Origin of the sequence: Neisseria elongata subsp. elongata, from assembly GCF_900113545.1 — a bacterium.
Lineage (GTDB): Bacteria > Pseudomonadota > Gammaproteobacteria > Burkholderiales > Neisseriaceae > Neisseria > Neisseria elongata.
In genome coordinates this window covers 1-55,253 of sequence record NZ_FOPS01000009.1, presented here as the reverse complement: position 1 = coordinate 55,253, position 55,253 = coordinate 1, and the positions used below count along the sequence as shown (strand labels likewise).

Annotated in this window: 55 protein-coding genes, 4 tRNA genes and 6 pseudogenes (1 of these 65 running past the window's edge); 37 read left to right on the top strand and 28 right to left on the bottom strand. The window is 53.6% G+C overall.

Features of this window, described 5'->3' with window-relative positions:
• The 4 genes from BM261_RS09085 to BM261_RS12915 all read left to right on the top strand — a co-directional run.
• Window positions 1–926, top strand: partial view of a homoserine dehydrogenase gene (locus BM261_RS09085; RefSeq protein WP_074897574.1) — the 3' portion only. The gene continues 385 nt to the left of window position 1, outside the view; only the last 926 of its 1,311 coding nucleotides appear in the window; its start codon lies beyond the left edge, outside the window; it ends in the stop codon at window positions 924–926.
• Window positions 919–1,371: a hypothetical protein gene (locus BM261_RS09080; RefSeq protein WP_074897571.1), complete on the top strand. Its 453-nt coding sequence runs from the start codon at window positions 919–921 to the stop codon at window positions 1,369–1,371. The genes BM261_RS09085 and BM261_RS09080 overlap by 8 nt, the downstream gene beginning before the upstream one ends.
• A 203-nt stretch (window positions 1,372–1,574) precedes the next feature.
• Window positions 1,575–2,240 carry an aminotransferase class V-fold PLP-dependent enzyme gene (locus BM261_RS12920; RefSeq protein ID WP_240317876.1) on the top strand — a complete coding sequence of 222 codons (666 nt, stop codon included), beginning with the start codon at window positions 1,575–1,577 and terminating at the stop codon, window positions 2,238–2,240.
• A gap of 51 nt (window positions 2,241–2,291) precedes the next feature.
• Window positions 2,292–2,714, top strand: coding sequence for a PLP-dependent aminotransferase family protein (locus BM261_RS12915; RefSeq protein WP_240317877.1), 423 nt, complete (start codon window positions 2,292–2,294; stop codon window positions 2,712–2,714).
• 205 nt (window positions 2,715–2,919) lie between these two features.
• Here BM261_RS12915 and BM261_RS09070 read toward each other — a convergent pair whose 3' ends face one another.
• The 7 genes from BM261_RS09070 to aroA form a co-directional block, all read right to left on the bottom strand.
• Entirely contained in the window at window positions 2,920–3,225 is a 306-nt protein-coding gene (locus BM261_RS09070; protein ID WP_074897621.1) for a hypothetical protein, read from the bottom strand.
• 61 nt (window positions 3,226–3,286) lie between these two features.
• Entirely contained in the window at window positions 3,287–3,796 is a 510-nt protein-coding gene (locus tag BM261_RS09065; RefSeq protein WP_074897570.1) for a hypothetical protein, read from the bottom strand.
• Window positions 3,797–4,040: 244 nt separating this feature from the next.
• On the bottom strand, window positions 4,041–4,370 hold the full coding sequence (locus BM261_RS09060; RefSeq protein ID WP_074897568.1) for a hypothetical protein: 330 nt from the start codon (window positions 4,368–4,370) through the stop codon (window positions 4,041–4,043).
• Window positions 4,371–4,472: 102 nt separating this feature from the next.
• The gene (locus BM261_RS09055; RefSeq protein WP_049253830.1) at window positions 4,473–5,000 is read right to left on the bottom strand and encodes a PqiC family protein; all 528 of its coding nucleotides are present in this window, start codon (window positions 4,998–5,000) and stop codon (window positions 4,473–4,475) included.
• 320 nt (window positions 5,001–5,320) lie between these two features.
• Window positions 5,321–5,656 carry a hypothetical protein gene (locus tag BM261_RS09045; RefSeq protein ID WP_074897564.1) on the bottom strand — a complete coding sequence of 112 codons (336 nt, stop codon included), beginning with the start codon at window positions 5,654–5,656 and terminating at the stop codon, window positions 5,321–5,323.
• Between the two features lie 29 nt (window positions 5,657–5,685).
• Window positions 5,686–6,360 carry a RadC family protein gene (radC, locus tag BM261_RS09040; protein WP_074897561.1) on the bottom strand — a complete coding sequence of 225 codons (675 nt, stop codon included), beginning with the start codon at window positions 6,358–6,360 and terminating at the stop codon, window positions 5,686–5,688.
• A gap of 46 nt (window positions 6,361–6,406) precedes the next feature.
• On the bottom strand, window positions 6,407–7,696 hold the full coding sequence (aroA, locus tag BM261_RS09035) for a 3-phosphoshikimate 1-carboxyvinyltransferase (RefSeq protein ID WP_074897559.1): 1,290 nt from the start codon (window positions 7,694–7,696) through the stop codon (window positions 6,407–6,409).
• 132 nt (window positions 7,697–7,828) lie between these two features.
• Here aroA and cmk point away from each other — a divergent pair, with 132 nt between their 5' ends.
• The 14 genes from cmk to BM261_RS12100 all read left to right on the top strand — a co-directional run bounded on the left by cmk (window position 7,829) and on the right by BM261_RS12100 (window position 21,254).
• On the top strand, window positions 7,829–8,488 hold the full coding sequence (gene cmk, locus BM261_RS09030; RefSeq protein WP_370446630.1) for a (d)CMP kinase: 660 nt from the start codon (window positions 7,829–7,831) through the stop codon (window positions 8,486–8,488).
• 121 nt (window positions 8,489–8,609) lie between these two features.
• Window positions 8,610–10,322 carry a 30S ribosomal protein S1 gene (rpsA, locus tag BM261_RS09025; RefSeq protein ID WP_256205710.1) on the top strand — a complete coding sequence of 571 codons (1,713 nt, stop codon included), beginning with the start codon at window positions 8,610–8,612 and terminating at the stop codon, window positions 10,320–10,322.
• Between the two features lie 15 nt (window positions 10,323–10,337).
• Entirely contained in the window at window positions 10,338–10,652 is a 315-nt protein-coding gene (locus BM261_RS09020; RefSeq protein WP_003774573.1) for an integration host factor subunit beta, read from the top strand.
• Between the two features lie 127 nt (window positions 10,653–10,779).
• On the top strand, window positions 10,780–11,925 hold the full coding sequence (gene zapE / locus BM261_RS09015) for a cell division protein ZapE (RefSeq protein ID WP_074897557.1): 1,146 nt from the start codon (window positions 10,780–10,782) through the stop codon (window positions 11,923–11,925).
• 116 nt (window positions 11,926–12,041) lie between these two features.
• Window positions 12,042–12,467, top strand: coding sequence for a nucleoside-diphosphate kinase (gene ndk / locus BM261_RS09010; protein WP_049248719.1), 426 nt, complete (start codon window positions 12,042–12,044; stop codon window positions 12,465–12,467).
• 132 nt (window positions 12,468–12,599) lie between these two features.
• Window positions 12,600–13,688: a 23S rRNA (adenine(2503)-C(2))-methyltransferase RlmN gene (rlmN, locus tag BM261_RS09005; protein ID WP_070453733.1), complete on the top strand. Its 1,089-nt coding sequence runs from the start codon at window positions 12,600–12,602 to the stop codon at window positions 13,686–13,688.
• Between the two features lie 10 nt (window positions 13,689–13,698).
• Entirely contained in the window at window positions 13,699–14,457 is a 759-nt protein-coding gene (gene pilW / locus BM261_RS09000) for a type IV pilus biogenesis/stability protein PilW (RefSeq protein ID WP_074897555.1), read from the top strand.
• 4 nt (window positions 14,458–14,461) lie between these two features.
• On the top strand, window positions 14,462–15,304 hold the full coding sequence (locus BM261_RS08995; RefSeq protein WP_074897553.1) for a helix-turn-helix domain-containing protein: 843 nt from the start codon (window positions 14,462–14,464) through the stop codon (window positions 15,302–15,304).
• A gap of 6 nt (window positions 15,305–15,310) precedes the next feature.
• The gene (ispG, locus tag BM261_RS08990) at window positions 15,311–16,579 is read left to right on the top strand and encodes a flavodoxin-dependent (E)-4-hydroxy-3-methylbut-2-enyl-diphosphate synthase (RefSeq protein WP_070453667.1); all 1,269 of its coding nucleotides are present in this window, start codon (window positions 15,311–15,313) and stop codon (window positions 16,577–16,579) included.
• A gap of 26 nt (window positions 16,580–16,605) precedes the next feature.
• Window positions 16,606–16,980 (top strand): hypothetical protein, encoded by a 375-nt coding sequence (locus BM261_RS08985; RefSeq protein ID WP_074897551.1) that lies wholly within the window; start codon window positions 16,606–16,608, stop codon window positions 16,978–16,980.
• Window positions 16,981–17,060: 80 nt separating this feature from the next.
• Window positions 17,061–18,353 carry a histidine--tRNA ligase gene (gene hisS / locus BM261_RS08980; RefSeq protein ID WP_074897549.1) on the top strand — a complete coding sequence of 431 codons (1,293 nt, stop codon included), beginning with the start codon at window positions 17,061–17,063 and terminating at the stop codon, window positions 18,351–18,353.
• A complete protein-coding gene (locus BM261_RS08975) occupies window positions 18,354–18,983 on the top strand; it encodes a YfgM family protein (RefSeq protein ID WP_074897546.1) in 630 nt (209 codons plus the stop codon).
• Between the two features lie 284 nt (window positions 18,984–19,267).
• Complete coding sequence (gene der / locus BM261_RS08970; RefSeq protein WP_003774596.1) at window positions 19,268–20,743, top strand: ribosome biogenesis GTPase Der; 1,476 nt, start codon at window positions 19,268–19,270, stop codon at window positions 20,741–20,743.
• A 187-nt stretch (window positions 20,744–20,930) separates the two neighbouring features.
• Entirely contained in the window at window positions 20,931–21,254 is a 324-nt protein-coding gene (locus tag BM261_RS12100; protein ID WP_083426679.1) for a hypothetical protein, read from the top strand.
• Between the two features lie 336 nt (window positions 21,255–21,590).
• On the opposite strand, the gene BM261_RS08960 is transcribed toward BM261_RS12100, so the two are convergent.
• Together BM261_RS08960 and BM261_RS08955 are read right to left on the bottom strand one after the other, a co-directional pair.
• A complete protein-coding gene (locus BM261_RS08960; protein ID WP_074897544.1) occupies window positions 21,591–22,235 on the bottom strand; it encodes a lysophospholipid acyltransferase family protein in 645 nt (214 codons plus the stop codon).
• 16 nt (window positions 22,236–22,251) lie between these two features.
• Window positions 22,252–23,517, bottom strand: a complete 1,266-nt coding sequence (locus tag BM261_RS08955; RefSeq protein ID WP_074897542.1) for an RsmB/NOP family class I SAM-dependent RNA methyltransferase — start codon at window positions 23,515–23,517, stop codon at window positions 22,252–22,254.
• Between the two features lie 368 nt (window positions 23,518–23,885).
• Here BM261_RS08955 and BM261_RS08950 point away from each other — a divergent pair, with 368 nt between their 5' ends.
• The 5 genes and pseudogenes from BM261_RS08950 (at window position 23,886) to BM261_RS12095 (ending at window position 28,032) form a co-directional block, all read left to right on the top strand.
• Window positions 23,886–24,974, top strand: a complete 1,089-nt coding sequence (locus tag BM261_RS08950) for a class I SAM-dependent methyltransferase (RefSeq protein ID WP_074897539.1) — start codon at window positions 23,886–23,888, stop codon at window positions 24,972–24,974.
• Window positions 24,975–24,988: 14 nt separating this feature from the next.
• Window positions 24,989–25,710, top strand: a pseudogene (locus BM261_RS08945) (glycosyltransferase family 2 protein).
• 194 nt (window positions 25,711–25,904) lie between these two features.
• A complete protein-coding gene (locus BM261_RS08940) occupies window positions 25,905–26,840 on the top strand; it encodes an LpxL/LpxP family acyltransferase (RefSeq protein WP_074897537.1) in 936 nt (311 codons plus the stop codon).
• Window positions 26,833–26,991: pseudogene (locus BM261_RS08935) on the top strand (acyl-CoA thioesterase); the annotation flags it as partial. The gene BM261_RS08940 and the pseudogene BM261_RS08935, both read left to right, overlap by 8 nt.
• A 193-nt stretch (window positions 26,992–27,184) precedes the next feature.
• Window positions 27,185–28,032, top strand: a protein-coding gene (locus BM261_RS12095; protein WP_114910496.1) for an IS630 family transposase whose coding sequence is annotated in 2 segments (ribosomal slippage) — window positions 27,185–27,500 and window positions 27,500–28,032 — 849 coding nt in all. Because the reading frame shifts where the segments join, the coding sequence is not laid out codon by codon here.
• Window positions 28,033–28,135: 103 nt separating this feature from the next.
• Here BM261_RS12095 and BM261_RS08920 read toward each other — a convergent pair.
• Entirely contained in the window at window positions 28,136–28,780 is a 645-nt protein-coding gene (locus BM261_RS08920) for a hypothetical protein (RefSeq protein ID WP_049248729.1), read from the bottom strand.
• Between the two features lie 120 nt (window positions 28,781–28,900).
• On the opposite strand from BM261_RS08920, the gene BM261_RS08915 reads away from it, so the two are divergent.
• A complete protein-coding gene (locus BM261_RS08915) occupies window positions 28,901–29,248 on the top strand; it encodes an arsenate reductase (RefSeq protein WP_074897620.1) in 348 nt (115 codons plus the stop codon).
• A 181-nt stretch (window positions 29,249–29,429) separates the two neighbouring features.
• Window positions 29,430–31,214, top strand: a complete 1,785-nt coding sequence (locus BM261_RS08910) for an assimilatory sulfite reductase (NADPH) flavoprotein subunit (RefSeq protein ID WP_074897533.1) — start codon at window positions 29,430–29,432, stop codon at window positions 31,212–31,214.
• A gap of 77 nt (window positions 31,215–31,291) precedes the next feature.
• Here the strand turns inward: BM261_RS08910 and BM261_RS08905 are convergent, their stop codons facing one another.
• The 4 genes and pseudogenes from BM261_RS08905 to typA form a co-directional block, all read right to left on the bottom strand.
• The gene (locus tag BM261_RS08905) at window positions 31,292–31,771 is read right to left on the bottom strand and encodes an acyl-CoA thioesterase (RefSeq protein WP_074897531.1); all 480 of its coding nucleotides are present in this window, start codon (window positions 31,769–31,771) and stop codon (window positions 31,292–31,294) included.
• 22 nt (window positions 31,772–31,793) lie between these two features.
• Window positions 31,794–31,901: pseudogene (locus BM261_RS12495) on the bottom strand (IS5/IS1182 family transposase); the annotation flags it as partial.
• A 246-nt stretch (window positions 31,902–32,147) separates the two neighbouring features.
• A complete protein-coding gene (corA, locus tag BM261_RS08900) occupies window positions 32,148–33,218 on the bottom strand; it encodes a magnesium/cobalt transporter CorA (RefSeq protein ID WP_074897529.1) in 1,071 nt (356 codons plus the stop codon).
• Window positions 33,219–33,591: 373 nt separating this feature from the next.
• The gene (gene typA, locus BM261_RS08895; protein ID WP_074897527.1) at window positions 33,592–35,403 is read right to left on the bottom strand and encodes a translational GTPase TypA; all 1,812 of its coding nucleotides are present in this window, start codon (window positions 35,401–35,403) and stop codon (window positions 33,592–33,594) included.
• 400 nt (window positions 35,404–35,803) lie between these two features.
• On the opposite strand from typA, the gene bfr (BM261_RS08890) reads away from it, so the two are divergent.
• From bfr (BM261_RS08890) to BM261_RS08870, 5 genes are all read left to right on the top strand, one after another.
• Window positions 35,804–36,268, top strand: a complete 465-nt coding sequence (bfr, locus tag BM261_RS08890) for a bacterioferritin (protein WP_049249018.1) — start codon at window positions 35,804–35,806, stop codon at window positions 36,266–36,268.
• A gap of 21 nt (window positions 36,269–36,289) precedes the next feature.
• Window positions 36,290–36,763 carry a bacterioferritin gene (gene bfr / locus BM261_RS08885; RefSeq protein WP_074897525.1) on the top strand — a complete coding sequence of 158 codons (474 nt, stop codon included), beginning with the start codon at window positions 36,290–36,292 and terminating at the stop codon, window positions 36,761–36,763.
• A 141-nt stretch (window positions 36,764–36,904) separates the two neighbouring features.
• Window positions 36,905–37,558, top strand: coding sequence for a fumarylacetoacetate hydrolase family protein (locus BM261_RS08880; RefSeq protein WP_074897618.1), 654 nt, complete (start codon window positions 36,905–36,907; stop codon window positions 37,556–37,558).
• Window positions 37,559–37,709: 151 nt separating this feature from the next.
• Window positions 37,710–38,942, top strand: coding sequence for a sodium/glutamate symporter (gltS, locus tag BM261_RS08875; RefSeq protein ID WP_074897523.1), 1,233 nt, complete (start codon window positions 37,710–37,712; stop codon window positions 38,940–38,942).
• 196 nt (window positions 38,943–39,138) lie between these two features.
• Window positions 39,139–40,161 carry a lysozyme inhibitor LprI family protein gene (locus BM261_RS08870; RefSeq protein ID WP_065424153.1) on the top strand — a complete coding sequence of 341 codons (1,023 nt, stop codon included), beginning with the start codon at window positions 39,139–39,141 and terminating at the stop codon, window positions 40,159–40,161.
• 114 nt (window positions 40,162–40,275) lie between these two features.
• Here BM261_RS08870 and BM261_RS08865 read toward each other — a convergent pair whose 3' ends face one another.
• From BM261_RS08865 to BM261_RS08835, 7 genes are all read right to left on the bottom strand, one after another.
• Window positions 40,276–40,695 (bottom strand): hypothetical protein, encoded by a 420-nt coding sequence (locus BM261_RS08865; protein ID WP_143095765.1) that lies wholly within the window; start codon window positions 40,693–40,695, stop codon window positions 40,276–40,278.
• 244 nt (window positions 40,696–40,939) lie between these two features.
• Window positions 40,940–41,725, bottom strand: a complete 786-nt coding sequence (gene xth, locus BM261_RS08860; RefSeq protein ID WP_074897519.1) for an exodeoxyribonuclease III — start codon at window positions 41,723–41,725, stop codon at window positions 40,940–40,942.
• A 68-nt stretch (window positions 41,726–41,793) separates the two neighbouring features.
• Window positions 41,794–42,072, bottom strand: coding sequence for an ArsR/SmtB family transcription factor (locus BM261_RS08855; protein WP_003774674.1), 279 nt, complete (start codon window positions 42,070–42,072; stop codon window positions 41,794–41,796).
• Window positions 42,073–42,429: 357 nt separating this feature from the next.
• Complete coding sequence (locus tag BM261_RS08850; protein WP_074897517.1) at window positions 42,430–43,155, bottom strand: hypothetical protein; 726 nt, start codon at window positions 43,153–43,155, stop codon at window positions 42,430–42,432.
• On the bottom strand, window positions 43,152–43,730 hold the full coding sequence (locus tag BM261_RS08845; RefSeq protein ID WP_074897515.1) for a hypothetical protein: 579 nt from the start codon (window positions 43,728–43,730) through the stop codon (window positions 43,152–43,154). Before BM261_RS08845 ends, BM261_RS08850 begins: the two co-directional genes overlap by 4 nt.
• A complete protein-coding gene (locus tag BM261_RS08840) occupies window positions 43,727–44,761 on the bottom strand; it encodes a Rieske 2Fe-2S domain-containing protein (protein WP_074897512.1) in 1,035 nt (344 codons plus the stop codon). The genes BM261_RS08845 and BM261_RS08840 overlap by 4 nt, the downstream gene beginning before the upstream one ends.
• A 94-nt stretch (window positions 44,762–44,855) precedes the next feature.
• On the bottom strand, window positions 44,856–46,352 hold the full coding sequence (locus BM261_RS08835) for a GH3 family domain-containing protein (protein WP_074897509.1): 1,497 nt from the start codon (window positions 46,350–46,352) through the stop codon (window positions 44,856–44,858).
• A gap of 195 nt (window positions 46,353–46,547) precedes the next feature.
• On the opposite strand from BM261_RS08835, the gene BM261_RS08830 reads away from it, so the two are divergent.
• From BM261_RS08830 to BM261_RS08815, 4 genes are all read left to right on the top strand, one after another.
• A tRNA-Val gene (locus tag BM261_RS08830) sits at window positions 46,548–46,623 on the top strand.
• Window positions 46,624–46,659: 36 nt separating this feature from the next.
• Window positions 46,660–46,736: transfer RNA gene (locus BM261_RS08825), tRNA-Asp, on the top strand.
• A gap of 9 nt (window positions 46,737–46,745) precedes the next feature.
• Window positions 46,746–46,821: transfer RNA gene (locus tag BM261_RS08820), tRNA-Val, on the top strand.
• A gap of 36 nt (window positions 46,822–46,857) precedes the next feature.
• Window positions 46,858–46,934: transfer RNA gene (locus BM261_RS08815), tRNA-Asp, on the top strand.
• A 74-nt stretch (window positions 46,935–47,008) separates the two neighbouring features.
• Here the strand turns inward: BM261_RS08815 and cysD are convergent.
• Both cysD and hemA read right to left on the bottom strand, forming a co-directional pair.
• Window positions 47,009–47,923 carry a sulfate adenylyltransferase subunit CysD gene (gene cysD, locus BM261_RS08810; protein ID WP_074897507.1) on the bottom strand — a complete coding sequence of 305 codons (915 nt, stop codon included), beginning with the start codon at window positions 47,921–47,923 and terminating at the stop codon, window positions 47,009–47,011.
• A gap of 393 nt (window positions 47,924–48,316) precedes the next feature.
• A complete protein-coding gene (gene hemA / locus BM261_RS08805) occupies window positions 48,317–49,576 on the bottom strand; it encodes a glutamyl-tRNA reductase (RefSeq protein ID WP_074897505.1) in 1,260 nt (419 codons plus the stop codon).
• Between the two features lie 255 nt (window positions 49,577–49,831).
• Between hemA and ccoG the strand changes: the two genes are divergently transcribed.
• Both ccoG and BM261_RS08795 read left to right on the top strand, forming a co-directional pair.
• On the top strand, window positions 49,832–51,349 hold the full coding sequence (ccoG, locus tag BM261_RS08800; RefSeq protein ID WP_074897616.1) for a cytochrome c oxidase accessory protein CcoG: 1,518 nt from the start codon (window positions 49,832–49,834) through the stop codon (window positions 51,347–51,349).
• Between the two features lie 2 nt (window positions 51,350–51,351).
• Window positions 51,352–51,903: a FixH family protein gene (locus BM261_RS08795; protein ID WP_074897503.1), complete on the top strand. Its 552-nt coding sequence runs from the start codon at window positions 51,352–51,354 to the stop codon at window positions 51,901–51,903.
• Window positions 51,904–51,991: 88 nt separating this feature from the next.
• Here BM261_RS08795 and BM261_RS08790 read toward each other — a convergent pair whose 3' ends face one another.
• Both BM261_RS08790 and BM261_RS08785 read right to left on the bottom strand, forming a co-directional pair.
• A complete protein-coding gene (locus BM261_RS08790) occupies window positions 51,992–52,975 on the bottom strand; it encodes a tRNA dihydrouridine synthase (RefSeq protein ID WP_074897501.1) in 984 nt (327 codons plus the stop codon).
• A gap of 105 nt (window positions 52,976–53,080) precedes the next feature.
• Window positions 53,081–53,734: pseudogene (locus BM261_RS08785) on the bottom strand (IS1595 family transposase).
• Between the two features lie 37 nt (window positions 53,735–53,771).
• Here BM261_RS08785 and BM261_RS08780 point away from each other — a divergent pair.
• A pseudogene (locus BM261_RS08780) lies at window positions 53,772–54,023 on the top strand (RpiB/LacA/LacB family sugar-phosphate isomerase); the annotation flags it as partial.
• Window positions 54,024–54,083: 60 nt separating this feature from the next.
• Here BM261_RS08780 and BM261_RS08775 read toward each other — a convergent pair.
• The 3 genes and pseudogenes from BM261_RS08775 to BM261_RS12490 form a co-directional block, all read right to left on the bottom strand.
• Window positions 54,084–54,770: a M15 family metallopeptidase gene (locus tag BM261_RS08775; protein ID WP_074897499.1), complete on the bottom strand. Its 687-nt coding sequence runs from the start codon at window positions 54,768–54,770 to the stop codon at window positions 54,084–54,086.
• Between the two features lie 62 nt (window positions 54,771–54,832).
• The gene (locus BM261_RS08770; RefSeq protein ID WP_074897497.1) at window positions 54,833–55,063 is read right to left on the bottom strand and encodes a hypothetical protein; all 231 of its coding nucleotides are present in this window, start codon (window positions 55,061–55,063) and stop codon (window positions 54,833–54,835) included.
• Window positions 55,064–55,108: 45 nt separating this feature from the next.
• Window positions 55,109–55,253: pseudogene (locus BM261_RS12490) on the bottom strand (IS1595 family transposase); the annotation flags it as partial.

Genomic DNA, 55,253 nt, shown 5'->3' with positions numbered 1-55,253 from the left:
AAGCGGCGGTGGCGGGCGGCATCCCGATTATCAAAGCCCTGCGCGAAGGCTTGTCGGCCAACCGCATCCGCAGCATCGCCGGCATCATCAACGGCACCAGCAATTTCATCTTGAGCGAAATGCGCGAAAAAGGCAGCGCGTTTGCCGACGTATTGAAAGAAGCGCAGGCTTTGGGCTATGCCGAAGCCGACCCGACCTTCGATATCGAAGGCCACGACGCGGGGCATAAAATCACCATCATGAGCGCGCTGGCGTTCGGTACGCCGGTCAATTTCCAAGCCTGCTATCTCGAAGGCATCAGCGGGCTCGACAGCCGCGACATCAAATACGCCGAAGAACTCGGCTACCGCATCAAACTTTTGGGCATCACGCGTAAAACCGACAAAGGCATCGAATTGCGCGTTCATCCCACCCTGTTGCCCGAAAGCCGCCTGTTGGCCAATGTGAACGGCGTGATGAACGCCGTGCGCGTGAATGCCGACATGGTGGGCGAAACCCTGTATTACGGCGCGGGTGCGGGCGCGCTGCCGACCGCTTCCGCCGTGGTGGCCGACATCATCGACATCGCCCGCCTGCTCGGTGCGGATACGGGCAACCGCGTGCCGCATCTGGCCTTCCAGCCTTCGCAGGTTCAGGCGCAAACCATCCTGCCGATGGATGAAATCATCAGCAGCTATTACTTGCGCGTACAGGCGCAGGACAAGCCGGGCGTACTCGGCCGCATCGCCAACCTGCTGGCGGATCAAAACGTTTCGATAGAGGCATTGATTCAAAAAGGCGTGGTGAACGGCGACACCGCCGAAATCGTCATTTTGACCCACAGCACGGTCGAGAAACACGTCAAGGCCGCCATCGCCGGCATCGAAGGCATGGATACGGTAAACGGCAAAGTAACCATGATACGCATGGAGAGTTTAAATGACTGAACAGGCGCAAAGGCCGTCTGAAAACCCTTCAGACGAAGAGCAACGCCGCGAACAAACGCTCAAGTCCAAACGCAAAATCCGCACCATACGCATTTGGCTGTGGGTGATTGCCTCGTTGTTCGCCGCCACCTTCTTCCTGTCGCAATGCGCCATGAGCAAACCGCGCGCCAAGGCCGCATTTGTCGAATCGTGCATCCAAAACGTGCCGTTCTCGCCCAAATGGCAGGGCGATTTGCAAACGCTGGGTTTGAAGGACGACAGCGGCAAGCTGGTGCAAAACTACTGCGTCTGCATGTGGGCGGAGCCGTTGGACAAACTCAGCCAAGAACAGCTCGACGGCTTTGCCAAACTCGACAGTCAAAAACAGCTTGAACTCCTGGGCGGTGCCGAAGCCTTCAATGCCCGCGACAAGCAGTGCCTCGCCGGTTTGAAGGCCGCGCAGTAAGGCCTCCGGCCCGATTGCCTCCGTCTAAAAGGCCGTCTGAAAAATACCGCCGCGTATTTTCAGACGGCCTTTTAACATCCCCAAGCGCATGTTATAGTGGATTGGCTTTAAATCGGAATGAGGTGGGTAACGCCGCATCGGTTTGAAGTTTCCCGCCGTACGCGGCGCACATAAAAATCCCAACGACACCAAAGGAAGAAATCATGCAAACAATATCCCCGCTCCCCCGTCCCGAAATCGATGCCGACGGCCTGCTCGAATATTCCGTGGTTTATACCGACCGCTCGCTGAACCACATGTCGCAAAAATTTCAGACGGCCTTGCGTTACATCTCCGCCACTTTGAAAAAAGTTTACCGCGCACAGCATACCGCCGTCGTTCCCGGCACCGGGACGGCCGGCATGGAGGCGGTCGCACGCCAGTTCGCACGCGGCAAAAAATGCCTGATTGTGCGCAACGGCTTTTTCAGCTACCGCTGGTCGCAAATCCTCGAACAGGGCGGCATCGCATCGGAAACCAAAGTGCTGGCCGCACGGCAGGAAGACCGCTTCCAAGCCCCGTTTTCGCCGGCGCCGATAGAAGAAGTATGTGCCGAAATTGCCGCCTTCCGTCCCGACATCGTGTTCGCCCCGCATGTTGAAACTGCCTCCGGCATCATGCTGCCCGACGGTTACATCGCCAAGCTGGCCGAAGCCGTCCACGCCGTCGGCGGCCTGTTGGTGGTGGACTGCATCGCATCAGGCTGCATCTGGCTCGATATGGAAAAACTCGGCATCGACATCCTGCTTTCCGCACCGCAGAAAGGCTGGAGCGGAACGCCCTGCGGCGGCTTGGTCATGCTGAACGGAACGGCTTATCGAAAAGCGTAGGAAACCCAGTCCGACAGTTTTGCCCTCGACCTGAAAAAATGGCTGCAAATCATGGAGGCATTTGAAAACGGCGGCCATGCCTACCATGCCACGATGCCGACCGACGGCCTGCTGCGCCTGCACGACATGATGCGCGAAGCCGAAGGCATTGGTTTTGACAAATTGGCCGAAGCACAGCGCGAGTTGGGCGGCAAAATACGCGGTCTGCTGGCCGAACGGGGTTTCCCGAGTGTGGCGGCGGCAGGATTTGAAGCACCCGGCGTCGTGGTCGCCTATACCGATAATCCCGAAATCCAAAGCGGCCGCGCCTTTATCGCGCATGGGATGCAGGTTGCTTCCGGCGTGCCGCTGCAATGCGGCGAGCGTGCCGATTTCCAAACCTTCCGTTTGGGCCTGTTCGGTTTGGACAAGCTGCAAAACATCGAACGGACGGTGCAAAGTTTTGCCGAAGCATTGTCAAAAATAGAACGGTGATGGAAAGATCATCGCGATGCAGGGCGGCGCGGTATTCCGCCCTGTGCGGGAAACCGTCCAACGGGACATAACGGCGTTACAGTTTTCGGCCGGTTCCGCCAATAGGGAGGCCGTCTGAAAAAGCAAGCTGCAATCAGCGGCTTGCTTTTTCAGACGGCCTTTTGGTGTGATAAACGGTCGGGAAAACGGTTTCAGACGGCCGCAATCACATCTGCCGTTCGCGCCACATCAGGTAATCGCGCAGCGGGGGAACCGGCGGGTTCAGACAGTGCGGGCAGATGCCTGTTACGTCTTCGTCTTCAAATTCTTCGATGTGCAGGGCGTTGGGGTCGAAACGCGCCTGCTGCATCACGGTCTGTGCCAGTGCCTGCTGCTGCACCACGTCGAATTCGAAGCGTTGCAGGATTTCTTCCAGCAGCTCGTTTTCCGGCCCGCTGAACGGTTGGCGGTGTGTTTCTATCATGCGGGCGTAGTCGCCGTTGCTGATTTTTTGTTCGATAAGTGTACGCATAACCGGACTTTTGAAAAAAGCCTGCATCATATCGCGAAACGGCATGGCGGGCTATGGGGCTTTACAGTTGCGGCAGTTTGGCGGCCAGGCGGCGGCTGTTTTCAATCAGGCCGAGGTCTTCCTGATGCAGGGGCAGCGCGCAATCCATCATCAGGAGGTTGTTTGGGCGGCGGGTGTGCAGGCTCATGCGGATTTTTGCCGGAATGAAGGGCAGGTTGCGGGCGGCGGCAAAGTCGGCTGCGCGGCGGTTGGCGGTTTCGAGCATGAAGCGCAGGCTGATGTCGAGGTGGAAGACGCGCGCCTGCAAAACCAAAATCCGGGCGGCAAACCAGTCGGCCTCATCGGTGAACACGCTCGGGCTGGGACGGCTGAAATCGTGGCGCGAGGCGGCAATCATCAGGGCGGTGGTGCGGATTTGCGGCAGCATCGCCTCGGCGGCCAACGCGCCGAAATTTTCCGGCAGGCTGTCGTCGATTAAGTCGGGACGGTGACCGTTGCCGTCTACAACGAGGCAGCATCGGTTAAGTGTTTCGATATCGGCGTTGTGTTGCAAAGATTGTGCGTTTTGCATGGCAGGCTCCTGAATCTGTTCGGTTCCGCTGTTGCCGGTAAGCGGTGGTTTCGGCGGCCTGTATCGGGTAAGGGAAAAACAATAAAGCCGCCTGTTCGGTTTGGACGGGCGGCTTTTTCGCTGTTGCTCTATTTTACGCAGACGCAAAAAGATACCGCACCTTGGTGCGATACCAATAAAAATAAGCAACAGAGCGAATTTGCATGATGTTTCTCGTTAAAACGTTTAAAGAATGGGGCGGACTTTAAAACAGTTTGTTAGCCGTTGTCAATATCCTTTGTGTTAAAAAACCGAAATAATAGAAGATGTAGACGACAAGCAATATCAGCGGCAGAAAGAGGAGGGCGGTTTGCCGCCTGTATGCGAATTCGCCTTTCAAATGGTGGGTAACCAGGGCGAACAGGACGTATTTGAACAGGAAAGCGCATTCGCAGGCCAATATGATGCCGTTGATCAGGAAGCTGGAGCTGCCGGGCACGGCCGGGAAAAAGTGGAAGTAGACGGCGGTCAGGAGCGGCAGAAGGCAGACCAGCAGCCAGCGGAAGGGAAGGGGAGATTTGGCAGTATCGGACATTTCGGATTTCGATAATCGGGGATGCGGTGTGTTTGGGGTAAGCCGTTTTTTTCAGACGGCCTCATCGGAGTTTGGAGGCCGTCTGAAAGGTTTCGGGTGGATTTAACGGCCGTAAATTTGTGCCGCGGCCGCGCTGACGCCTTGCGACAGCGATTCCAGCATGGCTTCGTAACCGTCGCCGTGCTGCGGGGTTTCCGCGCGGAATCGGCGGCTGCCGGAATCGGAACGGATGTAGCCTTCAACCAGCGTGCTGCCCAAGTAGCTGCCTTGGAAGGCTTCGAGGTAGATGGTTGCCGATTGTGCGGCTTTGCTTTGATGGGCGGGAACGAAGTAACGGCCGGTATCCATACGGTTGAATTCGTTGGCAAACCGCGCGGCGGCGGCCTGATCCAGCGGTTGCGCCCACAGGTGGTTGCGGGCGTAGTCGAGCCGGAAAGCGTCCGAGCGGTATGCCAGCCCGCCCCTGTTCAGCGGTTCGGCCGGAACGACGCGCAGGGCGGTTTCGGTTTTGCCGCGCGTGTGTTCGGGCATTTGGAAGGTGCTGTCGGGCAGGGTGAAATAGTGGGTTTGCGGTGTGGCGCAGGCGGCAAGCAGGAAGGCGGCCGCCAGCGGCAGAAGCAGTTTTTTCATCCGGATTTCCTTAATTTGTGTGCAATGCTGCGTGAAACGCTGGATTTGAAAAAGAAGGGCGGATTATAGCCGATTTGGCCGTTGCGGGCGGAATCGGGCCGTCTGAAGGTGTTTTTTCGGTTTGTCGGGGGCGTTTGCGACTGCTTTTTCAAGCAGGTTTTTGCGGTATTGAGAGTGAAAAGACGGGGGAGCCGGTGGCTGTCGACAAATGTTAAGGCATCAGACGGCAGCGTACATTCCATTGGCTGCTTTTTAGGGTATGCCCATCGGTAATGATGGGTGAAAACCGGTGTTTCAGACGGCCTTTAGATGGTTGCCGCTCAGGATTTGATCAGTTTGCGCAGTGAGGAATGATTGTGTTTGATGTCGGCAATCAATTGGTCGTATTGGTGCATCCGCATGAGTGAGCGGGCGATCAGGTAAACAGCAAATACAATCAGGCCGATGTTGATCAGGCTGACTACGGCCAGTAGCAGCCAGACTTCGGCCGGGCTGTACCATTTTGATGTGGCGATCAGTGCGCTGAAAATCGACAACGGCAGTGCCAGTACGGCGATTCCGGTCCGCATGACGGCAAGCGCGGTGCGTTTTTCGGCCAGCAGCAGTTGGACTTGGTTGATGCTGAGGATGTCGTCTTGTTGTTCGGAAACATCCATTTTATCCCCCGTTCTGTTTTCAGACGGCCTCACAGCAGGCCTCGTTCTACGAGCGATACCGCCTGCCTCGCCGTAACGATGAAATGGTCGAGCAGCCGCACGTCCACCAGTTCCAGGGCTTGTTTCAGACGGCCTGTCCATTCGACGTCGGAAGGCGAAGGTTCGGCCGCTCCGCCGGGGTGGTTGTGCGCCACAATCAGCGAGTCGGCGTAATGGTCGAGTGCCAGTTTCACCACTTCGCGCACATAAACGGTGTTTTCCGCCACTGTGCCGCGCGACAGTTCCACGCAGTTTATCAGGCGGTTTTGGCGGTTGAGCAGCAATACCAGCGAAACTTCTACCCGTTCGTGCCCCAGGTGTAGGCGCAGGAAGTCGGCGGCCGCCTTGGGGCTGTCGAACAGTGCGCCTTCCTGCAACTCTTCAGCCAGCACCCGCCGTCCGATTTCGCGCACCACGGCAAATTGGGTGAAACTGGCCTGCCCCATGCCTTTATGCCGCACCAGTTCGCGCTCCGGCGCGTTCATCAGCCGTCCCAGGCTGCCGAATTCGTTTAAAAGGTAACGCGCCAAATCAACCGCGCTCATGCCTTTGATGCCGGTGCGCAGCAGAATCGCCAGCAATTCGGCATCGCTCAAGGCCGCCGCGCCCAAGGCCGACAGTTTTTCGCGCGGCCGTTCGCCTTCCGGCCAGTGTTTGATGCTCATGCGTTTCCTTTTTGGTGTTTGGCGGTTTCAGACGGCCTTTTTTGTTTTAAGCCGTCAGCGATTCGAATACCGCGAAATAATCGGGGAAGGTTTTGCGGACGCATTGGGGATCGTTGATGGTAACGGGCACGCCCAGCAGTGAAACCAGTGAGAAGCACATCGCCATGCGGTGGTCGTCGTAGGTGTCGATAACGGCGTTCGGCGTGAGTCGTGCCGGCGGGGTGATGTGTATGGCTTCGGCTTCCTCCCGCACGGTTGCGCCGACTTTCCTTAATTCAGCGGCCATGGCGGCAATGCGGTCGGTTTCTTTGACGCGCCACGAGCCGATGTTGCGCAGGGTGCAGGGCGCACCCGCCGCCAGGGCGACGACGGCTAGTGTCATGGCGGCGTCTGGGATGTGGTTTGCGTCCAAATCGAAAGGCAGGACGGTTTGCCCTTCTGCGCGGGAAACTTCGATGAAGTCGTCGCCCCATGTTACCGCCGCGCCGATTTTTTCCAGTTCGCGGGCAAAGGCGGCATCGCCCTGTATGGCGTTTTTTCCTAAGCCGGTAACGCGTATCGGTACGGCGGAAAGCAGTCCGGCGGCAAGGAAGTAGGATGCGCTGGACGCGTCGCCTTCGACATGGACCGTTTCGGGGGCGATGTAGCGGGCGGCGGGCAGCCGGAAACGCCGATAGCCGTCGTTTTCCACATTGACGCCGAATCGGCGCATCAGGTTGAGCGTGATGTCGATATAGGGTTTGGAAATCAGTTCGCCCTCCACCTGTATTTCAAATGCTTCGCCGGTCAGCGGCAAGGCCATCAGCAGCGCGGTCAGAAACTGGCTGGAAACGTTGCCTTTGACGGGTACGCTGCGGATGCCGTTGTCCTGCCGTTTGCCGATGTGTAGCGGCGGGTAGTTTTCGTTGCCGGTGTAGCGGATGTCTGCGCCGATGACGCGCAGGGCGTCGACCAAATCGCCGATGGGGCGTTCATGCATTCGTGCCACGCCGTGCAGACGGTAATCGCCGCCCAATACGGCCAGCGCGGCGGCCAGCGGGCGGAAGGCGGTGCCGGCGTTGCCGAGGAATAAATCGGCTTCGCGTTGCGGGAAACGGCCGCCGCAGCCGTGTATCCGAATCAGGCCGTCTGAAAGCGGTTCGATGCCCACGCCCAAGGCAGTCAGGGCATCAAGCATACGGTCGGTGTCGTCCGATTGGAGCAGCGAGCGTATCGTGCAGCCGTTGTCGGACAAGGCGGCCAGCAGCAGGGTGCGGTTGCTGATGCTTTTCGAGCCGGGCAGGGCGATGGAGGAAGGTTTCAGACGGCGTGGTTCTAGGCGGATGGAGTCGGTCATGATTTTTATACTGGAAGATAGGGGAAAGAGTTGTTATAGTCGCTTGGCTCAACATTATACAAGGCGGGGCGTGGCAGTGGAATCCCGCATCAGGTAACGAGAAATCGACAATAAACCAAGGATATGCAAACAATGACGGCAAAAATAATCGCAATAGACGGGCCTAGCGCGTCGGGAAAAGGAACGGTGGCATCACGGGTGGCGGCGGCTTTGGGCTGGGACTATCTCGATTCCGGCGCGCTCTACCGCCTGACCGCGCTGTATGCGCGGCAAAAACAGACGGAATGGACGGATGAAGAAGGCGTGGCACGGCTGGCGGCGGAGCTGCCGGTCGAATTTGTCGGACAGACAGTATTGCTGGATGGTGCGGACGTTTCCCAAGAAATACGCAGCGAAGCTGTCGGCATGGGTGCGTCCGCCGTGGCGCAGCTGCCTGCCGTGCGTGCGGCCTTGCTGCAACGCCAGCGCGATTTTCAGACGGCCAAAGGATTGGTGGCCGACGGGCGGGACATGGGTTCTGTCGTCTTTCCCGATGCGGTTTTGAAGGTGTTTCTGACCGCCTCTGCGGAAATCAGGGCGCAGCGGCGTACTAAACAGCTTGGCCTGCCTTGCAGCGGCGTCGCTTTTGATAGGATTTTGGCCGATATCGAAGCCCGCGACGCAGCCGACAGCCGCCGCACGGTCGCGCCGCTGCGCCGCCTTCCCGATGCCGAATTGCTGGATACCTCGGAAATGGGTATCGACGAAGCGGTAAAAAAAGTAATTGATTGGTATGAAAAAAAACAAAGCTGATATATAATGCGCGCTTTCGTGTTTCACACGGCCTGACGGTATACCCGAAGGCCGTCTGAAAATATGTTTGCACCACCTGTCCGGCTGGGGAGGGCAGGTGTTTTTCAACCTCAAACCCCGCGTGCCCCGGCAGCGCAAGAAAGATTTAGCAAATATGGAAAATTTTGCCCAGTTGTTGGAAGAATACTCAGCAGTACAGGAAATGAACCAAGGCGAGGTTATCACCGCCGAAGTGGTGGCGATTACCGACAAACACGTCATCGTCAATGCAGGTTTGAAATCCGAATCCCTGATCGATATCAACGAATTTAAAAACCTGCAAGGCGAAGTAGAAGTTAAAGTAGGCGATTTCGTTACCGTAACCATCGAATCCGTTGAAAACGGTTTCGGCGAAACCAAACTGTCGCGCGAAAAAGCCAAACGCGCCGCCGACTGGATCGCCTTGGAAGAAGCCATGGAAAACGGCGACATCCTGTCCGGCCTGATCAACGGCAAAGTAAAAGGCGGCTTGACCGTCATGATCAACAGCATCCGTGCTTTCCTGCCCGGTTCGCTGCTGGACGTTCGTCCGATCAAAGACACCTCCCACTTTGAAGGCAAAGAAATCGAATTCAAAGTCATCAAACTGGACAAAAAACGCAACAATGTCGTTGTTTCCCGCCGTGCCGTTTTGGAAGCGACTCTGGGCGAAGAACGCAAAGCCCTGCTGGAAAACCTGCAAGAAGGTACTGTAGTCAAAGGTATCGTGAAAAACATTACCGACTACGGCGCATTTGTCGACTTGGGCGGCATTGACGGCCTGCTGCACATCACCGATTTGGCATGGCGCCGTGTGAAACACCCGAGCGAAGTGCTGGAAGTGGGTCAAGAAGTTGAAGCCAAAGTTTTGAAATTCGACCAAGACAAACAACGCGTTTCTTTGGGCATCAAACAACTGGGCGAAGATCCGTGGAGCGGTTTGGCCCGCCGTTACCCGCAAGGCACCCGTCTGTTCGGCAAAGTATCCAACCTGACCGACTACGGTGCGTTTGTTGAAATCGAACAAGGTATCGAAGGTTTGGTACACGTTTCCGAAATGGACTGGACAAACAAAAACGTACATCCGAGCAAAGTGGTTCAATTGGGTGACGAAGTAGAAGTCATGATTCTGGAAATCGACGAAGACCGCCGCCGTATTTCTTTGGGCATGAAACAATGTCAAGCCAATCCGTGGGAAGATTTTGACGCCAACTACAACAAAGGCGACAAAATCAAAGGTGCGGTTAAATCGATTACCGACTTCGGCGTATTTGTCGGCCTGCCAGGCAATATCGACGGTTTGGTTCACCTGTCTGACCTGTCTTGGACCGAAACGGGCGAAGAAGCCGTCCGCAAATACAAAAAAGGAGAGGAAGTCGAAACCGTCGTTTTGGCCATCGATGTGGAGAAAGAGCGCATCTCCTTGGGTATCAAACAATTGGAAGGCGATCCGTTCGGTAACTACATCAGCGTGAACGACAAAGGTTCTTTGGTTAAAGGTACTGTAAAATCCGTTGAAGCCAAAGGTGCGGTTATTGTACTGGGCGACGAAGTTGAAGGTTACCTGCCTGCTTCCGAATTTGCCGCAGACCGCGTTGAAGACCTGACCACCAAATTGAACGAAGGCGATGCCGTTGAAGCCGTTATCGTAACGGTAGACCGCAAAAACCGCAGCATCAAACTGTCAGTTAAAGCGAAAGACGCCAAAGAAAGTCGTGATGCACTGAATTCGGTTAATGCCGCATCAACAGCCAGTGCCGGTACGACCAGCCTGGGTGATTTGTTGAAAGCCAAATTGTCTGGCGATCAAGAATAATTGCGGAACAAAATTATGACCAAATCAGAGTTGATGGTTCGTTTGGCTGAGGTTTTTGCTCAGAAAAACGGTACGCACCTGCTGGCCAAAGATGTCGAATACAGCGTGAAAATACTGGTTGATACCATGACCAGATCGCTGGCTCGAGGCCAGAGGATAGAAATCCGAGGATTTGGCAGTTTCGACTTAAACCATCGTCCCGCCCGGCAAGGGCGCAATCCGAAAACGGGTGATAAAGTGAGTGTACCTGAGAAATACGTGCCTCACTTCAAACCCGGCAAGGAATTGCGCGAACGAGTCGATCGGGCAATGGCTGCCGAAGCCGAGTGATTGTTGTGAAAGAGTGCCGCCAAGTGCGGCACTCTTTATTTGTGCGCTTAAAACGATAACTTTGTTTAACATTATGTGTAAATCCATTATAATGCCGATACTATGAGTAGAAGGCCGTCTGAAAGTTATGTCTGAAATAAATTCCAACCGTTTTGTTTCTCCCCCTTATCACAATCACAGCCCGCTGACTTGGTATCAGGCTGCTTCACAGCAGGCCGCCTTTATCCGCGATGCCGCCCAAGCAAGGGCGATCGAGCATTTGGATAGATTGTGGACGGAATTGATGATGTTTAAACGCAAGAGAAACCGTTTTTTGGGTCGGAGCTTGCGTTCTCCCCAGCTGCCTAAAGGATTGTATTTCTATGGTGGTGTCGGCCGGGGTAAAAGTTTTCTTATGGATGCTTTTTATGGCTGCCTTCCTTATCGGCGGAAACGGCGGGTTCACTTTCATGCTTTTATGGCTGAAATTCACCAGCGTTTGCGAGGATTGAAAAGTGAAGCCAATCCTTTGAAGGCTGTGGCTGCAGAGATTGCCAAAGAAACGCGGGTGTTGTGCTTTGATGAATTTCATGTGAGCGATATTGCGGATGCCATGATTTTGGGAAGATTATTGGAAAACTTGTTTAACGAAGGCGTAGTACTGGTGGCGACATCCAACTACGCGCCGTCGGAGTTATACCCTCAAGGACAGAACCGCAGCAGTTTCCTGCCAACCATCGCGTTGATTGAAGAGAAATTGACCATCCTGAATGTGGATGGCGGAGAGGATTACCGGCATCGTACCCTGACGGCTGCCGAGGTATTTTATATTCCCGCAAACGACGAGAATGAAAGGAAATTGGCCGATTTGTTTACTCAAGTGATGGCAGGTCAAGCAGAGAGGCCGTCTGAAATAGAAATCCACGGACGGATGCTTCGGTGTAAAAAACGGACGGATAAAGCAATTTGGTTTGATTTCCGTATGTTGTGTTTCGGGCCGCGTTCACAGGCCGACTATCTGTATTTGTCAGAACATTACGAGATGATTTTTGTTTCCGGTATTGAAAAATTATCTCAGACAGAGCGTGCGGAAGCGCGTCGCCTGACTTGGCTGATTGATGTTATGTATGATTATCGCGTAAAGTTTTGCGCAACCTGCGACGTACCTGTTGGTGAGATTTATGTAGAAGGGGATTTTGCGCAAGAATTTGTCCGTACGGCCAGCCGTTTAACCGAAATGCAATCTCAGGAATATTTGAACCTGCCCCATCTGACTTTAGGAAAGCCGGTTTGATGAGTATATAGTCAAACAACAAATAAGGCGGAATACGGAAAAACTTGTTACAATGCGCCGGCATTGCCAATAGGTAAGGCTGTGCCGTTTGTTTGTTTTTTTATAAGGAGAATTGAATGACTATTCAACGTACTATTTCTATTATAAAACCCGATGCAGTTGGTAAAAACGTTATCGGCAAAATTTATAGTCGTTTTGAGGACAATGGTCTAAAGATTGTGGCGGCAAAAATGAAGCATCTCAGCAGGGAAGAGGCTGAGGGATTCTACGCCGTTCATAAAGAGCGTCCGTTTTTTCAGGATCTGGTTAATTTTATGATTAGCGGTCCGGTGATGATTCAAGTACTTGAAGGTGAGGACGCAGTAGCAAAAAATCGCGAATTGATGGGGGCGACTAATCCTAAAGAAGCTGCCGCCGGAACTATCCGCGCTGATTTTGCCGAGTCGGTTGGAGAAAATGCCGTGCATGGTTCCGACAGCTTGGAAAATGCTGCTTTGGAGATTGCATATTTCTTTACTGAAGCTGAAATTTGCCCGCGTTAATATATAGTTAGTAATAAGGTTTTTACTGCCGCCAGAGTTGGCGGCAGTAAGGCTGTTAAAGTAAGGCCGTCTGAAAATTTGCATGGCGACGGCTTTAACTTTAACGGTTTAATGAAAAGCCTGCCGAAATACATGAAAAAAAATTTATTGGATTATGATTTAAACAGCCTGACTGCTTGGTTTGCCGAAATGGGGGAAAAACCGTTTCGCGCCAAACAGGTCATGCGCTGGATGCACTGGGGCGGCGCGGCTGACTTTGCAGAAATGACAGATTTGGCCAAATCGTTGCGTGCTAAATTGGAAGAATGTGCCATTGTTGGAGTTCCTGCGCTAATGACTGCGCAAGAATCAAAAGATGGTACAAGGAAATGGCTGTTGGATGTCGGAACGGGTAATGGTGTAGAAACTGTATTTATCCCGGAGGCGGACCGAGGTACATTATGTATATCTTCTCAAGTAGGTTGTGCTCTGGAGTGTACGTTTTGTTCGACCGGGCGGCAAGGGTTTAACCGTAATCTGACTACTGCGGAAATTATCGGCCAATTGTGGTGGGCCAATAAAGCATTGGGAGCCACACCCAAAAACGAACGCATGATTTCGAATGTCGTTATGATGGGCATGGGTGAACCGTTAGCAAATTACGATAATGTGGTACGGGCATTAGCCGTAATGCTGGATGATCACGGATACGGTTTGAGCCGTCGCCGAGTAACGGTTTCAACTTCAGGTATGGTGCCTCAAATGGATAGGCTCAAAGAGGATATGCCGGTGGCTCTTGCCGTATCCCTGCATGCATCCAATGATGAGGTGCGGGATCAAATTGTGCCGCTTAATAAAAAATATCCTTTGAAAGATTTGATGGCGGCTTGTCGACGTTATTTGGTTAAGGCTCCGCGCGATTTTGTTACGTTTGAATATGTGATGCTGGACGGTATCAATGATAAGGCTGAGCATGCGCGTGAATTATTGGATTTAGTCCGTGATGTACCTTGCAAATTTAATCTAATCCCTTTTAATCCGTTCCCTAATTCAGGCTATGAGCGTTCCTCTAGTGAAAATATACGGATTTTCCGCGATATTTTGCAGCAGGCCGGGTTGGTTGTGACTGTACGGAAAACACGAGGTGATGATATTGATGCTGCTTGTGGCCAATTAGCCGGCCAAGTACAAGATAAAACACGCCGCCAACAAAAATGGCATCAGCTATTGATTCAGCAATGAGGTGGAAGTTATGAAGAATTTATGGATTGCAGTTTTGCTTGCTTGTGCATTGAGTGCGTGTAAAAGTACCGAATTGAAAAGACCAAGTAAGAAGGAACGTACTGAAGAAGTATCCAGAATCAAGACACAATTGTCCATTGAATACATGCGTGCGGGAGATTACAGATTAGCCGTTACTACGATAGAGGAAGCTTTGCAGGCTGACCATAAGAATGAGATTGCATGGTTGATGCGTGCGCAAATTTATCAATATTTAAAGGTAAATGACAAAGCTGAAGAAAGTTTTCGAGAAGCTTTACGGCTAAAACCGGATAGTGCGGAAATTAATAATAATTATGGATGGTTTTTGTGTAACTATTTAAATAATCCGAATGCCGCAATACCTTATTTCGATCGTGCGTTAGCAGATCCTACATATCCCGCACCACAAGTTGCTTATATGAATAAGGGTATTTGTAGTGCCAAAATGGGTCAGTACTCATTGGCACAAGCATATTTGGAACGTGGTCTTGCTTCTGCTCCGGCATTCATGCCGATTCGTAAGGAGTTGGCAAGAACGAAAATGTTGGCCGGACAAATTAAAGAGGCTGATCAGTTGTTTAGACAATACCAGAGTCAAATGGAAGTACTGAGCGCTGATGATTTATTATTAGGATGGCAGCTTTCTCGGGCTTCAGGTAATTCACAGGCTGCATATGAATATGAAGCTCAAATTAGAGCAAATTACCCTTATTCTGAAGAATTAAAAACAATTTCAGCAGGGCACTAAAAATATGAATCAAACTACTGAGAATCAGGCTGTAGGACAAGATCCTGCCGTGGAATTTGGCCGGATATTAAGATTGGGCCGTGAAGAGAAAGGTTTGTCTATCGGAGAGGTAGCAGAACGTTTAAAGCTGTCGGCAAAGCAGATTGAGGCGTTTGAGTCCGGCAATTACGAAGGCATGCCAGAAGGAGTCTTTATTAGAGGATTTTTAAGGAGTTACGGCAGATTTTTGGATTTGGATGAGCAAGCCGTTTCAATGCATTTGGACAGAATCGTGCCTCAGTCCGGTAAGAGTAGCTATAACGTTGAGCCAAATACTTCAAGTTCTTTGAATTATCAGAATCAAAAAATTGAAAAATCTTTTCCAACATGGATTTTTGGTGTTATTGCAATTGCTATAATTATTGCTGGTGTGTATATCTGGCAGGGAAAATCCAAAGAAGAAAATGCCAAGCAAACTTCGCGTAGCGAGGAAAGTGTGAGTTTGGGAGAAGTTGCTGCGCCAAACCTTGATAATGGCAATGTGTCGGTTGTACCGATGCCGGCAGGAGCTTCAGCTGCATCGCAGGCTTTGTCCCAAGATAATGAAGGTTCAGCTAATGCAACTGGAAATGAACTGGTTGTTAAGGTTCGTTACCGTTCTATGTTAGTCATTAAAGATAAAACCGGCAAAGAGTTGTTGAACAGTATTGTGCCAGCAAATAGCGAACACAGATTTTCGGGCCAAGAACCTTATGATGTTTGGATCGGTTATGCCAAAGGTGCTGTAGTGAGTTATGGTTCGAAAGACATTCAAGTTTCCGATCACATGATTGATAAAAAAACTGCTTCGTTTACGGCAGGAAAATAAATTCAGATGAACACACAAATACTGCGCCGTCCTACCCATCAAGTACAAATTGATCATGTTAGTGTTGGTTCGGACTCGCCCGTCATTGTCCAATCGATGACCAACACAGACACGGCAGATGCCCAAGCCACTGCTTTACAGGTAAAGGAACTCAGTGAAGCCGGTTCGGAAATGGTGCGGATTACTGTTAATAATCCAGAATCTGCTGCTAAAGTGGCTGAAATCCGTCAGCGTTTGGACGATATGGGTTGCAACACTCCGTTAATAGGAGATTTCCATTTTAACGGCGAACGCCTGTTGGCGGAATTTCCTGATTGTGCCAAAGCCCTATCAAAATACCGTATCAATCCGGGTAACGTCGGTAAGGGCTCAAAAGGTGATGAAAAATTTGCTTTTTTAATTCGTACGGCCGCTGAATATGGCAAGGCTGTGCGTATCGGTGTGAATTGGGGCTCGTTGGATCAGAGTTTGGCCAAGAGGATGATGGATGCGAATTTAGCTTCCGCCAATCCGAAAACGCCGGAAGAAATCATGAAGGAAGCCCTGATTGTTTCTGCATTGGAATCAGCCCAGAAGGCAGTTGATTTGGGTTTGCCGGAAAATAAGATTATTTTGTCTTGCAAAGTCAGCGCAGTGCAGGATTTGATTCAGGTATACCGTGAATTGGCTGCCCGTTGCAGTTATCCGCTGCATTTGGGCTTGACTGAAGCGGGCATGGGTAGCAAAGGTATCGTGGCTTCAACTGCGGCATTGTCTGTGTTATTGCAAGAAGGCATCGGCGATACCATCCGTATTTCTTTAACGCCCGAACCCGGTGCTTCGCGTACGAAAGAAGTGGTAGTAGCGCAAGAAATCCTGCAAACCATGGGTCTGCGTTCGTTTACGCCCATGGTTACTGCGTGTCCGGGTTGCGGTCGTACGACCAGCACTGTATTTCAGGAGTTGGCGCGTGATATTCAACAATATTTGCGTGACCAAATGGCGGTTTGGCGATTACAGTATCCCGGTGTGGAAAATCTGAATGTGGCTGTGATGGGCTGCGTGGTAAACGGGCCGGGTGAAAGCAAACTCGCCGATATCGGCATCAGCCTGCCTGGGACGGGAGAAACGCCGATTGCGCCAGTCTATGTTGATGGCGAACGCAAAGTTACGTTAAAGGGCGATAATATGGCTGCCGAATTTTTGGCCATCGTGCGCGAATATGTAGAAGTTAATTATGGAGAGGGCGGTAAAAAGAGAGACTACCGACGCGTTATTCCGATTCAGACGGCCTAATTTTTAAAAATGTTAGTAAAAATAAAATGAATCAAGATTTACGGGAACTCTTACTGCGGTTGTATTTGCAAAACAATCCGCAATTGAAACACCAAATTTTTATCTATACCTATCAGGGCGTAAATGATGCCCTGCGTAATCCGTTTCAATTTGTCGGGGCCGATTTGCCGCCGGGGGTAAAGAAAAGCATTATTTTGCAAAACCTACCGTCCGGGGAAATGTTGCAGGCCTTCATCATACCGATTGACGGAGGTTACGGAATCGAAAATATCGTACTGTACGGCAATAAGGCAGGGGTTTTAGTTAATATCAGTTTGGATCGGGGCAAGGTCGAAGAGTCTGATAAATACCGCCAGTTTTTACAATTGTCAGGCAGTATGCTGCGCCAATTTCAAAATTGAGGCACAGCCGAACAAATCATTTCAGACGGCCTAGGCAGTTAGAAGGCCGTCTGAAAACCGTTATATAGAGAAAGAGAACAATGGGACAGAAAATCCAAGCCGTGAAAGGCATGAATGATTTGTTGCCGCTGGAACAGAAGGATTTCAAGCTGACCAGTGCTTTCTGGCAGGCGTTTGAAGATGTGGTCGGCAAATGGACGCGCCGTTTCGGTTACAGCCAAATCCGTACGCCTATTTTGGAACAAACAGGATTGTTTGTGCGTTCAATCGGCGAAGAAACCGACGTGGTCGGCAAAGAAATGTATACCTTTTCCGATTCCAACGATACGCTCAGTTTAAGCCTGCGCCCCGAGGGAACGGCTTCCTGCCTGCGTGCGGTGGTCGAACACAATCTGCTGTACAACAGCCCGCAAAAGCTATGGTATATGGGGCCGATGTTCCGCCGCGAACGGCCGCAGAAAGGCCGTTACCGTCAGTTTCATCAGGTCGGCGTGGAAGCTTTGGGGTTCGACGGCCCCGATGTCGATGCCGAAATGATTGCCATGTGTGCCGATTTGTGGCGTGAACTGGGAATTTCGGACTTCCTGACTTTGGAAATCAACAATTTGGGCAACAAGGAAGAGCGTGCCGCTCACCGCAGTGCGCTGGTTGCCTATCTCCAACAGCATGAAGCTATATTGGATGAAGACAGCAAACGCCGTCTGAAAACCAATCCTTTGCGTGTTTTGGACAGCAAAAATCCCGATTTGCAGGCTGTTTGCAATCAAGCTCCGCGTTTGCTCGATTATTTGGGCGAAGAATCATTGGCGCATTACAACGGATTCAAACGGCTTTTGGATGTTTTGGGCATTGCCTATGTGGAAAATCCCCGTTTGGTTCGCGGTTTGGACTATTACAATCTGACCGTGTTCGAATGGACGACCGACAAACTCGGCGCGCAGGCCACTGTTTGCGGTGGCGGCCGTTATAACGGGCTGATAGGCGAGCTGGGCGGCAAAGATGTCCCTGCAATCGGTTTTGCCATGGGTATCGAACGCCTGCTGCTTCTAGTGCACGAATACGGCCGTCTGAAAACCGATGTGGCCCCCGATATATATGTCATGCAACAGGAAGAAGGTTTGGAAGCAGCCATAAACTACGCCTCCCGACTGCGTGCCGCCGGATTCAACGTATTGCAGCACTGCGGCAATCAGAGCTTGAAAAACCAAATGAAAAAGGCCGATGCCAGCGGTGCGCGTTTTGCCCTGATTGTAGGGGGGGACGAAGCGGAAAACGGCACGGCCACCGTGAAAGACCTGCAAGGGCAGTTCGGCCAGCAAACCATTGCCTCGGCCGAACTGACCGCCTTATTAACACAATGGAAGAATACATAAATGGCAGCACACTTGGATGATCAGCAAGAACTTGAGAATTTCAAATATTTTTGGCGCAGCAAGGGGCGTTGGCTGTTCGCGGTTTTATTATTGGCCTCATTGGTTTATTTGGGCTGGGTGCTTTACCAAGGCCATATAAAGACGAAAAACGAAGAAGCCGCCACCGCCTTGGCAGGATTAGTCGAAAAAGCCAAGGCCAGCCAGGATAAACAGGCATTGCAGGCGGATTTGTCCATCCTCCAGCAAAACTATCCTGACAGCATCTCTTCCGCGCAGGCAACCATGATGGTGGCTGCCGACCTGTTCGACCAAGGACAGTATGAAGCGGCGGAAAAGCAATTGAATTGGGTATTGCAAAACCAGCAAATCCCCTTTGTCCGTGCACTGGCTATCCAAAGGCTGGCAACCGTGCAGCTGCAGCAGAAGAAATACGACGCAGCCTTGGCCACATTGAAAATGCCGGTTGATGCAGCCTTTGAAGCCCTAATTTTGGAAACTCAGGGCGATGTGCTTTATGCGCAAGGTAAAAATAAAGAAGCACTGGCAGTTTATGAACAAGCACTTGCCAAAACGGTACAAGACGCCCCCGGCCTCCAATTGCTGCAACTGAAGGCAGACGAATTGAGATAGGCTGACATTATTTTGAAACGACAGGAAAATTGCCCTCACAGGCAAAAGAAACCGCTTGCTTAAAGCTTTGAGGCCGTCTGAAAAAACGTCAGTCTTTTTTCAGACGGCCTGAAGTTATCCGACTGATTTCAGGCTTTATATTCCTCAGATTAAGAATTGCCGATGATGCTGATAGAACAGTCGGGCAAAGCTTGGAACAACCGTTTTGATAAAAATCCAAACGGTAGCCTGTCCCCATCACCTCCCGCCGCCGCTTTCGTCCGACGGTAAAAGGAAACAGTATTATGAAACCCACCATCGCACTGGTCGGCCGGCCGAACGTCGGCAAATCCACCTTGTTCAACCGCTTAACCCGCACCAAAGACGCATTGGTGCATGATTTGCCCGGTCTCACGCGCGACCGCCACTACGGTCACGGCCGTTTGGGCAGCAAACCCTATCTGGTTATCGATACCGGCGGTTTCGAGCCTGTCGTGGACAGCGGCATCCTGCACGAAATGGCCAAACAAACCCTGCAGGCCGTAGATGAAGCCGATGCCGTCGTCTTCCTGGTGGATGCGCGTACCGGTTTGACGCCGCAAGACAAAATCATTGCCGACCGCCTGCGCCAAAGTCCGCGTCCGGTGTATTTGGCGGTCAATAAAGGCGAAGGCGGCCGCCACGATGTCCTGGCCGCCGAGTTTTACGAACTGGCGTTGGGCGAACCGCATGTGATTTCCGGCGCGCACGGTGACGGTGTGTATCACCTGATTGAGAAAGTGTTGGAACACTTCCCCGATGCCAAAGAAGAAAGCAACGAAGTCAAACATCCCGTTTTTGCCGTTATCGGTAGGCCGAACGTCGGCAAATCCACATTGGTAAACGCCATACTGGGCGAGGAGCGCGTAATTGCTTTCGATATGGCCGGCACAACGCGCGACAGTATCCATATCGATTTTGAACGCGAAGGCAAACCTTTTACCATTATCGACACCGCAGGTGTGCGCCGGCGCGGCAAGGTAGACGAAGCGGTGGAGAAGTTTTCCGTCATCAAAGCCATGCAGGCGGTGGAAGCCGCAAACGTTGCCGTTTTGGTATTGGACGCGCAACAGGACATCGCCGACCAAGACGCGACCATTGCAGGCTTCGCATTGGAAGCAGGCCGCGCACTCGTCATCGCAGTGAACAAATGGGACGGTATTTCCGAGGAACGGCGTAACGACATTAAGCGCGACATTGCCCGTAAACTCTATTTCCTTGATTTTGCGAAGTTCCACTATATTTCCGCACTGAAAGAGCGCGGGATCGACGGATTGTTTGACAGCATTCAGGCGGCCTATGATGCGGCGTTTATCAAAATGCCGACGCCGAAAATTACCCGAGTTTTGCAATCCGCCATCGAACGCCAGCAGCCTGCGCGCGCGGGTTTGGTGCGCCCGAAAATGCGCTATGCCCACCAAGGCGGCATGAATCCGCCCGTCATCGTCATCCACGGCAACTCTTTGCAGCACATTCCCGACAGCTATACGCGCTACCTGACGCAAACCTTCCGCAAGGCTTTTAATTTGCAAGGTACGCCGCTTCGGATTCAATACAATGTCGGCGAGAATCCCTATGAGGAAGAAACCGTCAAACCGAAAAAACAGCCGCCCCGCCGAGTGGCATTAAGTAACCGTATCGCCAAAAGGGAAGAACGGAAAGAAGACAAACAACGGGTGAAAAAACTGAAAAAACGGCCGGTCAGCGTGAAAAAACTGCAAGGCAACGATAAGAAGAAATAAATGATAGGCCGTCTGAAAAACGTTTTTGTGTAATAAAAACAGTGTTTCAGACGGCCTTTTTTATTTTTATAGTGGATTAAGTTTAAACCAGTACGGCGTTGCCTCGCCTTGCCGTACTATCTGTACTGTCTGTGGCTTCGTCGCCTTGTCCTGATTTTTGTTAATCCACTATACAAGAAGTCTGAAAATGAAACATAACGAAAAATACCATTTATGGTTAGGCCGTTATGATTCCATTGAGGAGTATGACAAATATATCGATATTGATGGCACAACCCAAACTTCGCAATTGGCAATCGATTTAGGGTTTCCATATCGGGATAAAGAGTTGGATGAAGTGTACGGGCTAACCTGCCTTCAGCCTGACTTCAGATACAGCTTCCCCCTTTCCGAGTTATTTTTCGATATGCCCGTTTTGGAAAAAGATATAGAAAGCATAAGCGATATTTACCGCCGATATTCCGACAAACCGCCCAATACCTATATATTTCTATTTAGCGGCCGGCTGTAATTCCAATCGGGCGGCGTATTCGGAAAATATTTCTACATAGGCTTATTTGATGGGGATAAATCGTTTGATGCAGGTTTGCTGTAAGCCTTGGAAGCGTATTTGTGCATGGTATGCCATACGATGCTGTCATTCCATGCTTTTATCAAAATCGCTGAAAACCGCATGGCGGGGTTTCAGCGATTTTTACATGGGATAACTTGAAACCGGGTAATGCGGCTTTTTTTGTCGTGCGATTGGTGATTCAGCTTCCAATCATTTCGTGCGGCAGGCCATCTGTAGTCCGCAGCCTTACAGGGAGGGGGATTGATACTGCATGGCATCAGGAAAATTCAAAGCTTATGTTTCCGCCGGAGCCAGTGCCAATAGGGCATTGCGGCTGCGTTCGAGGAAGGCTTCTTTGGTTTCGCCTTCGCGCAGGCTCAGCGGGGTGCCGACGTGGACTTCGCACAGCAGCGGGATGGGCAGGAATTTGCCTTTGGGCAGCACGCGGTTGATGTTGTCTATCCAGAGGGGGACGAATTCCGTACCAGGGCGTGTGTCGGCGAGGTGGTAAATGCCGGATTTGAAGGGCAGCAGGATAGTGTTGTCGTCGGTGTTGCGCGTGCCTTCGGGGAAGACGATGAGGGACGCGCCTTCGTCCAAGGCCTGTTTCATTTGTTCGGTTATTTCTTGCGGGCGGTCGCTATGGCGCGGGATGAGGAGGGCGTTGAAGACGTTTTGGATGATGAAGCGGCGGATGCGGCCGGTCAGCCAGTAGTCGGAGCCTGCCACGGGGCGGGTGTGGATGCGCCAGCGGCGCGGCAGGGAAATCCAGACGAGCAGAAAGTCGCCGTGGCTGCCGTGGTTGGCGTAATAGACTTTCTGTTGCGGGCTGAAGTCGAGTTCTATCCTGCTTTTCGGCTTGACTCCGGTGAGGAAGGATACGGAAAGGCAGAGCAGTTGGTCGGTCAGCCAGGCGAGGCTTTTTTTCAGTATGGGCATGGCGTTCGGATGGTTTTCAGACGGCCTCTCGGCGTTGGAGGACGGCGGCGAAGAAGCCGTCCGTGCCGTGTGCCGCCGTGTCGAGTTTCAGGTAGGTGCCGGTGTCGGGGCTGATTTTCGGGCTGCCCGGCAGGTCGGCGCAGTTTAGTGCTTCAAAGTCGGGGTGTTCGCGCAGGAAACGTTCGATTTGGCCCTCGTTTTCCTGCGGCAGGATGCTGCAGGTGGCATAAACGAGGCGGCCTTGCGGTTTGACCAGTTCTGCGGCGGCATTGAGGATGCTGTGTTGCTGTTCGGCAAGTTTGGCCAGTGTTTCGGGCGACTGGCGGTATTTGAGGTCGGGATTGCGGCGCAGTGTGCCGAGGCCGGAGCAGGGCGCGTCCACCAGAACGCGGTCGGCTTTGCCTTTCAGACGGCCTAAACGCGGGTCGTGTTCGCTGCCGATGCGTTCGGGGTGGATGTTGGTGAGGCCTGCGCGCGTCATGCGCGGTTTGAGGTTGGCCAGGCGTTTTTCGGCTATATCGAAGGCGTAGATGCGGCCTTTGTTGGCCGTCATGGCACCGACGGCGAGGGTTTTCCCGCCCGCGCCGGCGCAGAAATCAACGATGATTTCGCCGCGCTTCGCGCCGAGCAGCAGGGCGACGAGCTGGCTGCCTTCGTCTTGCACTTCGAGCGTGCCGTCGAGGAAGCGGGGGTGTTTGCCGAGGGCGGATTTGTCGTGCAGGCGGATGCCCCAAGGTGAGAACGGGGTTGCTTCGGCAGGGAGGCCTTCGGCTTGGAGTTCGGCCAGGATTTTGTCGCGTTTGGCTTTCAGGGCGTTGACGCGCAAATCGAGCGGGGCGGGGCAGGCGGTGCTGCGGCCGAAATTCAGGATGTCTTGGTCGGAAAAATCAGAGCGCATGGTGTCGATCAGCCATTGCGGCAGTTCGGCGGCGGTGCTGAGGCCGTCTGAAAATTCGGTTTTGCGTGCTTTGAGTGCGGCAAGGAGGGTTTTTTCTTCGTCATCGGCCAAGCCGTCAAGCCGGCTGATGTTGAAGCCGCGTCCGAGGACGAGTGAGGCCAGTGCGGCTTTGCGCGCTTGTGCGGCAGGACGGCGCAGGACGGCGGAGATTTTTTGGTAATGACGGATGGCGGCAAAGGAGGTTTCGGCGATTTCGGCACGGTCTTGGCGGCCGAGTTTGCGCCGGTTGCGGAAGAAGGCGGAAGTAACGGCGTCGGCAGGTTGGCGGAAGGTGAGGAGTTCGGCCAAAAGGTCGGCGGTGTGGGTAAGTTGGGCTGGTGTCATGTCTGGTGGTGTCGCAGGCGGATAAAGCGGCGATTATAAGCCAATTAGTTTAGTGTAAGCGAACCGGCGTGCCGGCTGACCGGATATGCGATGTTTTCAAACGCTTTCTGCTGCGCATTGCGGCGGAAAAGATAATGGACGGGCAGACAAATAAGGATTTGAATGTTTTGAAAGAAGCATGACTTCGGCTAAAGTGCGGTAAGATTGCCCGAATGTTAGGTGGCGTGTTCGGTTTGTTTGAAAACGGCGGCTTGGCGTTTGTCCTGTAGGCCCGATTTTGGGACAGCCGATCCGAACACATGGCTATGCAGGTTTCAGCCCGATTCGCGATAGAATCCCGTTATCTGCCATTTCGTATAAGGAAAATTATGCAACTTTTTCCAGCACTAGCACAACGTTATTCCGAAGAACACCAGTCCGCAGGCGAAGCGCAGCGTTTGGCGCAGGAAATCGCCTTTGCGCCGATTGTGTTCCAAGTATCCCGCCTGATGGTGAAATTCGGCATTTTGGATTTGCTGAACAACCATTCAGACGGCCTTACTCAAGCCGAAATCGCCGAGAAAGCGCAAATCAGCGGTTACGCCGCGCAAGTGCTGCTTGAAGCCTCGCTCTCCATCGGCACGGTGCACACCCGCGACAACCGCTATTTCATCAGCAAAGCGGGCTGGTTTTTACTGAAAGACAAAATGGCGCGCGTGAACATGGATTTCACGCAGGAAATCTGTTACCAAGGTATGTTCGACTTGGAAAAAACCCTGCAAACGGGCAAACCCGAAGGGCTGAAAGTTTTCGGCAGCTGGCCGACAATTTACGAAGGCCTGTCCTCGCTGCCGGGCGTCGCGCAGGAAAAATGGTTCGCCTTCGACCACTATTATTCCGACAATTCCTTTGCCGAAGCCTTGAAAACCGTGTTCGCCAAACCGGTTAAAAAACTGCTCGACGTCGGCGGCAACACCGGCCGCTGGGCGGAACAATGCGTCGGCTACAACGCCGAAGTCGAAGTCACCATCATGGATTTGCCGCAACAAATCGCCCTGATGCGCGAAGCGACCAAAGGCAAAACCGGCGCGGAACGCATCCATGCCCACCCCGCCAACCTGCTCGACCCCGAAGTCCCCTTCCCGACAGGTTTCGACGCGATTTGGATGAGCCAGTTTTTAGACTGTTTCAGCGAAGAACAAGTCACCTGCATCCTGCGCCGCGCCGCCGCTTCCATGAGCAGCCACACCAGCCTCTACATCATGGAACCCTGCTGGGACAGACAGCAATACGAAACCGCCGCCTACTGCCTGACCATGACCAGCCTGTATTTCACCGCCATGGCAAACGGCAACAGCAAAATCTTCCATTCCGAAGACCTGATACGCTGCGTTGAAAACGCCGGATTGAAAGTGGCGGAAATTTCAGACGGCATCGGACGCGGACACAGCATCTTGCGCTGCGAGAAGGTCGTCTGAAAAACGGTATCCTCATGAAAACCCTAGTGTTAATCCCCCACTACAACCACCCCGCCGCCATCGCCCGCGTCGTACAGACCATGCACGGCTTCGGTTTGGACGTATTGATTGTGGACGACGGTTCGCGCGAAGAATGCAAACCCGTATTACAGGCATTGGTTTCAGACGGCATCCACGTCCTTTACCGCCCCATCAACGGCGGCAAAGGCGCGGCGGTCAAAACCGGTTTGAAATACGCCGAAGAACACGGCTACAGCCATGTTTTGCAGGTCGATGCCGACGGTCAGCACCATCTGGACGACACGCCCAAACTCTTGGCGGCGGCGGAACAAAACCCCGAAGCCGTCGTCTGCGGCTGGCCGCAATACGGCGACGACGCGCCCAAAGCGCGATTGTACGGGCGCAAAATTACTGACTTCTGGAACATGCTGCACACTTGGTCGTGCGACATCAAAGACGGCATGTGCGGCTTCCGCCTGTACCCGCTCCCCCCGCGCTTTCTGTCGTCCGCGAAGAAACTGTGGGCGACCGCATGGATTTCGACACGGAAATCCTCATCTGCCTGTACTGGCGCGGCGTCAAGCCGGTTTGGATTAAAACGCCCGTGCAATACGCCGCCGACGGCGTGTCCCACTTCAACGCCTTCGCCGACAACGTGCGCATCGGCAAAATGCACACGCGGCTGTTTTTAGGGATGTTGCGGCGGCGTTTGGGCGGGATATTTGGAAAAACGTAATTTAACAATACCTTTATTGAACACAAAAACCATACCGGCGTTTTTTTGTTATCATGACGGCCAATTGAAAAAAAACATAACCATACCGATGAGATTCCCGCGCACCGGCACAAAACACGGCGATCCACCATACACATACGGGGCAGACTGTCCGTTAGGCCGACAATCCGCCAGTTTGCATTTCAAACCACACCATGAACAGCTACAAACCCACCCACTGGGCGAGCCAAAAAGAACGCGGCACGCCCTTCGTTTTAACCATAGCCACCCTGCTGGTCCGCCACCTGCCGCGTTTCCTGATGGCGCCCTGCACCCAAATAATCGTACTGTATTTCTACCTGACCGCCCCCAGGCAGAGGCGCAACATCGCCCGCTACCACCGCCGCTTAAAGGCCGCCCGCCCCGAAGCGCGCCTGCCCTCCCTCCTACCCGTATTCCGGCATTTCGTCGCATTTGGCGATTTGGTATGTGACCGCCTGGCCGTGTGGCAGGGCAAAATCCGCTACCAAGACCTGATGGTTGAAGACCCGGACGGCATTTCGGCCGAGGTCGAACGCGGCGGACGCGGGCAGATACTGGTTTGCTCCCACTTGGGCAACATGGAAATCTGCCGCGCATTGGCAGAGCACCACAAAGGATTCAAACTCAACGTATTGGTGCATGGCAGCCACATAGAAGTATTAAACGGCGCATTGCGAAAACTGGGCATGGACGAAATCAACCTGATACAGGTAACCGACCTGGATGCGGCTGCCATGATCGAACTGCACCGCAAAATCGAAGCGGGCGAATGGATAGCCGTCGCCGCCGACCGCGAACCCCTGCGCGGGGGAAAAACCGTAAAAGTAGACTTTCTCGGCACGGCGGCGGATTTGCCTCAGGGCGCGTGGCTGCTGGCTTCATTACTGAAAGTCAGGGTCAATACCGTCTTCTGCCTGCGCCACAACGGCCGCCATTACCTCAAACTGCGCCGCTTCATCGAACACGCCGACTGGAAGCGCGGTGAAAGGCAGGCGGCGGTGGCTGATGCCGCACAGCGTTTCGCCCGCCTGATGGAGGACGAGTGCGCCCGGCATCCCTTACAATGGTTTAACTTTTTCGATTTTTGGAAAGACGACCGACATGGCTAAACACATCTACTGCCGCCACAGCTTTGAAACCGAAGTGCCGTTTTTCGACGTGGACGCCATGAACATCGTCTGGCACGGCAACTATGTGAAATACCTCGAAACCGCCCGCTGCGCCTTTCTGTCCGCCATCGGCTACGACTACAATGAAATGGCGTTGAAAACGCCGGACCGAAGGTGGCGGAAATTTCGGACCGCATCGGACTTGGGCACAGCATTTTGCGCTGTGTAAAGGCCGTCTGAAAAAACGGTTGGGCCGGTTTCGGTTCGACGATAAACCGTCCGTCCGGCATTTTATAGTAAATTAAAAACGAAATAGTACAATACTCAACTTTGAAGGTCTAACCATGGCATACTCTGCGGACTTAAGAAACAAAGCTTTAAACTATTACGAACAATGCAAAAACATCAGCCAAACCGCAGCAACGTTTAACTTGTCAAGAAACACACTTTACCTGTGGATTCGCCTTAAAAAACAAACAGGCAGCCTAAAACATCAAGTTACCGGTCTAAATGCCGTCAAATTGGATAGGCAAAAACTGGCTCAATATGTTGAGCAACACCAGGATGCCTATCTGCATGAAATCGCCAAACATTTTGATTGTACGCCAGCCGCCGTTTGCTATGCACTCAAACAGATGGGGATGACGCGCAAAAAAAGACCACCACTTACAAAGAACAAGACCCGGCCAAAGTAACGCATTATTTGACACAACTGGCCGAATTTCCCGACTATCAACGTGTTTATTTGGATGAAACAGGATTTGACCGCTACCTGTTCCGTCCCTATGCCCGCAGCCTGAAAGGGCAAATAGTCAAAGCGCAGATAAGTGGAAAAAGATACCGACGCTTATCTCCGGTGTCCGCACAAGTCGGCAACCGGCTGATTGCTCCGATGGTTTATCAAAATACGATGACCGGAGTCTTTTTTGAAGCGTGGTTTCAGCAATGCCTACTGCCCGCATTGACTCAAAAATCGGTGATTATTTTAGATAATGCACGATTTCACCGTATGGGCGTCTTACGGGAAATGGCGGAAAAATTGGGACATAAGGTATTGCCTCTTGCACCTTATTCACCTGAGCTCAACCCGATTGAGAAGGTGTGGGCGAATATTAAGCGGTATCTGCGAACCGTTTTGTCTGATTACGCCCGATTTGACGATGCGCTACTGTCCTATTTTTATTTTAATTGACTATAAATTCTGCCGTCATCTTATGTTCAAAACGGTTTGCCAAGAAGAAATGGCCGTCTGAAAAGCCCAAACGGGTTTCAGACGGCCTTTTTCGGCGGCGGGATTAGCGGTTCATTTCGCGTATGTCGCGCCAGCCCTTGTTGGTTTGAACCAGGGTGGTGTTTTCGTTGTAAGGCTCTTTGAGCCGTTTCCATTTGCCTTCGCTGGCCTTAATCAGTTTGTCGGCCCATTTTTCTGGTTTCAGTTCGACTTGGTAAGACACTTCGGATACGGTTAGGCCGTTGTCGGGAGTGGGGGTGGTGAACCAGTTGATTTTGCCGATTTTCTGTTTGCCCACGCAGAACAGCGGGCCGCGCTGGGTGCCGCGCACCAGTTCCACGCCTTTGTCGGTCAGCTCGTAAGTGGCGGTTTTGATGCTGCGCTCTTCCGACAGCGGCTGGGTGTCTGTTTTGAGTTTGCGGTATAGGCCTTCTTTTTCGAGGACTTCCAGTTGTTTTTCCGCTATTTGGTTGATGCGTTTGCCGTCGGCGGAGTGGTCGGAGATGAGGAGTACGGGTTCGCCGAGCATGACGTTTTGCGCCGGAATGCCGTTCGGCGTTTCGATGTCCAGCATCAGCGGCAGGCAGACATTGCGGTTGTTGCCGCTTTCTTCGATGACTTTTTTAAAGTGGCTTTCACTTGCTTCGTTGCTGCTGCCGCAGGCGGCCAGCACGAATGCGGCCGCGCCGAGTAAAACGGTTTTTTTCATGTTTTTTCCTTCGAAGGATGATGGGAAAGGGTGGAAGACAGGGGGTAGCATAGTTTTTTTATCCGTATTCGGCAAGAGCTTTTGCTACAATCCTTTTTTTAACGGCAAAGGACGATGAAAATGACGGTTTTATACGGCATCCCGAATTGCGATACGGTAAAAAAGGCGCGTGTATGGCTGCAGGAGCACGGCATGGAGTACGAGTTTTCCGATTTTAAAAAGCAGCCGCCGACGGAAGGCGACATCCGTGCATGGTTGGCCGATGTGCCGCTCGATACGCTGCTCAACCGGCGCGGCACGACTTGGCGGAAGTTGTCGGAAGCGGAACGAGCCGCTGCCGATAGCGAAGACGGTGCGGTGCGGCTGATGTGCGCGCAGCCGAGTTTGATCAAACGCCCCGTGCTGGCGCATGGCGGGCGGTTTTACTGCGGTTTTCAGACGGCCTTATATGAAGGGTTGTTCGGCTGAGCCGGTGTAAGCGCATCCGCCGGATAGGTTCATATAACCAATCCCTCTTTGCTTACAAACAAGCATTCTTTTCTTTTTTCAGACGGCCTCAGTATAGTGGGGCGCAACCGAAAAGCAGGCCGTCTGAAAACAACAAACCTTTCCTTCGCGACGGCCAGACAGCAATCAAAGGAACACCGAAATGATCCCGATTTCTACCGAACTGGCCGACCAACTCAAGCTCCTCAATCCGCAGCAGCTGGCTTTTTTGGCCGGATATGCCTGGGCAAAAAGCACGGGCGGCGATGCGGCCGCCGTGTCTTTCCAATCGCAGGCGGATGCCGCCCAGCCCGCGCCTGCCCGCAGCGTTCGCATCCTTTCCGCCTCGCAAACCGGCAATGCCCGCAAGGTGGCCGAACAGTTGCTGACCAAACTGGAAAGTGCGGGCGTGGACGCCGTCCTGACCGCCGCCGCCGACTACAAGGCCAAACAGTTGGCGGAAGAAGACATTTTATTGTTGGTAACGTCCACCCAAGGCGAGGGCGAGCCGCCGGAAGAGGCCTTGCCGCTACATAAATTCCTCAACGGCAAAAAAGCCCCCGATTTGAGCGCGGTCAGCTTTGCCGTATTGGGCTTGGGCGATTCGAGTTATCCGAAATTCTGCCAGGCCGGACGCGATTTCGATTGGTTGTTGGACAAACTCGGCGGCAAACGGCTGCACGAGGTCGGCCTTTGCGATTTGGAATATCAGGAAGAAGCCGACAAGTGGACGGCCGATATTGCCGAAGCCGTGGCGCGTCTGGCCGCCGCACCGGCCGCCGTTCCTTCAGGCAACAGCACGGACAAAGCGGAAACGGAAGGGGGTGGAACGGTATACACGAAAGAGAAGCCGTTTGCCGCCAGCCTCGCCGTGCGGCAGAAGATTACTTCCGGTCATGCCGACAAAGATGTCGAACACATCGAAATCGACCTGACGGGCTCCGGCATCCGCTACCGCGTAGGCGACGCTTTGGGCGTATGGCCGATAAACGACGAAGCCTTGGTGGCGGAAATCCTGCAATACGCCGGTTTGGACGGCGGCGAAAACATCCGCCGCGCCGACGGCGGCGAGTGTGAAATTCGGACCGCTTTGCGCGAGGATTTGGACATCACCCAAATCACGCCGCAGTTTGTCCGCGATTATGCCGCGTTGTGCGGGGCGGAGGAGTTGCAAGGCACGGCGGCAGACGCAGAGGCCTTGGCAGCCTATTTGGCTGCCACGCCGCCGGTGGGCGTGCTGGCGCAGTTTCCGCACAAGATGACAGCGCGGGAGCTGTACGGCCTGTTCAGGCCGCAAACCCCGCGCCTGTATTCGATTGCCTCGTCGCAGGACGAAGTGGGCGAGGAAGTGCATCTGACGGTCGGCGTGGTGGCGTTCGAGCATCACGGTCAAGCCTACACCGGCGCGGCCTCGGGCTGGCTGGGCGGCAGGCTGGAAGAGGACGGCGAAGTGCGCGTGTTTATCGAACCGAACAAGCTGTTCCGCCTGCCGGAAAACGGCGATACGCCGATTATCATGATCGGCGCGGGCACAGGTGTCGCCCCATTCCGCGCCTTTATGCAGCAGCGCGCGGCCAACGGCGACGGCGGGAAAAACTGGCTGGTGTTCGGCAACCGTAAGTTTACCGACGATTTCCTCTATCAGCTCGAATGGCAGCAGTTCCGCAAAGACGGCTTGCTGACCCGCGCCGATTTGGCTTGGAGCCGGCAGGGGGCGGAAAAAGTGTACGTTCAGGATAAACTGCGCCAGGCGGCCGCCGACGTTTGGGCATGGCTGCAGGACGGGGCGCACATTTATGTTTGCGGCGACGCGGCGCGGATGGCGCGCGACGTGGAAAACGCCCTGTTGGACATCATTGCGGAACAGGGCGGCATGGATCGCGACGACGCGGAAGAATATTTGAACGGCTTGCGCGAAGACAAACGTTATCAGCGCGATGTTTATTGAGCGGCAATTTGAACTGTTCAGGCCGTCTGAAAAGGCAGATATGCTTTTCAGACGGCCTGTTTGTCATGGCGGACGGTTCAGCGGCAGGACAGGGTTTCATTTTCCTGCAAACTCAAGACCTTGCGTTTTTTGGCTTTTTCGTAGCGGCAGCGTTGGCGTTCGGTGGTGATTTCCAACGGCGGGACGGGAACGGGTTTGCCGTCTTCGACCGCAACCATGGTGAAGTAGCAGCTGTTGGTATGGCGCACTTCGCCGGTGCGGATGTTTTGCGCTTCGACGCGGATGCCGATTTCCATCGAGGTTCTGCCCGTGTAGTTGACGCTGGCGTAGAAGGTCACCAAGTCGCCGACGTGTATCGGCTCTTTAAACAAGACTTTATCGACAGACAGGGTAACGCAGTAGTTGCCGCTATAACGGCTGGCGCAGGAATAAGCGACTTGGTCGAGCAGGCGCAAAAGTTCGCCGCCGTGGACGTTGCCGCTGAAATTGGCGGTGTCCGGCATCATCAGTTCGGACATGATGAGTTCGTGTGCAGGGAGTTGGCGGGTTTGTTCCATCGATGTGTTCCTTTTTCGGTTTGTATAGTGGATTAACTTTAAACCAGTACGGCGTTGCCTTGCCTTGCCGTACTATCTGTACTGTCTGCGGCTTCGTCGCCTTGTCCTGATTTAAATTTAATCCACTATATATTTGGATGGAGGCCGTCTGAAACCTGTTTTTCAGACGGCCTCCATATGCCCCGGTTTTCAGAGTAAGGCGGATTTTACTGCGCAGGGGAAAGGTTTCCAACCGCATCAGCCGCCATATAGCCGATGGCTATCGGGTTGTGTCTTTGCCGTTTAAAACCCTTGCCGTTTTGTGCTTGCGTCGGACATGGGAACCATAGTGCGGTATGAAAGGGAGGCCGTCTGAAAGTTTCAGACGGCCTGTTTTTTACAGCCATTTCCTGCGCGAGAAGAAAATCAGCAGCCCGACGATAATCGATGCCATCAAACCCAAGACCATAAAATAGCCATAATGCCAGTGCAGTTCGGGCATGTTGTCGAAGTTCATGCCGTAAATGCCGGTGATGACGGTCAGCGGCATGAAGATGATGGTAATGACGGTCAGGACGCGCATTTGCTGGTTCATGCGGTTGGACTGGAAGGAAAGGTAGATGTCCATCATGCTCAACACCATGTCGCGCGAGGCGTCGAGCGATTCGATAAGCTGCATGATATGGTCGTACACGTCGCGCAGATAGACGGTGGACTCGCCTTTGAAAATGGCAAAATCGCCGCGCACGGCAAGTTGATAGAACACATCGCGCAAGGGTAAAAGCGTGCGGCGCAGGCGGACGGCGTCGCGCTTGAGGCGGTGGATTTTGCCAAGGATGTCGCTGTTTTCGTTTTTAAACAGGGATTTGTCTATGGCTTCGACGCGGTTGTTGTACTCTTCCAAGACGATGAAATAGTCGTCCACGATGCGGTCGAGCAGGCAATAGGCGAGGAAGGCGGTGTTTTTACCGAGGATGCCGCGCAGGTTTTCGCTCATTTGGCGGCGCAACTGGCTGAACAGGCCCAGCGGTTTTTGCTGGAACGACAACACGAAATCCTTGCCGATAATCAGATACACTTGGTCGGAATTCAGTTTGCCGGCGGCGGTGTAGTGGTAAACCTGAGCGGCGATAAACAGATAATTGCCGTAGTCTTCGATTTTGGGGCGTTGTTTGCGGCTGAGGATGTCTTCGATGACCAGTTCGTGGATGCCGTAAGGTTCCAGCGTGTGTTTGAGCAGCGCGGCGTCGTTGATGCCGACGAAATGCAGCCAGTTGGTCTGCCCCGCTTGCGGGTGGGCGATGTCGGGCAGTTTTTTGCCTGCGAGATAATCGTGTTGGGCAAACGTATCGGCGGAATAAAGCGTCTGATGGATGGCGGAACGCGGCGCGTTGTCGGTATTGCTGCGCGGAACGGTTTGGTCTTGCGGGATTTCGGACTGTTCGGCGGTGTTCGGCTGTTGGCTCATAGGTTTAAAGGATGATGGTTTGAACGGGGAGGCCGTCTGAAATTTGGGGAAGAGTGGTTTACGTTGTTCTCAGAAAGGTTTAAAGATGATCTTTATTCTCAACTTTTCCCGGTTTCCAGCCTGCGCAGGAAAGCGTAACGGGCCGGCATAAGCTGATGATGGCAGCTGTATATTTCTTATTTCGATTCAATATGGTATGCCTTAGCGGAAAACACAGTTTCTGCGAAGCTAAAACGGGGTTTCTGTGAAGCTGAAATAAGTTTATCCACTATAACGGTTAAAAGGCCGTCTGAAAATCAATATTTCGGAATCGTTTTCCGTTTTTATCGTTTTCAGACGGCCTTTTTATGTGCTTAATCCGTATTTGTTTGGATTAATCCAGCTTTTTAAAATGGCGGCGGCGTTCCAGTTCGCTCAGGTAACGCTTGCGCAGGCGGATGGATTGCGGCGTGATTTCAACGAGTTCGTCATCGTCGATAAACTCGACCGCGCCTTCCAGCGTCAGCTTGATCGGCGTGGTCAGGCGCACGGCTTCGTCGGTGCCGCTGGCGCGGATGTTGGTGAGTTTTTTGCCTTTGAGCGGGTTGACCACCAAATCGTTGTCGCGGCTGTGGATGCCGATAATCATGCCTCCGTAGATTTTATCGTTGGGCGACACGAACATACGGCCGCGGTCTTCCAGATTCCATAAGGCATAGGCGACGGCTTCGCCTTGCTCTTGGGAAATCAGTACGCCGTTGTGGCGGCCAGGCATATCGGGTTTTACGGGCCCGTAGTCGTCGAATACATGGCTCATCAAACCTACGCCGCGCGTCAGGGTCATAAATTCGCCTTGGAAACCGATCAAGCCGCGTGCCGGAATATGGTATTCGAGGCGGGTACGGCCGTTGCCGTCGCTTTCCATGTTGGTCAGTTCGCCGCGGCGGCGGCCGAGTTCTTCCATTACCGCGCCTTGGTTTTCGTCAGGCACGTCCACGGTCAGGTTTTCATACGGTTCGCATTTTTGACCGTCGATGTCGCGGTAAACGACGCGCGGTTTGCCGACTGCCAGTTCATAGCCTTCGCGGCGCATGTTTTCCAGCAAAATGGTCAGGTGCAGTTCGCCACGTCCGGATACGCGGAACACGTCGGCATCGGCGGTATCTTCCACGCGTAGGGCGACGTTGGTCAGCAATTCCTTTTGCAGGCGGTCGCGGATTTGGCGGCTGGTTACGAATTTGCCTTCGGTGCCCGCGAGCGGGCTGGTGTTTACCATAAAGTCCATGGTCAGCGTCGGTTCGTCTACGCTCAACATCGGCAGACCTTTAGGGTTTTCTTTGTCGGTAATGGTCACGCCGATACCGATGTCTTCGATACCGGAAATAATCACGATGTCGCCGGCTTCGGCTTCTTCAAGCGGTACGCGTTCCAAGCCTTTGAAACCTAAAAGTTGGTTGATGCGGCCTTGGGCAATTTGCTGCTCGTGATTCATCACGGCAACGACTTGACCGGGTTTGATACGTCCGTTCAGGATGCGGCCGATGCCGAGGCGGCCGGTGTAGTTGTCGTAGTCGAGTTGGGAAATTTGCAGTTGCAGCGTTTCGTCTGCGCTGCCGCTCGGTGCGGGAGTGTGTTTTAAGATGGTGTCGAACAGCGGACGCATGTCGTTGCTCTCGTCGGTTTCCTCCAGTTTGGCGAAACCGGACAGACCGGAAGCGTAGACAATCGGGAAGTCCAACTGTTCATCAGTTGCGCCCAAGTTGTCGAAGAGTTCGAAAGTTTGGTCGATGACCCAGCTCGGACGGGCGGACGGTTTGTCGATTTTATTGATGACGACGATCGGTTTCAGTCCCAAAGCCAAGGCTTTTTTGGTAACGAAACGGGTTTGCGGCATCGGGCCTTCCTGCGCATCTACCAACAATACGACGCAGTCCACCATACCCAAAACGCGCTCCACCTCGCCGCCGAAGTCGGCGTGTCCCGGGGTGTCGACGATGTTGATGTGGTAGCCTTCGTAATCGATGGCGGTGTTTTTGGCGAGGATGGTAATGCCGCGTTCTTTTTCAAGGTCGTTGCTGTCCATCACGCGTTCGTCAACCTGCTGGTTGGCGCGGAATGTACCGGATTGGCGCAGCAGTTGGTCAACTAATGTGGTTTTGCCGTGGTCGACGTGGGCGATGATGGCGATATTTCGGATTTGTTTCATGATGTTAAGTTATTTGATATTAAATGCGGAAAATTGCGCATTATAGCACTTTGAGATTGTTGGGGCGGCATTTTTCCCTGAATGGGTGTAAAGATAAAGGCCGCAATAATGGCTAATGGTTAAACTATGTAAATGACAAAATCGATTGAGAGCGTTTATTACTATTAGAAAAAATAAAATATTATTTAAAACATATTGTTGTGCGAAATGCAGGTTTGATGTGTTGAATTTTGCTTTCTGATAATTGTTTGTATTTTAAAAGGAAAGTTGATTTTTGTGGCGGCGGTGCTAGAATTCTCCCCAATTCGAAAGAGCGCGTTGTCTGTAAAAAAACAACGGATGCGCACACTCCATTATTATTTGATATAACCCTATTATTTATTTTAGAAAAGGAAAGAAAATGAAAGGCGATAAAGCTGTCATTGATTATATGAACGAACTGTTGGCCGGTGAATTGGCTGCACGCGATCAGTATTTTATCCATTCACGCATGTATGCCGAATGGGGTTTCAACAAACTGTTTGAGCGTTTGAACCACGAAATGGCAGAGGAAACCGAACATGCGGAACAATTCATCCGCCGCATCCTGATGCTGGAAGGTACGCCGACTATGGTTCCCACCGGCCTGAATATCGGCAGCGACTTGGTTTCCATGCTGAAAGCCGACTTGAATACCGAACTTGAGGTTCGTGACGCATTGAAAAAAGGTATCAGACTGTGCGAGGAAAAACAGGATTATGTTACCCGCGACATTATGGTGAAACAGTTGTCCGATACCGAAGAAGATCATGCCCACTGGTTGGAACAGCAGTTGCGCCTGATTGAAATGATGGGATTGGAAAATTATAAGCAAAGCCAACTGTAATAACGGCGGAAAGGAAATTCTATGCAAGGCGATCGTACCGTTATCCGCGAGCTGAATAAAAACCTCGGCCTGCTTTTGGTAACCATTAATCAATATTTCCTCCATGCCCGCATTCTGAAAAACTGGGGGGTGGAAGAACTTTCGGAACACTTTTACAAACAGTCGATTCGCGAAATGAAATCGGCCGATGCCCTGATTGAGCGCATTCTGATGTTGGAAGGCCTGCCCAATCTGCAAGAACTGGGCAAGCTGCTGATCGGTGAAAATACCGAAGAAATCATCAAATGCGATTTGGCCAAAGAAGAAGAAAAACACGCCGCACTGGCTGCCGCCATTGCAGTGTGCGAAGCACAGCAGGATTATGTCAGCCGTGCTTTGTTGGAAAAACAAAAAGACATCAACGAAGAGCACATCGACTGGCTGGAAACCCAGCAGGAACTGATTGCCAAAATGGGTTTGGAAAACTATATCCAACTCGGGGCGCAAGAGGACTAAAACACAAATCACTGCCAAATACAGCAGTTCTCTGTTGCCGTAACGGCATACCGCAAAACGGTATGCCGTTTTTTTTTGGGGACGTATATGGCGGTATCCGTTATCATTTGCCACTTCAAAATATACAGTCAGGAGCATTTTATGAGCCATATATTCCTTAACGGCCAAGCGATACGGACAAACAATATTTTCTGTATCGGACGCAACTATGTCGCCCACATTGCCGAACTCGGCAACGAAACGCCGAGCGAACCGCTGGTTTTCCTCAAGCCGAACAGTGCCATCCTCAATAGCGGGAGTGAAATCCAGCTACCCTCATTCAGCGGCAATGTGCATTACGAGGCCGAGCTGGTTTTGCTGATCGGCGGCGATGCGGAAAGCCTTGCAGAAGGGCATGAGCTGGACATCGTAGCCGGTTATGCCGTCGGACTGGATTTGACTGCCCGCGATATTCAGGACGAACTCAAAAGCAAGGGATGGCCGTGGACGAAGGCCAAAGGTTTCAAGGGGGCGGCCTGCCTGTCGGCGTTTGTTCCTGCCGCCCGTTTACCCGACCCGATGCACTGCACGTTCGATTTTTATATCAACGGCGAGCTACGCCAGCACGGCGACACCGCATTGATGATTTACAATCTGCCCGTGATTTTGCGCGGCTTGGTAGAAACGTACGGCCTGCGGCAGGGAGATTTAATCTTTACCGGCACGCCCTGCGGTGTAGGCAGATTGAACCCGGGCGACCAACTGACCTTGGACTTGGCCGGTTCGGTAAAGGCGGAATTTACCGTTGCAGCCTGACCACTCGTGTCATTGACTTTATAAAGGCCGTCTGAAAATAAGCGATACGGGTTTTCAAACGGCCTCAAATTTCTGTTTTGACAAATCTTCACGCTTGCCCTAATATCCGCCGCTTAACATTTCTTAGCTTTAAATAACGATAGGAGAATTTATGCAGGCTACAGAATTGGCAATCAACAGTTATTACACCTTGATTGCCGCTACCATCGTTTTGCTGTTCGGCAAATTTTTGGTGCAGAGAATTAAATTTTTGCAAGATTTCAACATTCCCGAGCCTGTGGCCGGAGGCTTGGTGGCTGCGGTATTGATCACCGTACTTCATTCATTCACCGGATTCAGCTTAAAGTTTGAGAAGCCGCTGCAAGATGCCTTTATGCTGATTTTCTTCTCATCCATCGGCTTGAGCGCGGACTTTTCCCGCCTGAAGGCAGGCGGTCTGCCGCTGGTTATCTTTACCGCTATCGTGGGTGCGTTTATTTTCGTACAGAACGTAGTCGGCGTCGGCTTGGCTAAAGTATTGGACATTCATCCCGCCATCGGCTTGATTACCGGTTCGATTACCCTGACCGGCGGACACGGTACGGCAGGTGCGTGGGGTCCGACTTTGGAAAAAGAATTCGGTATAGGCGGTGCGACAGGTTTGGGTATTGCCGCAGCTACGTTCGGCTTGGTATTTGGCGGTTTAATCGGCGGGCCGGTTGCACGCCGCTTAATTAATAAGCAGGGACGTGCCAAAGTTTCAAACAACGGGGAGCAGGCAGATAACTACCAGTCAGACGATGCGTTCGAGAGCCACGGTAAAACCCGCCTGATTACTGCCGATTCTGCTGTTGAAACCTTGGCGCTGTTTGCCGCCTGTTTGGCGTTTGCAGAATTCATCAAAGCGTATCAGCTTGACGAGCAATACTTCTACAAACTGCCAAAATTCGTTTTGTGTCTGTTTGCAGGCGTAGTATTGCGCAACGTATTGACCTTGGTCTTCAAACGCGACATGTTCGACCGTGCGGTAGACGTATTCGGCAACGCTTCATTATCCCTGTTTTTGGCCATTGCCCTGTTAGACTTGAAACTGTGGCAATTGACCGGCATGGCCGGATCGGTAACCGTTATTTTGGCAGTACAGACAGTGGTTATGATTTTGTACGCAACTTTTGTAACCTATGTTTTGATGGGTCGCGATTACGATGCCGCCGTTTTGTCCGCCGGACACTGCGGTTTCGGCTTGGGTGCAACGCCGACGGCCGTAGCCAATATGCAGTCCATTACCCAGAGTTTCGGTCCGTCGCACAAAGCCTTCTTGATTGTGCCTATGGTGGGCGCATTCTTCGTGGATATTATTAACGCCTTGATTTTGTCGGGCTTTGTCGAATTCCTGAAGAAATAATCTGTAAAGCAATGCTAAAAGCACCTGTTCCGGCTTACCCCCGGCAGGTGCTTTTGTTATGATGGCACGTCGTTGCCGAGATGTTTTCAGACGGCCTCCCCTGCACAGGAGACCGTCTGAAAGGATAATGACGCACAGGCATTTGCAGGCTTTGCCGCATCGGCACAGTCATGCACCTATTCGGAAAGGAAACATCATGACCGTTAAACGCTACACCGCCTTATCGGCCGCCGCCGTGATTTTGCTGTTGGCCGCCTGCGGTAAAAAAGAGCAGCCGCAGCCGGAAGATTTGGCTTGCGGCGATCCCGCCGTGATTCAAAACATCCAAAACAGTTTGCAGCAGGCCGTCAAAGAGCAGGCGCGGACGTTCGCCAAAAACGATACGCGCGGATTTGTCGATGCGGATAAAGTCATTGCCGCCGCTGCAGAGCTGACAATCACCCTGAATAACCCGCAACAGGACAACAGCGGCACCAAGCCTTATTGCCAGGCCGATTTGTCTATCACAATCTCTCCGGATACTTTAAAGACCGCCCAAACCAACGCCCCCTTGCTTTACGGCGATAAAACGCTGGCCAAAGTAATCGGCGAGCGCACCGGCATCGGTTCGCTGACATACAAAGAAAACGGCATACTGGGCCAAACCCTCAAATACACGCCCGCCAAAGATGAAAAAGGCAGTTTTTCCATCACCTATGCAGACAACGGATTGGATAACGCCGCCAACGCATTGTCTGCCGCCTTGCTGCCTTACGGCATCAAAAGCCTGCTGCTGATAGACGGCAAGGCCGTCCGTTTGGAAGACGCGCTCAAACAAGTGAAAGAGGGTGGGAAGATTGAGGTGGTCGAAGAAACGGCATCCGAACCTGAAGCCGCCTCTTCGGCAACGGCCGACCCGATGCCCGAAGTGCTGACGCCTCCGGCCAAAAACGAAGAGCCGGCCCCTCCGGGCGTGTCGGATGAAGAGTTGGAGCAGGCACACAGCGATTACCGTGCGGCAGACCGTGAAATCAACAATGTCTGGAGGGATTTGGACAGCGTGATCCAGCAAGGGCTGCGCGACGAGCAGCGCGAGTGGATCAACCGTAAAAACGCGGCCTGCCGCCGCGCGGCCGCCCAAGCCGACAGTCCGGAGCGTGCCGAATATCTGCGGTTACAATGCGACAGCCGCCAGACCCGCGAACGCATCCAATACCTGCGCGACTACAGCGTGCAGTAAGCCTGCATAACACAGGCCGTCTGAAAATGTTTCGCTGCATTGCGGATATTTTCAGACGGCCTTTTTATGTTTGCTGCTGACGGAGGCGGGTTCTGCAAGCTTGCAGGTTGACGCTTATCTTCCTTCGTTCAGCCGTTCGGGCAATTTGCCGTCTTTGCCGAATTCGGCCAATGTGCCGCCTATATCGAACCAAACCCGTTGGTTTGATCCTTCGCCGTCGTGGTCGAGATGCCATGCCGCCCAAGTGTAGACGCCGTGCAATTCGTGAATTTGGCCGCCGCCTGATACATGGAGGCAAAATTCAAAGGCCGTGGCGGTGCGGTTCAGGATGATGGCATCCAGGTTGTCGGGCGAGCGTGTGCCGACGGTAAGCCAATCGGGTTCGGAAGTAACGGCAAAATCAATCAGGCGGCTGTCGGCCACTTGTTCGCGCAGGATGCTTTCGACGCTGCTGCGGATTTCTTCATAGGGTTCGTCGGCCAGCCATTGCAGCATATGGCGGGTATCGTCGAGTGCTTGGAAGTTGTCGGTCATGGTCGTTGTTTTCAATGATTTGGCCAAAGCGGCGGCGCGTTGGGGGAGGCCGTCTGCGGTTGGAGAGAGATTTTACCGGCGGGGTAGGTTTGGGTGCGTAATTCCTTGCTGTAGTTTCCTGCAACTTTTATTTTCAGACGGCCGCCCCGTTTTGGTTTCGCAGAAACTCAGTTTCTACACAGAAGCCCCGTTTTAGCTCCGCAGAAACTCGGCTTCCTGACGGAAGCCTCGTTTTCAGACGGCCTTAGGATGAAGAAGAGCAGTCGGCAAATTGCACCCAAACGGGAGCGTGGTCGCTGGGTCGCTCCAAGGCACGGGTGTCGTAATCCACCTGCACGTCTTGCAAGGCGGATGCCATCGCGCGGCTGGTCAGGATGTGGTCAATGCGCAGCCCTTGCTTGCGTTGAAACATCGCACCGCGATAGTCAAACCAAGTGTAAAACGCGCCTTCGGGATGGATTTGGCGCAGGCCGTCGGTCAAGCCCAAATCCAACAAATTTTGGAACCACTGTCTCTCGATGGACGAGCAGAGGATTTTTTCATGCCATTTTTCGGGCGCGTAGCAGTCGGCATCGGCGGGCGCGATGTTGAAATCACCCAGCAGGACCAGTTTTTCATGTCGGGACAATTCGTTGCGGAGAAATTCGGTCAGGGCGGCAAACCATTGTTCTTTATATTGGAATTTCGGGCTGTCCAGAGCTTCGCCGTTGACGCAATAGACATTGACGATGCGCACGCCGTTGACGGTGGCGGCGATGACGCGGCGTTGCGGGTCGTCGGGCAGGGCGGGCAGGCCGGTGTGTACGTCTTGCGGTTCGCTGCGGCTGATGATGGCGACGCCGTTGTAGGTTTTTTGGCCGCTCCAAACGCTGTGCCAGCCCATCATTTGCAGGGCGGCGGCTGGGAATTTGTCTTGGTCGAGTTTGAGTTCCTGCAGGGCGAGGATGTCGGGCCGGTGGTCGGCCAGCCAGTTTTGCACTTGCGGCAGGCGCACGTTTAGGGAATTGACGTTCCAAGTCGCGATTTTCATGTTGTGTTCCGGATGGGATGAAATGGGAAAGGCCGTCTGAAAAATCCTCTGACGGCCGGAGTGGGGAATCAGCGGTCGAGGCAGAAGCCGCTCAATACTTCGAGTATGGTGCGGGCTTCTTCCGATTTCAGGCGGTATTGCAATACGCGGTGGTAACGGGTGTAGTCGATGAGGCCGGCACTGCGCAGTTTCGATAAATGGTTGGACAGCGCGGTTTGGTTGATGTCGAGTGCTTCCACCAGTTCGCCTACGTTATGTTCGCTTTCGACCAGCAGGCAGAGAATCATCAGCCTGTGGGGGTGCGCCATCAGTTTGAGCATTTCGGCCACATGCTCGGCATTGCGCATGGGGTTGTTTGGCTGGTCGGCAATGGTGGGGTTCAGCCGCCGCAGGTTTGTATTTATGGATTTCATGTGTGGGATTTTAATTGGGATTGGCTCTCGAAACAATCGAATTTTGCGATGAATAATTGATGTTATTGAGAAAATTTAAACATCATTGCCTGATGCGGATTGATTTTTTCCGCCGCATTGCCGCTTTTCGATGCGGGAGGGTGATTTTTACAGGTGTCCGAAACAGTGCGGGAGGCTACATTGCAGGGTTTGCGGTGGGTTTGGACGGGTGTCAATCCGCTATACGGAAGGTTTTCAGCGTACCTGTTCCGCGCCGCTTCTTTTTTCAGACGGCCTTTGGGCCAAATGTGTTTACAGCGCGCCCAAAGCCAGTCCTTGCGTGAAGCCGCGCAGGGCGAAGGAGCGGAGGTTGTCCGGTTCGAGCAGGGTCAGGCAGACCAGTTCGTTGCCTTTCGTGTGGCCGGGGTTGCGGCTGCGGAAAAAGCGCGATTCGGGGTTGTCGGCGGTTTTTTCGTTCAGCCATTCGTTTTTCAGGTGGCCTTGCGATTCGGGATAGCGGATGAGGCCGCTTTCCGGCAGGTAGTGCCGGCCGAAACGGGCGGCGGCGAGGTGGTCGATCAGGCTTTGCGTTTCGGGCGGGGTGGGATAGCGGCGGTTGGGGTAGTAGGTTTTGCTGAAGACGTTGAGGTAGCGGTAGGTGCGGTCGCCTTTGACGATGAGCAGCCAGTACAGGGGGAGGTCGGGTTGTCGGGCTTTGATGCGTCCGGCCAGGCAGCACCAGGCCAGCGGTAGGGTTTGTTCGCCCCAAAAACGGTGGTCGATGATGGTGTCGCCGGAAAAGAGGGCGCGGCCGCTGCGGCCGAGGTGGGTGAAGGGGATGACTTTGAGGGTGGTGAAACCGCGGGTTTCGCCGTTTTCGTCTTCCAGCAGCAGGATGTGGTCTTTTTCCAGCAGGTCGCGGCGGAAGAGTTCGGACGAGGTGCCGCCATAGTAGCGGGCATAGAGGCCGTAGAGGCTGCCGACGGCTGCTTCGGTCAGTTCGGACGGGGAGGCGGTTCGGGTAGTCAGTTTGTTCATGGCAGTTTCCGGGTCAGGCAGATGAGCCAGATGGCAAGGAGGGAGACCAGTAATGCGGTGGCGGCCTGGTTGGCGAAGTGGGGGGCTTCCCAGCCGATAAACCATAGTCTGGCGTGGGGATGGTTTTGGTTGAAGGCGGAAATGTAGTTGGCAAACCAGGCTTCGGCGGCAAACATGGCGGCCATGATGCCGAGGTTGGCGGCGAGCAGGCGGGGTTGTTCGCGGCGGCACCACAGGCCGAGCGGCAGCAGCAGGGCGAGGCTGAACAGGTCGTGGATGATGCCGTAACCGTATTTCCAAGTGTTGGTGCCGTACATGAGCAGGATTTCAATCAGTCCGCGCGCCAGCATGGGCAGCCAAAAGAGCAGATAGGCGGTTTTCAGACGGCCTGATACGGCGGACGAGCTGAAAACCAGCGGCGGCAGAATCAGCCAGTATAAGACCGTCATGCCCAGCCACAAGGCTTTTGGCAGGGCGATGCTGCCGCCGTTTGCGGCAAAACCGTTCTGCCACAGGTAAAAACCGAGGGCGGCGGCCAGGGTGGAGAGGGAGGCCGTCTGAAAGGCGCGTTTCACAGATGCAGTTCCTGTTCGCGCACCACGCCTTCGGGTTGCGGTTCGCCGCCTTCGGCCAGCGTTTTGCGCCAGCCGGTGATTTCGGGCATCAGCAGGTCTGCCGCGCTGTTGCAGAAACGCGCCCGTCCGCCGAAGCGGTCGATATTGTCGCGCTGCTTCTGCATCATATTGACGTCTTGCCTGATAATCAGGTGCGACAGAGGTTCGAACAGCAGGCGTATCAGGCCGTTCAGACGGCCGAATTTGTAGCTGATGACGGTGTGGACTTCGGTGGTGTTTTCATCAAGCGGCGTGCAGGACGAGGTAACGATGTAGTGTTTGCCGTCTGAAAAACGGTAGTCCACCTGCGATGTGGACGGGGCGATGAAGCGGTCGGTGTGGCTCATCCGCGTTTCGCTGTTTTGCAGCAGCCGCCACACCAGGCTTTTTTCGCGCGGCTCGTCCGCATATTCGATTTGCGCGCCGTCGGCATTGCGCCGCAACAGGGCGCGGACGGGTTTGCCGGTGGGGGCGCGGAACCACGAATCGTGCACATAAACCGCGTGCGGGCAGTCTAAAAAGTTTTCCAAACACCAATCCACCGGCGCGGCAAAACGGGTTTTCATCCGGAAGGTGGTGTAACCTGCTTCTCCGAGGCAGGAAAACCGCAACGGGACGGGCATCGCCGGCTCGCCTATGCACAGCCAGACATAACCGTCCTGCGCCATACAGTGCACCGCGGGCACACGCACGTCGGGCGTTTCGCCGCAGCACAGCGCGGGAATCGAATCCAGCTTGCCGCCGCCGTCAAACGACCAGCCGTGATAGGCGCATTGCAAACAGCCCTTTTCGTTTACCTTGCCGATGGAAAGCGGCACGTTTCGGTGCGGGCAGCAGTCGAGCAGGGCGGCATAACGTCCTCCGCCCTGATGGAAAACGGCATAGTGGCGGCCGAACAGCCTGACTGCCTGCGGTTTTTTCCGTACCGCGCGTTCTGTGGCGGCGATATACCAGTAATTGTGCAGGCCGTCGGCGGCCGGAGGCGTGGTCATGCGGTTTTCCTTATTGATGATTTTCCGATAGCTTCAGGCCGTCATTATCCTATTTTCAGGCCGTCTAAAAAAGAGATAAGCGGCCTCTTCTGCTTCAAGCATCGGCAGGCGGCAGCAGAAGCGGCGTTTTCCGTAGGGCGAGGCGTTGGTCGGCACGGAACAGGGCGGCAGCGTATTGCTGCAGGTCGGCGGTGCGGGCGCATTGCGGCGGCGCGAGTTGGCCGATGCGTCGGGCGTAGGCGTATTGCGGGTTTTCGCCCAATGCGTTGTCGAGTGCGGTGGTAAGCCCGGTATCGGAAGCGGGGTGGCCGTCTGAAAGAATCAGGCGGTAGTAGGGCGGGGCGGCGTTCACGCCTTGCAGCAAGGCATGGTCGGGCAGGCCGGGGGAGGTGCGTAGCATGGCGCGGCGGACGAAGGCTTCGGTCAGCTTTTCGCCGCACAAGTCGCTTGTCAGGCTGTCGCGGCCGACGAATTCCAAACGGGGAATGCTGTTTTCCATACTGCGGATGCAGACGCGGTCGCCCGTGTCATAGCGGTACAGCCCGCCTTGGGTGGTAACGATCAGGCGGTAGTCGCGGCCGTTTTGCAATGCCCAGGCGGGATAGATGTCCCGTTCGTCGGCAAATTCGTAAAAATGGCTGTCCACGGCTAATATCGGATGGAGGCCGTCCGAAAAAGGGATGCTGGAAACGGCTTCGGTAGACAGCAGGCCTTTGCCTTGAATCCATACATGCGGCAGTTTCTGCCGCAGCAAGGCGGCGGGTGCGGCGGCGGTATGGCTGTCCCAGCAGCTGACGGTGTCGAGTTGCGGCCAAATCAGGCGGGTATCGGGCTGTGCTGCGGACAGTGCGCGCGACAGTACGGCGCGGCGGCGCGGTTCGTGTATTTCGGCCAATAGTCCGTCCTGCCGCTCCTGCATGGTTTGCAGAATCGGCAGCAGGATGGACGGGCTCCAAACGGAGATAAAGCTCAGGTTTTCCGCAGAAAGCAGCAGGCGGGCGCAGTGGAACTGCCATTCTTCAGCAGTTTGCGCGGCCAGCAATTCGGGCAGAAATAGGGTTTTTTCCGCCAGTGCCGCGCCGGTTTCACGGCCGAAATAGTCCAAATCGTTGCCGCTGCCGATTGGTATGCCGCCTTCGGTTTTGTCGCGGCTGCGGGTCAGCGGGCTGATGACGAAAAACAGCTGTCCGGCCAATGCCTGCGGCCGTTGCCGTTGCAAGTCGGCCAGCCACGGCAGTACGGCGCGGCGGAAGGCTGCATATAGGCCGTCGGTGTAGGGAATCAGCTTCGCTCCGCCGGAAGAACCGCCGGTTTCTTCGAAATGCGATATGGCTTCCGCCGTTAAGATGCCCGAACGGCCTGCGGCAATTTGTTCGATGGACGGGCTGAAGTCTTCATAGCGGCGGACGGGCAGGGCGCGGGCGAAGTCGCCGTAGTCTTTCAGTTCGGCAAAACGGTGTTCCCTGCCGAAGGCGCAATCGCGGTTGCGGTGCAGAATATCGGCCAAAACGGCCTGCTGTGTTTGCTTCGGGCAGGCTAAGGCCGTCTGAAAACGGGTGAGGGCTGCGGTAAGTCCGATGAAAGGCGGCATGCGGAAGTCCTCCGTTGCAAGATAAAGCGCAAGCCTACCGTATTTAAAGGCCGTCTGAAAAGGGATGATGAGTTGTGTGCCGGTGCGTGTAAAATTAAAAGTTTTTAAATTCAGTTTATTATAATTTTCCGGCCATTCATGGCTTGCGGAATCGGCGTAAATTTGATTTAATGCGCGCTTTGCTGAACGGCAAAAGGGTGATTAGCTCAGTTGGTAGAGCGTCTGCCTTACAAGCAGAATGTCGGCGGTTCGACTCCGTCATCACCCACCAAGTTTCTCTTTTCATTGTTGGTTTAACAATGGATGCGCGGTGGTAGCTCAGTTGGTTAGAGTACCGGCCTGTCACGCCGGGGGTCGCGGGTTCGAGCCCCGTCCGCCGCGCCACAAAATATCGGGTGATTAGCTCAGTTGGTAGAGCGTCTGCCTTACAAGCAGAATGTCGGCGGTTCGACTCCGTCATCACCCACCAAGTTTCTCTTTTCATTGTTGGTTTAACAATGGATGCGCGGTGGTAGCTCAGTTGGTTAGAGTACCGGCCTGTCACGCCGGGGGTCGCGGGTTCGAGCCCCGTCCGCCGCGCCACAATAAATTTTCTAATGTTTAAGGCCGTCTGAAAACTTTTCAGACGGCCTTTTTGTCTTTGCCAGAAACCTTTGTCAGAAATACCCCGCCTTTTTGCGTTCTTCCATCGCCGCTTCGGACACGCGATCGTCCATGCGCGTCGCGCTGCGTTCGGAAATGGTGGCCGCTGCGGTTTCGGCGATGATGTCTTCGGGCGTGGCGGCGGTGCTGGCGACGGGGCAGGTGCAGGAAATGTCGCCGACGGTACGAAAGCGCACGTCGCGGATTTGGGAAACTTCGCCTTCGCGTTTCGGCGTCAGCGGGGTAACGGGGACGAGCAGCCCGCCGCGTTCGACGACTTCGCGTTTGTGGCTGTAATAAATCGGCGGCAGCGCGAGGTTTTCGCGGGCGATGTATTGCCAGATGTCGAGTTCCGTCCAGTTGGAGATGGGGAACACGCGCATGTTTTCGCCGCTAAAGAGCCGCGTATTGTAGAGCGACCACAGTTCGGGACGCTGGCTTTTCGGGTCCCACTGTCCGAACTCGTCGCGGAACGAGAAAATCCGCTCCTTCGCCCGCGCTTTTTCCTCATCGCGCCGCGCACCGCCCATCAGTGCGTCAAAGCCTTGTTCTTCAATCGTTTCCACCAGCGTAACCGCCTGCGCGGCGTTGCGCGAATCGGTTTCGCGGCGCAGGACGACCGTGCCTTTTTTGATGGAGTCTTCGACGCTGCCGACCACCAGTTGCACGCCCGTGCGCGCGACGGTTTCATCGCGGAACTGAATCACTTCGGGGTAATTGTGCCCCGTATCGACGTGCAGCAGCTTGAACGGCAGCTTGAGCGGGCGGCCTTCGAGTTTGAACGCTTTGACCGCCAGCGCCAGCAAAACGACGGAATCCTTGCCGCCGGAAAACAGCAGCGCGGGATTTTTCGCTTCGGCGACGACTTCGCGGATGATGTAGATGGATTCGGCTTCGAGCCAGTTCAGATGCTTGTTTTGGATGGACATACGGAATCTTTCTTTAAGCTGACTGTTGCTACTTTAATCAGGCCGTCTGAAAAAAGGAAAGAACCGTTTTTAGCAAGCAAAGACGAATCGGTTATATGCGGGCGCATTCTTTGCGGGGAGTATGGTTTGGGGCGGTGTGGAGTCCGGGTTTGAAGAAAACTATTGTTCATGCGTTGAGGCATCGGGTGAATTGCTTTCGTATTGCCCGATTTTGCACGGATACGTCGGAGTCGGCAGGTATTGACGTGTTGCAATGAAACGGTATGCGGAAAATAGGGTGAGAGGCCGTCTGAAAAGTTTTCAGGCGGCCTCTTCTGCTTTACTGCGCGGGATGGTTTATGCATGATAGATGATTTGTATCGCTATGGCCGTGCCCGATTATTCCGCTTTTGTTTATTTTCGTTCGGGATGTTCCAAGTGGTAGATTTGGGCGACGGCATCAACCAATTCGCTGTCGCTGCCGCCGGCTTTTGAAAGGGTGCGGGTAGGCGAGTGCAGCAGTTTGTTGGTTAATTGCACCGAGAGGCGTTCCAGCACTTCTTCGGGTGCGGCACCTTTGGCAAGTTGTTTCATGGCGTTTTCCAGAACATGGCGGCGGGCACGTTCGCCTTCGTCGCGCAGGGCGCGGATTAAGGGGACGTTTTCACGGCTTTTCTGCCATTCGAGGAATTCGGCCACTTTTTGTTCTACCATTACTTCTGCTTCCGCCGCCGCTTTTTTGCGTGCGTCTTTGCCGCTTTGTACCACATCAGCCATGTCGTCTACGGTGTAGAGATACACGTCGTCCAAATCGGCTATTTCGGCCTCGATGTCTCGCGGTACGGCTAAATCCAACATGAAGACGGGCATTTGGTTGCGCTGTTTGAGGGCGCGTTCGACCATGCCTTTGCCGATGATGGGCAGCGGGCTGGCGGTGGAGGAAATCACGACATCGTATTGGTGCAGGATGTCGGGGATGTTGTTCAACAGGCAGGGTTCGGCGTTGATGCCTAGTTTGCCGCACAATTCTTCTGCCCGTTCCAAGGTACGGTTGGCCACCGTCATCAGGCGCGGGTTTTCGGCGGCAAAATAAGTGGCCACCAGTTCGATCATTTCGCCCGCGCCGACAAATAAAACATTCAGTTTGCCGACCGAAGGGAAAATCTGTTCGGCCATTTTGACCGATGCGGCAGCCATGGAAACGGAATGTTCGCCCACCGAAGTTCCGCTGCGGATTTCTTTGGCGACGGAAAAGGTTTTTTGAAACAGCGAGTTGAGCCAGGTGCCGACGGTGTTCTGTTCTTGTGCCGTCTGAACGGCATCTTTAATTTGACCGAGGATTTGCGGTTCGCCCAGCACCATGCTGTCCAGGCCGCAGGCAACGCGGAAGGCGTGGCGTACGGTGTCACTGCAGCCGTAGGTGTAAAGGTAGGGGCGGATTTCTTCCGCCGTTAAGCCTTGGCGGGCGGCCAGCCAGTCGGTGATTTTTGCGCTTTCGCCGATGCAGTAGAGTTCGGTGCGGTTGCAGGTGGACAAGATAACCGCCTCGAGCGCGGCATCGCTGTCGATCAGACTGCCGACCGCATCGGGCAGTTCGGCAGCGGCAAAGGCGAGTTTTTCGCGTATGCTCAGCGGCGCGGTTTGGTGGTTCACTCCGATAACGGTCAGCTGCATTGGGATTGGAATGGATGAGAAATGAAAAAACGGCGCATTATAGCAAATTCAGACGGCCTTTATCGGTAAAAAAATCGGTTTTAAAAGTAATACAGGGAAGTATTTAAAATATGAATAGGGTTGATAAAAGGTTCTTGGTGCAGCCGTTTGGTAAAAAGGCGTATAATTCCGCATTATATATATAATCTGTAAATTCCGTTGATAAACAGAAGCTAAAAGGAACATGCCATGACCGAACAAGAATCAGATGATGCCATGAAGCCGGCAGAAGCCGAGGCACAGGCGGCAGAGGGTAAAGGTGATTCCGGGCGCCCGGCTGAGAACAAGCCGACCGTGAAGGCAAAGCCTGCAAGTAAGCCGAAAGAACCCGGCAAGCCGAAAGAGCAGGTTATCCAGCTTTATGAATCGAACAAGCGTATCCATCCGAAGAAGGCCGAAGGCCGTTTTGCCAAACTGCGCATTGCAGCCATTTTGGCGACGCAATTTGTTTTTTATTGCATTCCGTGGTTCCACTGGTCGGGCCGGCAGGCGGTTTTGTTCGATATTTCCAACCGCCATTTCTTCATCTTCAGTTTGTCGCTGGGCATGGGGGATTTGATTTATCTGGCGCTGTTGCTGATTATCTGCGCTTTCGGTCTGTTTTGGTGGACGACTGTGGCCGGACGGCTATGGTGCGGCTACGCCTGCCCGCAAACGGTGTACACCGAAATCATGTTGTGGATAGACCATTTTGTCGAAGGCGACCGCAACAAACGTTTGAAGCTGGACAAAGAGTCGTGGGGCTTGCGTAAGATCCGTATCAAATTGACCAAATACCTGTTGATTTTCGCCGTATGCGCCTGGACGGGAATTTCCTTTGTCGGATGGTTTACGCCGATACGCGAATTCGTACCGGCGGTATTCACCATGACTGCGGACGGCGGCGCGTTGTTTGCGGCGGCATTTTACGGCTTCGTTACCTGGCTGTTCGCCCATCAGATGCGCGAGCAGGTATGTAAATACATGTGCCCGTATGCCCGCTTCCAAAGCGCGATGTTCGATCCCGATACATTGGTTATTTCTTACGATACCGAACGCGGCGAACCGCGCGGCGCGCGTAAGAAAAACGTTGGCCGGGACGAAACCGATTTGGGCGACTGCATCAACTGTACCATGTGCGTACAGGTGTGCCCGGTCGGTATCGATATCCGCGACGGCCTGCAATACGAATGTATCGGCTGTGCCGCCTGTATCGATGCCTGTGATGAAATTATGGACAAAATGGGCTATCCGCGCGGCCTGATTCGATACACGACGGAAAATGTGCTGGAGCACAAATACACCGACAAAGACATCAAGAAAAAACTTTTGCGTCCGCGCGTGGCCGGTTACGGCGCAGTGTTATTTGTGGCGATTGTGGCATTTATCATCGGCGTGGCCACCCGTGCGACGCTGCGGGTCGATGTCATCAAAGACCGCGGCGTGATGGTGCGGGAAAACGGCAAAGGCTGGTTAGAAAACGCCTATAATCTGCGCATCATTAACAATAGCGAGCAAGAACAGACCGTCACGGCTTCGGTCAGCGGTTTTGACGACATCGAACTTTCAGGTTTGCCGAAAGAAGGTATCAAAGTCGGCGGACGGCAGACCATTACCGTTCCGGTTCAAGTGTCCACTATTCCCGAATATGCCGACAAAGGCAGCCATCCGATCAACTTTACCTTTACCTACCGTCAGGATGGCGATACCGAAGGCCGTGTCATTAACGAAAAATCCAACTTTATCGGAGAATAAACGTGGCGCAGGAAAAAACCAAAGTCTGGTATAAAGAGCCGTGGCCGTGGCTGCTGTTTTCCGGTCCGGCCATCGTCGTGGTGGCGGCTTTTGTAACGCTTTATCTCGCTGCCAGCGGCAGTTCCGATTTGGTCAGCGATGATTATTACAAAGACGGCAAACATATCGATTTGGACCTCAAGCGCGATACGGCGGCGGTGGAACGGGGTATCCGGGGGCAGGCCCTCATCAATCCCGACGGCAGCGCGGTTCGCGTGTATGTGTCCGGCCGCTTTGACGACAAAGTACCGCTGAAGCTGACCCTGCTGCATCCCGTCAAAAAGGAATACGATCAAAGTATCGGTCTGAAACTTTCGACTGCGCCGAAATCGGGCGATAAGACCGAATATCTCGGACAGTTCGCCAAGCTGCCGCCGGCCAACCATTGGTATGTGCGGCTGGAAGACGAAGGCGGGATTTGGCGGGTGGAAAACAAATGGATTGTCAGCCAGGGCGCATCGATTGATTTGAATCCGATGAAAAATTTGCAGAACGCGGCAAAAACGGCAAAATAAGCGTATAAACCGGCGGAAAGGCGTCTGAAAAAAACGATTTCAGACGGCCTTTTTTAATATGCTTGGCTTGTTTTCAGACGGCCTCCGATTATCCGGCGGCAACTTGGAAACCCGTTACAATCTTTTTCACAGCTTCCGCTTCCCGAACCGTCCGTACGGCGTCAAACAAAGCCTGTGCTTCGGGATAGGCTTTCTTCATCATGCCCAGCCATTGCTTCAGGCGGGCGACGGCGTATTTTTCGTTGGCCGTCTGAAACAGGCACAAATCGACAAACAGGTTTATCCAGCCGAGGATTTCTGCAAACGGCATTTCGCATACTTCTTCCCCGTTTTCATATTGCTTGATTTGGCGCGCCAAGTCCGGGCGCATTACCGCCCCACGCCCGATCATCACACTGTTGCAGCCGCTTTCCCGCTTAATGTCCAAATAATCCCGCAAGGTGAAAACATCGCCGTTGGCCGTTACCGGAATGCTTACGGCATCGGCGATTTTTTTCACCCAAGACCAATGTGCGGGCGGTTCGTAGCCTTCGACTTTGGTACGGGCGTGTACAGTGAGCGAGCAGGCTCCTCCTTCGGCAATGGCCTGCGCGTTTTCCAAAGCCAGCGTTTTGTCTTCAAATCCCAAACGCATTTTACCGCTCAGCGGAATATGGTCGGGCAGGGCGCGGCGCAGCGTGCGGACGATGCGGTGTATCTTTTCCGGTTCTTTCAACAGTACCGCACCGCCTTGGTGTTTGTTGACCGTCGGTGCGGGGCAGCCGAAATTCAAGTCGATTTTCCTCACCCCGAAGCGCACGGCTTCCAATGCGTTTTCCGCCATTTTTTCCTCGTCGCTGCCTAAAAGCTGAACCGTGCAGGGAACGCCCGACGGCGTACGGTTGCCGTTGGCGATTTCGGGGGCGTATTTCAGCCAGGTGGCGCGTGAATGGACGGTGTGCGTGATACGGACGAATTCGCTGACGCATTCGTCAAAACCACCGATGCGGGTCAGCAGGTCGCGCATCGGGGCGTCCGTCAAACCCTGCATCGGGGCGAGCGAGAGGTAACAGGAAGGGGGAGAATCGGCCATCTGGCGGGTATCCGGCAATGAAAAAGAGGGCGGATTATAACGGATTGGACGGAGGCCGTCTGAAAAGGTGGCGGCTGGAAAAAAAGGGGCTGACGTAGATTAGCTCTAAATTCGACACCAATCCCGAAGGATTTTTAGTTGCCTAGACGGTGTGCCGAAGTTAAACCGAAATTCACATTCTTTCAAGAACAGAGGGAAAGATTTGCGATCGATTCCATTGTATTTGCGCAAGACACGTTTTGCCTGATTCCAAAAATTCTCAATGCCGTTAATGTGGTTCTGACGGTCTGCAAATTCCTTGGAATGGTTGATGCGGTGATGGGTAAAACCACTCACGTCCAACTTGTCGTAGCTGCTCAGACTATCGGTATAAACAATACTGTCCGGCATGATTTTCTTTTTGATGACAGGGATTAACGTTTCGGACTTGGCATTATCTACGACAACGGTATAGACCCGTCCGTTGCGTTTCAGAATGCCGAAGGCAACCACTTTTCCTGCCGCACCGCGACCACGTCTACCTTTACGCAGTCCGCCGAACTAGCTTTCGTCCAGCTCGACAGAGCCCTCAAAAACCTCATCGGCAGCCAAGGCCAGATAATGGCTGATAACCATGCGGATTTTGTGGTAGAACAGGATGGCGGAGTTAGGCTGAATGTCCAAAATATAGGCAGCGGAACGGGCGGTAACTTGGAGCACAAAAAAATCAAGTAGTTTCTTTTGAGCTCTCTTGCTTAATTTACAATTATTTATCTGCATTTTTGTAGCCTAGCATAACTGCAATCTACGTCAGCCCCTTTTGATTTGCGGCACGGGCATCGGCACGGCGATTGCCGCCAACAAGGTGCAGGGCATCCGCGCAGCCACGGCGCACGATTTGGTGGGTGTGCGCGGCGCAGTGGAAAATTATGACGCACAGGTGTTGTGCATGGGGCAGAATGTGATTGCCGCACCCGAATCGTGGGCGTTGGTGGATGTTTGGCTGGACGCGCGGCACGACACGGCGGGCAGCTATGCGCCGAAGTTGGTGGAAATTGCGGCGTTTTAAGGCGGAGAATCGTTTGCGGCGAACTGAAACCGCGTCGGGCGATACAAAAAGCAGCCAGCACTAGGCGGTCGGGACATCCGCAATATTCAAAATGTGGTTGCGGTAAAGTTCGGGCAGCAACGCCAGCACGGTTTCCTTGCCCGATAGCTCCGCATTGCACAAAGTATCCGCCAGCAAATCGACCGACATGGCCTGCAACGCAGGCACCGACAAAGGCGCATAGCTCAAATGCCAAGGTTCGGGAAACATGCCGCCTTGCTGTTTTTGATACGGGCGGAAGAAACCGAAGCGGTGCAGGTTTTCATCCAGCCATTGGTGCAACGGACGGAAAATGCCGCCTTCGCCCGTTTCTTCGGGCAGCAGCTTCGGACGGTAGCCCAGCGGCATGGCGGCGGCATCCACCACGTCGATTTCCGTGCCCCAATGGTGACGGCTGCCGCCCGGTAATGCCGACCAATCCAGAATATGCCGGATAATCTCTTCCTCCGACATCGCACTTCTGTCACGCACTCTGCCGTATTCGTCATACAGCGGTTTTTTGCCGGCGAATTTATGGTTCCAAATGCGCAGCTGGGTGTTGAAATCGCGGAAGGTGCTGAACGGCTGCATATCGATGCCGTCTTTTTGTGCGGCGGCACGCATGGCCAAAAACGCTTCCGCTACCTGTGGTTGGGCAGCAAAACGCGGGGAGGTGTATTGCACAACATGGCTGCGGGTGCGGCCGGTCAGTTCTAAATCGGTCAGCATGGTGAAGAACCTCGTGGGTGAAACATTGGGGTGCAGGCTGCCTGCGAATGGAAACGCGCGCGTTATTCGGCAGTGCGGCCGATAAAGTCATCCAACGCCGTTTGGCAACTTAGGTCGCATTGTGCGCGTAGTTTGGCCAGTTGCGCCAACAGGGTGGTTTGTTCTTCTGTGGTGAGCGTGTGCCCATTTTCGGCGGTGATTCGGTTGTAACACGGCGTGCCTTGGCTGTCCAGGCTGCGGTTGTGGAAATAGCAGCGTTTGTTGCCGACCGTGTCGCGTACAGTCAGTTTCACGCTGCCGCCGTCCAGAAAAATATTAGGGGCTGACGTAGATTAGCCCTAAATTCCACACCAATCCTGCAAGATTTTTAGCTGCCGGGATGGTGTGTCGAAGTTAAATCGAAATTCGCATTCTTTCAAGAACAGCGGGAAAGATTTGCGATCAATTCCGTTGTATTTGCGCAAGACGCGTTTTGCCTGATTC

Excerpts from the sequence above, each read along its gene's own strand:
- BM261_RS09080 (WP_074897571.1), top strand. The coding sequence starts at position 919 with ATGACTGAACAGGCGCAAAGGCCGTCTGAAAACCCTTCAGACGAAGAG.
- BM261_RS12920 (WP_240317876.1), top strand. The coding sequence starts at position 1,575 with ATGCAAACAATATCCCCGCTCCCCCGTCCCGAAATCGATGCCGACGGC.
- BM261_RS12915 (WP_240317877.1), top strand. The coding sequence starts at position 2,292 with ATGGAGGCATTTGAAAACGGCGGCCATGCCTACCATGCCACGATGCCG.
- BM261_RS09070 (WP_074897621.1), bottom strand. The coding sequence starts at position 3,225 with ATGCGTACACTTATCGAACAAAAAATCAGCAACGGCGACTACGCCCGC.
- BM261_RS09065 (WP_074897570.1), bottom strand. The coding sequence starts at position 3,796 with ATGCAAAACGCACAATCTTTGCAACACAACGCCGATATCGAAACACTT.
- BM261_RS09060 (WP_074897568.1), bottom strand. The coding sequence starts at position 4,370 with ATGTCCGATACTGCCAAATCTCCCCTTCCCTTCCGCTGGCTGCTGGTC.
- BM261_RS09055 (WP_049253830.1), bottom strand. The coding sequence starts at position 5,000 with ATGAAAAAACTGCTTCTGCCGCTGGCGGCCGCCTTCCTGCTTGCCGCC.
- BM261_RS09045 (WP_074897564.1), bottom strand. The coding sequence starts at position 5,656 with ATGGATGTTTCCGAACAACAAGACGACATCCTCAGCATCAACCAAGTC.
- radC (WP_074897561.1), bottom strand. The coding sequence starts at position 6,360 with ATGAGCATCAAACACTGGCCGGAAGGCGAACGGCCGCGCGAAAAACTG.
- aroA (WP_074897559.1), bottom strand. The coding sequence starts at position 7,696 with ATGACCGACTCCATCCGCCTAGAACCACGCCGTCTGAAACCTTCCTCC.
- cmk (WP_370446630.1), top strand. The coding sequence starts at position 7,829 with ATGACGGCAAAAATAATCGCAATAGACGGGCCTAGCGCGTCGGGAAAA.
- BM261_RS09020 (WP_003774573.1), top strand. The coding sequence starts at position 10,338 with ATGACCAAATCAGAGTTGATGGTTCGTTTGGCTGAGGTTTTTGCTCAG.
- zapE (WP_074897557.1), top strand. The coding sequence starts at position 10,780 with ATGTCTGAAATAAATTCCAACCGTTTTGTTTCTCCCCCTTATCACAAT.
- ndk (WP_049248719.1), top strand. The coding sequence starts at position 12,042 with ATGACTATTCAACGTACTATTTCTATTATAAAACCCGATGCAGTTGGT.
- rlmN (WP_070453733.1), top strand. The coding sequence starts at position 12,600 with ATGAAAAAAAATTTATTGGATTATGATTTAAACAGCCTGACTGCTTGG.
- pilW (WP_074897555.1), top strand. The coding sequence starts at position 13,699 with ATGAAGAATTTATGGATTGCAGTTTTGCTTGCTTGTGCATTGAGTGCG.
- BM261_RS08995 (WP_074897553.1), top strand. The coding sequence starts at position 14,462 with ATGAATCAAACTACTGAGAATCAGGCTGTAGGACAAGATCCTGCCGTG.
- ispG (WP_070453667.1), top strand. The coding sequence starts at position 15,311 with ATGAACACACAAATACTGCGCCGTCCTACCCATCAAGTACAAATTGAT.
- BM261_RS08985 (WP_074897551.1), top strand. The coding sequence starts at position 16,606 with ATGAATCAAGATTTACGGGAACTCTTACTGCGGTTGTATTTGCAAAAC.
- hisS (WP_074897549.1), top strand. The coding sequence starts at position 17,061 with ATGGGACAGAAAATCCAAGCCGTGAAAGGCATGAATGATTTGTTGCCG.
- BM261_RS08975 (WP_074897546.1), top strand. The coding sequence starts at position 18,354 with ATGGCAGCACACTTGGATGATCAGCAAGAACTTGAGAATTTCAAATAT.
- der (WP_003774596.1), top strand. The coding sequence starts at position 19,268 with ATGAAACCCACCATCGCACTGGTCGGCCGGCCGAACGTCGGCAAATCC.
- BM261_RS12100 (WP_083426679.1), top strand. The coding sequence starts at position 20,931 with ATGAAACATAACGAAAAATACCATTTATGGTTAGGCCGTTATGATTCC.
- BM261_RS08960 (WP_074897544.1), bottom strand. The coding sequence starts at position 22,235 with ATGCCCATACTGAAAAAAAGCCTCGCCTGGCTGACCGACCAACTGCTC.
- BM261_RS08955 (WP_074897542.1), bottom strand. The coding sequence starts at position 23,517 with ATGACACCAGCCCAACTTACCCACACCGCCGACCTTTTGGCCGAACTC.
- BM261_RS08950 (WP_074897539.1), top strand. The coding sequence starts at position 23,886 with ATGCAACTTTTTCCAGCACTAGCACAACGTTATTCCGAAGAACACCAG.
- BM261_RS08940 (WP_074897537.1), top strand. The coding sequence starts at position 25,905 with ATGAACAGCTACAAACCCACCCACTGGGCGAGCCAAAAAGAACGCGGC.
- BM261_RS08920 (WP_049248729.1), bottom strand. The coding sequence starts at position 28,780 with ATGAAAAAAACCGTTTTACTCGGCGCGGCCGCATTCGTGCTGGCCGCC.
- BM261_RS08915 (WP_074897620.1), top strand. The coding sequence starts at position 28,901 with ATGACGGTTTTATACGGCATCCCGAATTGCGATACGGTAAAAAAGGCG.
- BM261_RS08910 (WP_074897533.1), top strand. The coding sequence starts at position 29,430 with ATGATCCCGATTTCTACCGAACTGGCCGACCAACTCAAGCTCCTCAAT.
- BM261_RS08905 (WP_074897531.1), bottom strand. The coding sequence starts at position 31,771 with ATGGAACAAACCCGCCAACTCCCTGCACACGAACTCATCATGTCCGAA.
- corA (WP_074897529.1), bottom strand. The coding sequence starts at position 33,218 with ATGAGCCAACAGCCGAACACCGCCGAACAGTCCGAAATCCCGCAAGAC.
- typA (WP_074897527.1), bottom strand. The coding sequence starts at position 35,403 with ATGAAACAAATCCGAAATATCGCCATCATCGCCCACGTCGACCACGGC.
- bfr (WP_049249018.1), top strand. The coding sequence starts at position 35,804 with ATGAAAGGCGATAAAGCTGTCATTGATTATATGAACGAACTGTTGGCC.
- bfr (WP_074897525.1), top strand. The coding sequence starts at position 36,290 with ATGCAAGGCGATCGTACCGTTATCCGCGAGCTGAATAAAAACCTCGGC.
- BM261_RS08880 (WP_074897618.1), top strand. The coding sequence starts at position 36,905 with ATGAGCCATATATTCCTTAACGGCCAAGCGATACGGACAAACAATATT.
- gltS (WP_074897523.1), top strand. The coding sequence starts at position 37,710 with ATGCAGGCTACAGAATTGGCAATCAACAGTTATTACACCTTGATTGCC.
- BM261_RS08870 (WP_065424153.1), top strand. The coding sequence starts at position 39,139 with ATGACCGTTAAACGCTACACCGCCTTATCGGCCGCCGCCGTGATTTTG.
- BM261_RS08865 (WP_143095765.1), bottom strand. The coding sequence starts at position 40,695 with ATGACCGACAACTTCCAAGCACTCGACGATACCCGCCATATGCTGCAA.
- xth (WP_074897519.1), bottom strand. The coding sequence starts at position 41,725 with ATGAAAATCGCGACTTGGAACGTCAATTCCCTAAACGTGCGCCTGCCG.
- BM261_RS08855 (WP_003774674.1), bottom strand. The coding sequence starts at position 42,072 with ATGCGCAATGCCGAGCATGTGGCCGAAATGCTCAAACTGATGGCGCAC.
- BM261_RS08850 (WP_074897517.1), bottom strand. The coding sequence starts at position 43,155 with ATGAACAAACTGACTACCCGAACCGCCTCCCCGTCCGAACTGACCGAA.
- BM261_RS08840 (WP_074897512.1), bottom strand. The coding sequence starts at position 44,761 with ATGACCACGCCTCCGGCCGCCGACGGCCTGCACAATTACTGGTATATC.
- BM261_RS08835 (WP_074897509.1), bottom strand. The coding sequence starts at position 46,352 with ATGCCGCCTTTCATCGGACTTACCGCAGCCCTCACCCGTTTTCAGACG.
- cysD (WP_074897507.1), bottom strand. The coding sequence starts at position 47,923 with ATGTCCATCCAAAACAAGCATCTGAACTGGCTCGAAGCCGAATCCATC.
- hemA (WP_074897505.1), bottom strand. The coding sequence starts at position 49,576 with ATGCAGCTGACCGTTATCGGAGTGAACCACCAAACCGCGCCGCTGAGC.
- ccoG (WP_074897616.1), top strand. The coding sequence starts at position 49,832 with ATGAAGCCGGCAGAAGCCGAGGCACAGGCGGCAGAGGGTAAAGGTGAT.
- BM261_RS08790 (WP_074897501.1), bottom strand. The coding sequence starts at position 52,975 with ATGGCCGATTCTCCCCCTTCCTGTTACCTCTCGCTCGCCCCGATGCAG.
- BM261_RS08775 (WP_074897499.1), bottom strand. The coding sequence starts at position 54,770 with ATGCTGACCGATTTAGAACTGACCGGCCGCACCCGCAGCCATGTTGTG.